Source organism: Alcanivorax sediminis, from assembly GCF_009601165.1.
GTDB lineage: Bacteria > Pseudomonadota > Gammaproteobacteria > Pseudomonadales > Alcanivoracaceae > Alcanivorax > Alcanivorax sediminis.
This window is the reverse complement of sequence record NZ_WIRE01000001.1, coordinates 2,637,618-2,695,288: the sequence shown is the minus strand read 5'-3', so window position 1 is coordinate 2,695,288 and position 57,671 is coordinate 2,637,618. Positions and strand designations below refer to the sequence as shown.

52 protein-coding genes (2 of these 52 cut by a window edge) are annotated in these 57,671 nt (G+C 56.4%); 31 read left to right on the top strand and 21 right to left on the bottom strand.

Going from position 1 to position 57,671, the window contains the following annotated elements:
• Positions 1–312, top strand: the 3' portion of a protein-coding gene (locus GFN93_RS12315) for a PaaI family thioesterase (RefSeq protein WP_153501360.1). It extends 144 nt beyond the left edge of the window; only the last 312 of its 456 coding nucleotides appear in the window; the start codon falls outside the window, past its left edge; it ends in the stop codon at positions 310–312.
• Between the two features lie 184 nt (positions 313–496).
• Complete coding sequence (locus GFN93_RS12310; RefSeq protein WP_153501359.1) at positions 497–1,600, top strand: ferritin-like domain-containing protein; 1,104 nt, start codon at positions 497–499, stop codon at positions 1,598–1,600.
• A gap of 47 nt (positions 1,601–1,647) precedes the next feature.
• Here the strand turns inward: GFN93_RS12310 and GFN93_RS12305 are convergent, their stop codons facing one another.
• Positions 1,648–2,421 (bottom strand): patatin-like phospholipase family protein, encoded by a 774-nt coding sequence (locus GFN93_RS12305; RefSeq protein WP_328594605.1) that lies wholly within the window; start codon positions 2,419–2,421, stop codon positions 1,648–1,650.
• Positions 2,422–2,438: 17 nt separating this feature from the next.
• Between GFN93_RS12305 and GFN93_RS12300 the strand changes: the two genes are divergently transcribed.
• The gene (locus GFN93_RS12300) at positions 2,439–3,659 is read left to right on the top strand and encodes an MFS transporter (protein WP_153501358.1); all 1,221 of its coding nucleotides are present in this window, start codon (positions 2,439–2,441) and stop codon (positions 3,657–3,659) included.
• An 18-nt stretch (positions 3,660–3,677) separates the two neighbouring features.
• On the opposite strand, the gene ada is transcribed toward GFN93_RS12300, so the two are convergent.
• Entirely contained in the window at positions 3,678–4,724 is a 1,047-nt protein-coding gene (gene ada, locus GFN93_RS12295) for a bifunctional DNA-binding transcriptional regulator/O6-methylguanine-DNA methyltransferase Ada (RefSeq protein ID WP_153501357.1), read from the bottom strand.
• Between the two features lie 148 nt (positions 4,725–4,872).
• Positions 4,873–5,538, bottom strand: coding sequence for an OmpA family protein (locus tag GFN93_RS12290; RefSeq protein WP_153501356.1), 666 nt, complete (start codon positions 5,536–5,538; stop codon positions 4,873–4,875).
• A 139-nt stretch (positions 5,539–5,677) separates the two neighbouring features.
• Between GFN93_RS12290 and GFN93_RS12285 the strand changes: the two genes are divergently transcribed.
• The 6 genes from GFN93_RS12285 to GFN93_RS12260 all read left to right on the top strand — a co-directional run bounded on the left by GFN93_RS12285 (position 5,678) and on the right by GFN93_RS12260 (position 12,799).
• Positions 5,678–6,502 (top strand): lysophospholipid acyltransferase family protein, encoded by an 825-nt coding sequence (locus GFN93_RS12285; protein ID WP_235901824.1) that lies wholly within the window; start codon positions 5,678–5,680, stop codon positions 6,500–6,502.
• A 106-nt stretch (positions 6,503–6,608) separates the two neighbouring features.
• A complete protein-coding gene (locus GFN93_RS12280) occupies positions 6,609–8,210 on the top strand; it encodes an FAD-binding oxidoreductase (RefSeq protein WP_153501354.1) in 1,602 nt (533 codons plus the stop codon).
• 12 nt (positions 8,211–8,222) lie between these two features.
• Positions 8,223–9,728: a glycerol-3-phosphate dehydrogenase/oxidase gene (locus GFN93_RS12275; protein ID WP_153501353.1), complete on the top strand. Its 1,506-nt coding sequence runs from the start codon at positions 8,223–8,225 to the stop codon at positions 9,726–9,728.
• A complete protein-coding gene (locus GFN93_RS12270; protein ID WP_153501352.1) occupies positions 9,728–11,287 on the top strand; it encodes an FGGY-family carbohydrate kinase in 1,560 nt (519 codons plus the stop codon). Before GFN93_RS12275 ends, GFN93_RS12270 begins: the two co-directional genes overlap by 1 nt.
• Before the next feature lie 83 nt (positions 11,288–11,370).
• Entirely contained in the window at positions 11,371–12,366 is a 996-nt protein-coding gene (locus GFN93_RS12265) for a hypothetical protein (protein ID WP_153501351.1), read from the top strand.
• A 4-nt stretch (positions 12,367–12,370) separates the two neighbouring features.
• Positions 12,371–12,799, top strand: a complete 429-nt coding sequence (locus GFN93_RS12260; protein WP_153501350.1) for a MerR family transcriptional regulator — start codon at positions 12,371–12,373, stop codon at positions 12,797–12,799.
• A 43-nt stretch (positions 12,800–12,842) separates the two neighbouring features.
• Here GFN93_RS12260 and GFN93_RS12255 read toward each other — a convergent pair whose 3' ends face one another.
• Positions 12,843–14,729: a cation:proton antiporter gene (locus tag GFN93_RS12255; RefSeq protein WP_153501349.1), complete on the bottom strand. Its 1,887-nt coding sequence runs from the start codon at positions 14,727–14,729 to the stop codon at positions 12,843–12,845.
• A gap of 306 nt (positions 14,730–15,035) precedes the next feature.
• On the opposite strand from GFN93_RS12255, the gene GFN93_RS12250 reads away from it, so the two are divergent.
• Positions 15,036–16,223: a multidrug effflux MFS transporter gene (locus GFN93_RS12250; protein WP_153501348.1), complete on the top strand. Its 1,188-nt coding sequence runs from the start codon at positions 15,036–15,038 to the stop codon at positions 16,221–16,223.
• A 2-nt stretch (positions 16,224–16,225) separates the two neighbouring features.
• Here the strand turns inward: GFN93_RS12250 and GFN93_RS12245 are convergent, their stop codons facing one another.
• Entirely contained in the window at positions 16,226–18,625 is a 2,400-nt protein-coding gene (locus tag GFN93_RS12245) for an ABC transporter permease (RefSeq protein WP_328594602.1), read from the bottom strand.
• A complete protein-coding gene (locus tag GFN93_RS12240; protein ID WP_153501347.1) occupies positions 18,618–19,295 on the bottom strand; it encodes an ABC transporter ATP-binding protein in 678 nt (225 codons plus the stop codon). Before GFN93_RS12240 ends, GFN93_RS12245 begins: the two co-directional genes overlap by 8 nt.
• Here GFN93_RS12240 and GFN93_RS12235 point away from each other — a divergent pair.
• Positions 19,294–19,977: an arylesterase gene (locus GFN93_RS12235; protein ID WP_407921794.1), complete on the top strand. Its 684-nt coding sequence runs from the start codon at positions 19,294–19,296 to the stop codon at positions 19,975–19,977. The two genes, GFN93_RS12240 and GFN93_RS12235, sit on opposite strands and share 2 nt — an antisense overlap.
• On the top strand, positions 19,970–20,584 hold the full coding sequence (locus tag GFN93_RS12230) for a DUF924 family protein (protein ID WP_153501346.1): 615 nt from the start codon (positions 19,970–19,972) through the stop codon (positions 20,582–20,584). Before GFN93_RS12235 ends, GFN93_RS12230 begins: the two co-directional genes overlap by 8 nt.
• A gap of 6 nt (positions 20,585–20,590) precedes the next feature.
• Here the strand turns inward: GFN93_RS12230 and GFN93_RS12225 are convergent, their stop codons facing one another.
• From GFN93_RS12225 to GFN93_RS12215, 3 genes are read right to left on the bottom strand one after another with little or no spacing between them, the layout of a single operon-like run.
• The gene (locus GFN93_RS12225) at positions 20,591–21,070 is read right to left on the bottom strand and encodes a DUF4442 domain-containing protein (protein ID WP_153501345.1); all 480 of its coding nucleotides are present in this window, start codon (positions 21,068–21,070) and stop codon (positions 20,591–20,593) included.
• On the bottom strand, positions 21,063–23,627 hold the full coding sequence (locus GFN93_RS12220; RefSeq protein WP_153501344.1) for a DUF349 domain-containing protein: 2,565 nt from the start codon (positions 23,625–23,627) through the stop codon (positions 21,063–21,065). Before GFN93_RS12220 ends, GFN93_RS12225 begins: the two co-directional genes overlap by 8 nt.
• 55 nt (positions 23,628–23,682) lie before the next feature.
• Entirely contained in the window at positions 23,683–24,576 is an 894-nt protein-coding gene (locus GFN93_RS12215) for an acyltransferase (RefSeq protein ID WP_153501343.1), read from the bottom strand.
• A 289-nt stretch (positions 24,577–24,865) separates the two neighbouring features.
• On the opposite strand from GFN93_RS12215, the gene GFN93_RS12210 reads away from it, so the two are divergent.
• Positions 24,866–25,723, top strand: coding sequence for a hypothetical protein (locus tag GFN93_RS12210; protein WP_407921802.1), 858 nt, complete (start codon positions 24,866–24,868; stop codon positions 25,721–25,723).
• A gap of 48 nt (positions 25,724–25,771) precedes the next feature.
• On the opposite strand, the gene GFN93_RS12205 is transcribed toward GFN93_RS12210, so the two are convergent.
• From GFN93_RS12205 to GFN93_RS12195, 3 genes are all read right to left on the bottom strand, one after another.
• On the bottom strand, positions 25,772–26,434 hold the full coding sequence (locus GFN93_RS12205) for a TIGR04211 family SH3 domain-containing protein (protein ID WP_153501342.1): 663 nt from the start codon (positions 26,432–26,434) through the stop codon (positions 25,772–25,774).
• A 122-nt stretch (positions 26,435–26,556) separates the two neighbouring features.
• Positions 26,557–26,856 carry a YciI family protein gene (locus tag GFN93_RS12200; protein ID WP_153501341.1) on the bottom strand — a complete coding sequence of 100 codons (300 nt, stop codon included), beginning with the start codon at positions 26,854–26,856 and terminating at the stop codon, positions 26,557–26,559.
• A gap of 23 nt (positions 26,857–26,879) precedes the next feature.
• Positions 26,880–27,605: a VC0807 family protein gene (locus tag GFN93_RS12195; RefSeq protein ID WP_153501340.1), complete on the bottom strand. Its 726-nt coding sequence runs from the start codon at positions 27,603–27,605 to the stop codon at positions 26,880–26,882.
• 47 nt (positions 27,606–27,652) lie between these two features.
• Between GFN93_RS12195 and GFN93_RS12190 the strand changes: the two genes are divergently transcribed.
• The 6 genes from GFN93_RS12190 to rluB all read left to right on the top strand — a co-directional run bounded on the left by GFN93_RS12190 (position 27,653) and on the right by rluB (position 33,357).
• The gene (locus GFN93_RS12190; protein WP_235901821.1) at positions 27,653–28,582 is read left to right on the top strand and encodes a PHP domain-containing protein; all 930 of its coding nucleotides are present in this window, start codon (positions 27,653–27,655) and stop codon (positions 28,580–28,582) included.
• A 71-nt stretch (positions 28,583–28,653) separates the two neighbouring features.
• The gene (locus GFN93_RS12185) at positions 28,654–29,277 is read left to right on the top strand and encodes an L-threonylcarbamoyladenylate synthase (protein WP_153501339.1); all 624 of its coding nucleotides are present in this window, start codon (positions 28,654–28,656) and stop codon (positions 29,275–29,277) included.
• A gap of 139 nt (positions 29,278–29,416) precedes the next feature.
• A complete protein-coding gene (locus GFN93_RS12180; protein ID WP_153501338.1) occupies positions 29,417–30,631 on the top strand; it encodes a tryptophan--tRNA ligase in 1,215 nt (404 codons plus the stop codon).
• Positions 30,632–30,645: 14 nt separating this feature from the next.
• Positions 30,646–31,581, top strand: coding sequence for a segregation and condensation protein A (locus GFN93_RS12175; RefSeq protein ID WP_153501337.1), 936 nt, complete (start codon positions 30,646–30,648; stop codon positions 31,579–31,581).
• A gap of 2 nt (positions 31,582–31,583) precedes the next feature.
• Complete coding sequence (scpB, locus tag GFN93_RS12170) at positions 31,584–32,519, top strand: SMC-Scp complex subunit ScpB (protein ID WP_328594598.1); 936 nt, start codon at positions 31,584–31,586, stop codon at positions 32,517–32,519.
• Positions 32,512–33,357, top strand: coding sequence for a 23S rRNA pseudouridine(2605) synthase RluB (gene rluB, locus GFN93_RS12165; RefSeq protein ID WP_153501336.1), 846 nt, complete (start codon positions 32,512–32,514; stop codon positions 33,355–33,357). The genes scpB and rluB overlap by 8 nt, the downstream gene beginning before the upstream one ends.
• 127 nt (positions 33,358–33,484) lie before the next feature.
• Here the strand turns inward: rluB and GFN93_RS12160 are convergent, their stop codons facing one another.
• The gene (locus GFN93_RS12160; protein ID WP_153501335.1) at positions 33,485–34,201 is read right to left on the bottom strand and encodes a 16S rRNA (uracil(1498)-N(3))-methyltransferase; all 717 of its coding nucleotides are present in this window, start codon (positions 34,199–34,201) and stop codon (positions 33,485–33,487) included.
• Between the two features lie 127 nt (positions 34,202–34,328).
• On the opposite strand from GFN93_RS12160, the gene GFN93_RS12155 reads away from it, so the two are divergent.
• From GFN93_RS12155 to GFN93_RS12145, 3 genes are all read left to right on the top strand, one after another.
• Entirely contained in the window at positions 34,329–35,171 is an 843-nt protein-coding gene (locus GFN93_RS12155) for an AAA family ATPase (protein WP_153501334.1), read from the top strand.
• A 7-nt stretch (positions 35,172–35,178) separates the two neighbouring features.
• Positions 35,179–36,357, top strand: a complete 1,179-nt coding sequence (locus GFN93_RS12150) for a vWA domain-containing protein (protein WP_153501333.1) — start codon at positions 35,179–35,181, stop codon at positions 36,355–36,357.
• 481 nt (positions 36,358–36,838) lie between these two features.
• Positions 36,839–38,035, top strand: coding sequence for a hypothetical protein (locus tag GFN93_RS12145; RefSeq protein WP_153501332.1), 1,197 nt, complete (start codon positions 36,839–36,841; stop codon positions 38,033–38,035).
• A 48-nt stretch (positions 38,036–38,083) separates the two neighbouring features.
• On the opposite strand, the gene GFN93_RS12140 is transcribed toward GFN93_RS12145, so the two are convergent.
• From GFN93_RS12140 to GFN93_RS12130, 3 genes are all read right to left on the bottom strand, one after another.
• Complete coding sequence (locus GFN93_RS12140; protein ID WP_153501331.1) at positions 38,084–38,989, bottom strand: oxidoreductase; 906 nt, start codon at positions 38,987–38,989, stop codon at positions 38,084–38,086.
• 47 nt (positions 38,990–39,036) lie between these two features.
• A complete protein-coding gene (locus GFN93_RS12135; RefSeq protein WP_153501330.1) occupies positions 39,037–40,107 on the bottom strand; it encodes a saccharopine dehydrogenase family protein in 1,071 nt (356 codons plus the stop codon).
• Between the two features lie 133 nt (positions 40,108–40,240).
• Complete coding sequence (locus tag GFN93_RS12130; protein WP_153501329.1) at positions 40,241–40,909, bottom strand: TetR/AcrR family transcriptional regulator; 669 nt, start codon at positions 40,907–40,909, stop codon at positions 40,241–40,243.
• A 156-nt stretch (positions 40,910–41,065) separates the two neighbouring features.
• Between GFN93_RS12130 and GFN93_RS12125 the strand changes: the two genes are divergently transcribed.
• The 8 genes from GFN93_RS12125 to GFN93_RS12090 all read left to right on the top strand — a co-directional run bounded on the left by GFN93_RS12125 (position 41,066) and on the right by GFN93_RS12090 (position 51,824).
• Positions 41,066–41,725, top strand: a complete 660-nt coding sequence (locus GFN93_RS12125) for a hypothetical protein (protein ID WP_153501328.1) — start codon at positions 41,066–41,068, stop codon at positions 41,723–41,725.
• Between the two features lie 13 nt (positions 41,726–41,738).
• A complete protein-coding gene (locus GFN93_RS12120) occupies positions 41,739–42,554 on the top strand; it encodes an SDR family oxidoreductase (RefSeq protein WP_153501327.1) in 816 nt (271 codons plus the stop codon).
• Between the two features lie 280 nt (positions 42,555–42,834).
• Complete coding sequence (locus tag GFN93_RS12115) at positions 42,835–43,254, top strand: hypothetical protein (protein WP_153501326.1); 420 nt, start codon at positions 42,835–42,837, stop codon at positions 43,252–43,254.
• Between the two features lie 124 nt (positions 43,255–43,378).
• Positions 43,379–44,692 carry a TolC family protein gene (locus GFN93_RS12110; RefSeq protein WP_153501325.1) on the top strand — a complete coding sequence of 438 codons (1,314 nt, stop codon included), beginning with the start codon at positions 43,379–43,381 and terminating at the stop codon, positions 44,690–44,692.
• The gene (locus GFN93_RS12105) at positions 44,685–46,214 is read left to right on the top strand and encodes an efflux RND transporter periplasmic adaptor subunit (RefSeq protein ID WP_194285797.1); all 1,530 of its coding nucleotides are present in this window, start codon (positions 44,685–44,687) and stop codon (positions 46,212–46,214) included. The genes GFN93_RS12110 and GFN93_RS12105 overlap by 8 nt, the downstream gene beginning before the upstream one ends.
• Positions 46,208–49,375 (top strand): efflux RND transporter permease subunit, encoded by a 3,168-nt coding sequence (locus tag GFN93_RS12100; RefSeq protein WP_153501323.1) that lies wholly within the window; start codon positions 46,208–46,210, stop codon positions 49,373–49,375. Before GFN93_RS12105 ends, GFN93_RS12100 begins: the two co-directional genes overlap by 7 nt.
• A gap of 262 nt (positions 49,376–49,637) precedes the next feature.
• A complete protein-coding gene (locus tag GFN93_RS12095; protein WP_153501322.1) occupies positions 49,638–50,723 on the top strand; it encodes an alpha/beta fold hydrolase in 1,086 nt (361 codons plus the stop codon).
• Between the two features lie 75 nt (positions 50,724–50,798).
• The gene (locus GFN93_RS12090) at positions 50,799–51,824 is read left to right on the top strand and encodes an AraC family transcriptional regulator (RefSeq protein ID WP_153501321.1); all 1,026 of its coding nucleotides are present in this window, start codon (positions 50,799–50,801) and stop codon (positions 51,822–51,824) included.
• 176 nt (positions 51,825–52,000) lie between these two features.
• On the opposite strand, the gene GFN93_RS12085 is transcribed toward GFN93_RS12090, so the two are convergent.
• The 5 genes from GFN93_RS12085 to GFN93_RS12065 all read right to left on the bottom strand — a co-directional run bounded on the left by GFN93_RS12085 (position 52,001) and on the right by GFN93_RS12065 (position 56,821).
• Positions 52,001–52,813, bottom strand: a complete 813-nt coding sequence (locus tag GFN93_RS12085) for an SDR family NAD(P)-dependent oxidoreductase (protein ID WP_194285796.1) — start codon at positions 52,811–52,813, stop codon at positions 52,001–52,003.
• A 14-nt stretch (positions 52,814–52,827) separates the two neighbouring features.
• A complete protein-coding gene (locus tag GFN93_RS12080; protein WP_194285795.1) occupies positions 52,828–53,877 on the bottom strand; it encodes an AraC family transcriptional regulator in 1,050 nt (349 codons plus the stop codon).
• A 160-nt stretch (positions 53,878–54,037) separates the two neighbouring features.
• Complete coding sequence (locus tag GFN93_RS12075) at positions 54,038–55,213, bottom strand: low temperature requirement protein A (protein ID WP_153501318.1); 1,176 nt, start codon at positions 55,211–55,213, stop codon at positions 54,038–54,040.
• Between the two features lie 62 nt (positions 55,214–55,275).
• Positions 55,276–55,902 (bottom strand): isochorismate family cysteine hydrolase YcaC, encoded by a 627-nt coding sequence (gene ycaC, locus GFN93_RS12070; protein ID WP_153501317.1) that lies wholly within the window; start codon positions 55,900–55,902, stop codon positions 55,276–55,278.
• A 52-nt stretch (positions 55,903–55,954) separates the two neighbouring features.
• The gene (locus tag GFN93_RS12065; RefSeq protein WP_153501316.1) at positions 55,955–56,821 is read right to left on the bottom strand and encodes a pirin family protein; all 867 of its coding nucleotides are present in this window, start codon (positions 56,819–56,821) and stop codon (positions 55,955–55,957) included.
• A gap of 100 nt (positions 56,822–56,921) precedes the next feature.
• Between GFN93_RS12065 and GFN93_RS12060 the strand changes: the two genes are divergently transcribed.
• On the top strand, positions 56,922–57,671 hold the 5' portion of the coding sequence (locus GFN93_RS12060) for a LysR family transcriptional regulator (RefSeq protein WP_153501315.1). 156 nt of this gene lie beyond the right edge of the window; 750 of the gene's 906 nt are visible here — the first part of the coding sequence; its start codon is at positions 56,922–56,924; the stop codon falls past the right edge of the window.

Below are 57,671 nucleotides of genomic sequence, written 5' to 3'. Positions count from 1 at the left end.
CACGACAATGTGGTAGGCAACCCGACGTTACCGGCCCTGCATGGAGGTGCGGTCGCAGGATTTATGGAGCAAGCTGCGATTATCTTCATCCTGCTGCAGATGGGCGAGCCGAGAGTGCCCAAAACGATCGATTTCACAATCGATTACCTGCGGGCAGGGCATTTTCGTGACACCTATGCAGAATGCAGTGTCACGCGGCTAGGGCGCCGAATCGCCAACGTGCACATCAGCGCGTGGCAAAAGAATCGGCAAGAACCAATTACCATCGCCAGGGCGCATTTCCTGTTGTCCGATGATTCCTCTGACGACTGAATCCATGTGACAAGCGGGTGCCATTGTGTTTTTTTCATCGTGCCTGGCACCCGCTTGCAGCATTAGGCTATAAAATTGTGATTTTGCGCCAGTCATGAGCGCAAATGTCATCCAAACCCATTCCCTCGAACCTCTGTCAGCGTTAGCGTGGAGAGATACCACAACAATGCGAAGAGGTGTCTGAATGAAAATAACCAGAGTCAACACCCCGCCTACCCATATCAGCATTTATGAAAACTGGGATGGACCAGGCAGCGATGATATTGAAGACAAGCTTTCACCGCAGCACGTCGAGGATGTGGTGGAGATCTTTCAGACGCCGTTGACCGGCCACTACAACTGGGATTATGCCTCTGCGGATGGACGGATTCGCAAGCTCTACCGGTTGGGGAAAGAGCTCAACTGGAACGCAGACTTTGACCTGGACTGGAGCCAGGATTTCCCGCGTAGTGAAATCCCCATGGATGAGTCGTTCAATCCTTTCAATGGCTGGGCACCTTTCGAAGCACTCAGTGATGATGAAAAGTTGCGTTTTGGCTGGCACAACCTGGCGTGGATGCTAGCCCAGTTCATGCACGGTGAGCAGGGTGCCTTGCTGGTAGCCTCTCAGCTGGCCAGCTGCGCCCCCACTTATGATGCAAAGCTCTATGCGGCCAGCCAGACCTTTGATGAAGCCCGGCATGTGGAGGCGTTCACGCGCTACCTTCAGGAAAAAATCGGCATTCTTTATCCGGTGAACCCCAACCTCAAATCCTTGCTGGACAAGATCCTCTCCGATCCTCGCTGGGACCTGAAGTTTATCGGTATGCAGATCATTATCGAGGGGCTGGCACTGGCCGCATTCAACACTCTGAAACTGACGGCCAAGGATCCATTACTTAAACAGCTGGTACATCTGGTGATTCGGGACGAAGCCCGCCATGTCACCTTTGGCGTGAACTATCTGGAAGACTTCGTCAAATCCCTGTCACAGGAAGAACTGGAAGAGCGTGCCCATTTTGCCTATGAAGCCTGTGTGGTGATGCGTGAGCGGCTGGTCAGTACCGAGGTGTTCGAGCATTTCGGCTGGGATGTGGAGGAGGCCCGCGAGCAGGTGTTGTCCTCTGCCATCATGGGGCAATTTCGTAACCTGCTCTTTACGCGCATCATGCCGAATCTGAAACGTATTGGCTTGCTCACTGAGTCCGTTCGTCCACGCTTTGAAGCACTGGGTTTGTTGCAGTTCGAAAATCTGGTGGATGATGGTGAGGTGGATTGGGCCGAGTTGTCTCGTCCCCTTTACGAATAACCCCGTTCCTGATTGGTGTGCCCCTGCAAAGGGGCACCCGCTTTGTATTAGTCATTGGCAAGCACGTGAACACGGCCCACAGTCACAGGCAGGGCCAATGCCTGTCGGGTCGCCTGATATGCATGCTCAAGCGCCATGTATCCCTGATCAAGCTTGTTGGGACCGCTCCGGGGAACAGCATCAATAGTCAGTGTGACCAGGTTGGGCCGCTGGGGTGGTATCAATGCCGGGCTTTGACGTGTTCGCCATGGGGAACGTGACTGCAAGTGGTGATACAGTACCCGCTCGCCAGGCCAGGTACCGGCCAGGCCGTGGCGATCGGAAATTCCGCCATCCCAGTAGCGTTCACCGCTAATGGTTGCAGGCTGAAACAATCCGGGAACAGCGCATGAGGCATAGATGGCCTCCACCGCGTTGCCCTGACACAGCACCCGGGTGCGTCGGCTGCGCCCGTGCCATGCGGAGACGGCGACGGGTTTTAGGGCGTCGGCAAGATCATTTACTGGCAGCATGTCCTCCAGCATGTTGCGAAAATGTCTGCCGGCAAGCAGGCCAAGCCCTGGGGCCGGATCCCAGAAATCCTCCTTGGTGAGGGAAAGCAGGCGTTGTTCGATAGTGTCGAGCGCACATCCAGCGGCTACGCAGGCTCCCACCAGGGCGCCAGCGCTGGAACCAGTAAAACGTGCAGGTGCGATACCGTTTTCATGCAGGGCTTTAACGACCCCGAAATGGGCAAAAAACCCAAAAAAACCGGACGACATGCCCAGTGTGAATGGGTGGCTGGTGAGCCAGTCCGCCAACGAAGGGCCAGGTTGTGACACAAGGCGAATCCTCGATAATGAATGGCAGCAAGCGTAACGCGAGCACCCTGCAACACTCAATTCTATTGATGGCGGTAGCCGCTACAGCCCTTGGTCAGACCCTGGTTTTCACCTTGCTGCCGTCCCTCGGCCGCGCCACTGGTATGGCGGAAATGGAGGTCGGGCTGATTATCAGTTGCTCTTCACTGATCTTTGCACTGGCCAGCCCGGTGTGGGGTACGGTCAGTGAATCGCTGGGGCGAAAATCCGTATTGGTCATCGGGCTTACCGGCTACTCCGTGGGTACGCTTCTGTTCGGGCTGGTGTTTCACGCGGGTCTTAACGGCTGGATAACGGGCGCTGTCCTGGTGGCAGGGCTGGTGCTGAGCCGTATGCTGCAGGCAGCGATTATGGCTGCCACACCTGCAGCTGCAGCGGCCTACACTGCCGACATCACAACCCCCGAACAACGTACACAGGGTATGGGAAGAATTGGTGCCGCCAATAATCTTGGCACCGTCATTGGCCCCGTATCGGGTGGTGTCCTGGCCGCCGTTTCCCTTGTTTTTCCGCTTTATGCGGTTTCAGTGATCACTGGGTTGATGGCGATCACCACGGCAATGTTTCTGCCACCATCTCCTCAGGTTCGCAGTCAGAGAACCATGAATCTTCGCCAAACCCTCAAGAAAGGGCTGGGAGCTTATGCGGATCCTCGTTTACGTGACCTGTTGATGACCGGGGTGATGCTTTTCATGAGCTTTGCACTGATACAGCAAACCCTGGGCTTCCTCTTCCAGGATCACTTTCACATGTCTCCTCAAGACTCAGCCCGAACGCTCGGCCTGACAATGATGGCTGCCGCGATTACCTCGCTGTCCGGCCAGATTATCGTTGTGCAATGGTTGCGGGCACCTGCCGTCTTGTTGATTGCCATGGCCGTGCCGGCAATCGGCGCCGGAGCGGTATTGCTGTGGGTGGTGGAATCCCAGCTCCTGATGAGCGCTGCTGTACTGCTGGTGGGGCTGGGGCTGGGCTTTGGCATGCCGGCAATCATGTCTCTGGCCAGTCTGCGAGTCAGTCATGAGGAGCAGGGCAGAGTGGCCGGCCTTGCCAGTGCTTGTCCTGCGCTGGGCTTTATTCTCGGGCCCCTCGTCGGTACGGGGCTGTACACCCTGGATCATCGCTGGCCGTATCTGCTGGTAATGGCTTTGATGTTACCGCTAAGCCTGCTGGCCTGGCGGCTGGTTCGGCGCTCCTGAACCTGCACATGCCGGGTTTCAGGTGGAATTCTCGCGATCGAGCAACGTCGCTTTGCGCTCCACGCCCCAGCGATATCCGGAAAGGCTGCCATCACTGCGCACAATGCGGTGACAAGGTATGGCGACGGCCAGTACGTTAGCAGCACAGGCGCCTGCCACCGCGCGCGCAGCGCCTGGCTTGCCGATGGCTTCTGCCAGTCCCTGGTAGTTCAATGTTTGGCCCGCTGGCACTTTTCGGAGAGCCTCCCAAACCTGTCGCTGAAAAATGGTGCCGCGGATATCGAGAGGCAGGGCCAGGGGGTGTCTGGGGTTGTCGATGAATCCGATGACCTGGCTCACCCATTCATTAAAGTCGCGATCTGGAGGACAAAATTCCGCTTTAGCGAAGTGCTTTTGTAAATTTTCTACCTCTTTTTGAGCATCATCCCCGAGAGAAATCCAGCATAACCCCTTGCTGCTTGCGGCGACCACCAGGGCACCCAGACTGGTCTGCGCAGCGGTAAAGGTCAGAATCTCACCCGCACCGGATTGCCGATGGCTGCCCGGGGGCAGGCTGCTAAACAGTTTAAATTCAGAATAAAACTGACTGCTGGATTGGTACCCTGCGTCGAGTAATGCCTCGGTAGTGGACTTGCCGCGTCCCAATTCACGATAGATGTTTTGCTGTCGTAGTGCTCTTGCGTATTCCAGTGGGCTTAATCCTGTCAGCGTCTGGAATCGCTTCTGCAGGTGTGCCTCGGTGTAGCCCAGAGCGGAGGCAAGCGACGCCAGGTCTGCGTTATCCGGATCCTGCTCAATAAGTCGACAGACTCGTGTAGCCAGTGCGGATCGGGGATCCTTTTCCTGTAAGGGCTGGCAGCGTTTGCAGGGGCGATAACCTGCCTGTAGCGCCTCTGCGCAACTGTCGAAGAAGCGGATATTCTCGCGCTTGGGTAACCGCGAAGGGCAGCCCGCACGGCACACCACTCCTGTCGTTGTCACGCCATAGAAAAAAGGCTCACTCGGGTGCCTTGCCCGTTGACAGAGGGCTTGCCAGCGATGGTCATTGAGCTGTTGGTCATTCATGGGAGAGGCTCATCAGGGGCATGATTTGATCATACCTTTCCTGTGCCATCTGGCATCCGGGATCTTGTGATGAAACTTGATTGTTTTCGAAAACCAGATACAAAAACGGCAGGCCCTGGGCCTGCCGTTTGTCATGCAGGTAAAGCGATTACTCGGTGAACGGGATCAGTGTCAGCTCTACGCGACGGTTCTGTTCACGACCGCTGGCAGTACCGTTGCTGGCAATCGGTTGGGTTTCACCAAAGCCGACCACGTCCATGCGCACCTGCTCAACACCGAAGCCACCCAGTTTATTGGCAACGGCCTGGGCACGCTGCTGGGAGAGCAGCAGGTTGTAGCGATCACCGCCGGTGCTGTCAGTGTGACCCGCAACCTGGATCATGGTGGACTTGTACTCTTTGAGGACCTCAGCGACAGCATCCAGTACCGGACTAAAAGAGGGCTTCACAGTGCTGCTATCGGTATCGAAGGTCAGATTGCCCGGCATGTTCAGGATAATGTTGTCACCATCCCGGGTAACAGAGACACCAGCGCCTTCCATTTTCTGACGCAGCTTGGCTTCCTGTACGTCCATGTAGTAACCCACACCGCCACCGGTTACCGCGCCGATACCCGCACCTTTCAGGGCGCGTTCTTTACGCTCTTTGGCGCTGTCGGAAGTGGCAATACCGATCAGTGCACCTGCTACAGCGCCGATGGCGGCGCCAGAGGTGGCTTTGGAAGTCTGCTTTTCCCCGGTGTAAGGATTGATTGTGCTACAGCCGGTAATAGCTACGGCACTGGCAAGAACCAGAGAACCCGCAAAACGTTTCATGGAAACTCCTTGGACGGTAAAAATGTAATAGGTTTTTTTTAATGGTTTAGGCACGTTTTAACCATAGCTGCGGTGTAAAAGCTGGTAAAGTCCCGCTTTGCTATTTTGCCAACCCTACCAACAAAGGACCGTTTTGACATTGAAAAGTTCGACGTTTACGCCGCCATCCCTAAAGTCTCTGGACAAACGCCTGCGCGTGCAGCGCTGGTATTTTGCCCCGCGTTTACGTGGTTCAGAGAACGTGGATCCACAGCGTCCGTCCCTTTTTGTTGGTAACCACGGTCTGTACGGACTCATTGATTCTCCTCTTTTTGTGGCAGAACTGTATCGGGAAACCGGCGTGTACCCGAGAGCCTTGGGAGACCATTTTCACTTTCAGATACCCGGATGGGGCCCTTTGCTCGAACGTTTTGGGGCGGTAGACGGGACGCCGGAAAACTGCCAGGCGCTGATGGAAAGCGGTCAGCATATTCTGGTGTTCCCCGGTGGCGGGCGTGAAGTCGCCATGCGCAAGGGCGAAGAGCACCGGTTGGTGTGGAAACAGCGAACCGGATTCGCGCGGATGGCGATTGCCCATGGCTACGATATCATTCCCTTTGCATCGGCTGGGTGTGATTACACCTACGACGTTTTGTTTGATGGGGAGGCGTTCAAGACGTCACGGCTTGGTCAACGGGTACTCAAGAATGGCAGGGTGAATAACATTCTCCGGGACGGGGATCTGTTCATGCCACTCGGCCGTGGCGTTGGCCCAACCCTGGTTCCAAGGCCGGAGCCTTTCTGGTTTCAAATTGGCAAACCCATTCGTACCGATCGCTGGGCAGGACGAGCTGGCGACAAGGATGCCTGTTGGGAATTGCGTGAAGAAGTGGCATCGTCTATTGAGTGCATGTTGGCCGAGCTGGAGCACGACCGTGCGGATGCAAGGCATAAGGGTTGGCGGAAATGGTTCCTCAAGGACTGACACCGCGCTGAAAGCGTGTCCGAAAAAGTCCATCCTGCTGTCCCGCTACGCCAGTGAAACACCCCTGATTCAGCGCTAACATGCCAAAAAATCAGGAGAAATTTCCATGCGACGCTGGAATGGCTGGGGCGATAGCGCCAACGACTACCCTTTAAAACCCTCCGGATTGACCTTCCTGCAGTCGCGGCTGGGCAAGGCTTCGCCATTACAGGATGCCGAGTTGGCGGCGGTGGTTGCCAAAGTGCCGAAAAGCCGACTCCATGCCCATCCCCTGATCGATACTTCACCGGAAATCCGGGTGCGCCATGCCCGTGGCCAGAGCCTGCCGGATTGGCTGGCCATGCGGTCTGGAGATGTTGGACACTTCCCGGACGGTGTTGCGGAACCGGAAACCTCGCAACAGGTTCGGGAACTGCTTGACTGGGCAATCGGCCAGGAAATCATTGTTATCCCTTATGGTGGCGGCACCTCTGTCGCTGGGCACATCAATCCGCAAGGTGGTGACAAGCCGGTATTGACCTTGTCTCTGGCCAGAATGAATTCCCTGATTGATCTCGACAAGGAAAGCCAGATTGCCACCTTTGGGGCCGGTACACCGGGGCCTCTGGTCGAGCAGCAACTCAAGGGAAAGGGGTACACCCTTGGGCATTTTCCGCAATCCTGGGAGCTCTCCACTGTGGGTGGCTGGGTGGCCAGTCGCTCCAGCGGACAGCAGTCCATGCGTTATGGTCGCATTGAGCAGATGTTCGCCGGTGGCAAGGTGGAGACACCCCGTGGGACCCTTGAAATTCCTGCTATTCCCGCTTCCTCTGCCGGCCCGGATATCCGCGAGATTGTACTGGGCTCCGAAGGTCGCCTGGGGGTGATCACGGAGGTGAAGGTGCGAGTCACGCCGTTGCCGGAAACGGAGACCTTCCAGGTCGCCTTTGCGCCTAACTGGGATGTGGCCGTGGAGCTGGTGCGTGGGCTGACCCAGTCCCGTTTGCCGTTGTCGATGCTGCGTGTATCCAATCCTGAAGAGACTCGCACCCATTTGATGTTGGCCGGCCATGAAAAGATGGTATCCCTGTTGCATCGTTACCTGGCGGTGCGTGGATGCGGTGATCGCAAATGCATGATCACGTTTGGCGTGACTGGCGAGAGATCCCAGAGTCGCCAGATGCTGGCAAGCTGCAAGCGCCGTATCCGTGCCGCGGGTGGCGTCATGATTGGAGAGCTACTGGGCAAGAAATGGGAAGAGTCCCGGTTCCGTTCACCGTATCTGCGTCATGGATTGTGGGAACATGGCTATGTGGTGGATACCTTTGAAACGGCGGTGAACTGGAAACAGGTAACCTCGGCCATGACCGCCATGGAGCAGGCCGTGCGTGACAACGCCGGTGACGGTGAAGAGGTTCATGTCTTTACTCATCTCTCACACCTGTATCCGCAGGGTTCCAGTATCTACACCACTTACGTGTTTCGATGCTCTGATAGCTACGAGAAGACACTGAAGCGCTGGCAAACCATGAAAAAAGCTGCGAGTGATACGGTGGTCGCCCACGGTGGAACGATCAGCCATCAGCATGGAGTAGGGCGGGATCATGCACCCTGGCTGAAGCACGAGAAGGGCGCACAGGGCATGCAGATTATCAAGGATCTGGTACATGCAATGGATCCCCGACAGCAACTCAATCCGGGTTGTCTGCTCCAGGATGATCAGGACTAACAGGAAAGCAACATGCTTGGCAAACGCAACGAAATCGATCAACTGGCTGACCAGCAGTGGGATCTACTGGTTATTGGTGGCGGTATTACCGGCGCTGGTGTCATGCTGGAAGCGGCCCGCCGCGGCCTGAAAGTCCTGCTGGTAGAGCAGCGTGATTACGCCTGGGGAACGTCCAGCCGATCATCCAAGATGGTGCATGGCGGCCTGCGCTATATTGCTCAGGGCGATGTCAAACTGACCCGTCATTCATTGCTGGAACGCGAACGGCTGCTCAAGGAGCTGCCCGGTCTTGTTGAGCGCGCCACCTACCTGTTCCCCCTGAGAAAAGGGGTATTTCCCGGGCGCTGGCCCATGAAAGCTGTGCTTTGGTTATACGACTTTCTGGCGGGCATCCGTGATCACCGTTACCTCTCCTTGCAGCAGGTGAAAGAAAGGGCGCCGGCGCTAAACACTGACGGACTTACAGGGGCCATGTGTTATACCGATGCCCTTACCGATGACTGTCGTCTGGTAATGAGAACCTTGCTTGAGGCCACCCGTCACGGTGGCGTTGCCGAAAACTACCTGCAAGTGACAAGTGTTGCCCGCGAAGAACAGGGTTTCAGTGTTTCGCTGCACGACCTGGTATCAGATCAGAAACGAACCGTTCAGGCGAAGCAGGTCGTGAATGCCACCGGCGCCTGGGCAGATCGTTTCTCCGGCAGTGAAGCAAGAGTCCGCCCCCTGCGCGGTAGCCATTTGTTTGTGGATCCGGAAAGGCTGCCGGTTTCAGATTGCCTGACGGTGATGCACCCCGAGGATGGTCGCCCGGTATTTGTGTTTCCCTGGGAAGGGGTGACCTGCGTAGGAACCACGGATCTGGATCATCCTCAGGATATGGATATCGAAGCCAGTGCCTCCAATCAGGAAGTGGAATACCTGCTGACATTGATCAACAGCCAGTTCCCTGGCCGGGCCATTTCCCGTGAGGATGTGTTTGCCACCATCGCGGGGGTCCGTCCCGTGATTGCCTCCGGCAAAGGGGGGGATCCCTCCAAGGAGCGTCGCGATCATGCCGTCTGGGGTGATAATGGCGTGGTTACGGTCAGCGGTGGCAAGCTCACCACTTTCCGTCTTATCGCCCTTGATGCGTTGCTGGCAACCGGCCTGATCTCCGAGGGAGAGCATCGAAAGGGGCAAAAAACCAAGGCGGCCATGTACAGCAAGCTGGAGGCGGCTCCGCCTGCCGTTGATGAGTTTCTGCACGCCAACCAGGATGACGATGACTTTTTTGACTGGTTGCTCGAGCAGGAAGCCGTTCAGCACCTTGATGACCTGATGCTAAGGCGCACCCGTCTGGGCCTGACACGACCTCAGGCTGGGGTGGCGGTACTTGAACGCCGTCGCGAGCAGATCAAGGCCGCGCTGGGTTGGGACGATGAACGCTGGGAAAAGGAACTGAGCCGCTATCTGGACATTCATCAGCAGTTCTACGGCGTACCTGTTGCACCGGTGGTGGATAACAGGAAAGCGGGCTGATGGAAGCCCCCCTGTTTCTGGCGCTGGATCAGGGTACCCAGAGTTCCCGTGCCATGCTGTTCGATGCCGCCGGTGAACTGGTTGCCAAGGCGCAGCGCCATATCGAACCCTATGTGGCTCGCCAGCCTGGCTGGGCAGAACAGGATGCCGATTATTTCTGGGAAGAACTGGGCCAGGCCTGTCAGGCCTTGTGGCTGGAGTTCCCAGAGCTGAAAGCACGTGTTGTGGGCGTGTCGCTTACCACCCAGCGCGCCTCTGTGGTGTGTCTGGATTCACGCAAGAAGCCATTGCGCCCGGTCATTATCTGGCTGGACCAGCGCCGTGCCGCACGCCCCCCGGAGCTGCCATTATGGCTATCTGCCCCGGTAAAATTGCTGGGGCAGGGTGAGACTCTCCGCCAGTTTCAGTCCAAAGCGGAGTGCAACTGGCTTGCCGAGGATGAGCCGGACATCTGGTCTCGGACCACACACTTTCTGCTGTTGTCAGGCTATCTGAATTACAGACTCACCGGTGAAATCCGTGATTGTACCGCCGCGCAGGTGGGCTATATCCCGTATGACTACAAACGCAGCCAGTGGGCCGCGAGTCATGACATGAAATGGAAGGCATTGCGAATCCGGCCTGATCAACTCCCGGAGTTGGTTGCGCCCGGCGAGCAAATCGGCCGCATTACCGAAAAGTCCAGCCGCCACACCGGAATTCCGCAGGGCCTTCCTGTGATCGCCAGTGGCGCAGACAAGGCCTGTGAAGTGTTGGGCTCAGGTGCATTCTCACCCGAGATCGGCAATCTCAGCTATGGCACCACCGCCACCTTCAATACCTGCAATGCACGCTATGTGGAACCGATCCCCTTTGTGCCAGCCTACGGCGCAGCAGTCCCTGATCGCTTCAATTCTGAAATTATAGTGCAGCGTGGCTACTGGATGGTGAACTGGTTCAAACGGGAGTTCGCCAGAGAAGAAGTGGATCGAGCTGAGCAGCTGGGTGTCTCACCGGAATCGTTGTTTGAATCGTTTCTGACCGAGACCCCCCCTGGCGCCATGGGGCTGACGCTACAGCCGTTCTGGAATCCGGGGGTCCGTATCCCTGGCCCGGAAGCCAAGGGCGCCATTGTCGGCTTCGGTGATGTGCATACCCGGGCGCATCTCTACCGAGCCATCATTGAAGGGATCGCTTATGCGCTCCGTGAAGGCAAGGAGCGTCTGGAAAAGCGTAACGGCGTCAAGGTCACTCACCTCAAAGTATCAGGAGGGGGCTCCCAGAGTGATGTCATCATGCAGATCACGGCGGACATCTTCGGCATCCCTGCCGAGCGACCGCACACCAGTGAAACCTCAGGTTTGGGCGCGGCAATAAACATCGCTGTCGCCATGGGCATTCACCATGATCACCAGGCTGCGGTGCACGCTATGACGCGCCCTGGGGCCCGTTTTATGCCTCGCCCCGAATATGCGCGAACGTATGACAAGCTCTATCGGCACGTTTATCAGCGTTTGTATCCACAACTGGCACCGTTGTATCGCTCAATCCGTCGTATCACTGGTTATCCCGCCCGTTAAGCTGGCTGAACCGCAGATACCCCCATGCCGGACCCGCTCTGGGGAGATATGCTAGTCTCGCTAATTTGCGAGTGGGTCATTGCATGCGTCGGGTGTCGTTGCGAATTTTTCTTTGGCTGTGGTTGTGCACAACCCAACAGATCCATGCTGCTGAGTCGGCCACGCTGTCAGCTATCCGCGCGGATCTTCAGACTGGCTCATTGAATGCATTACTGAAGCGGCAGGCGGTTGTGGGCGTGCCCACCTTCATCCTCGAAAAGTGGCTGATTGATACCCGTTTTCAATCTTTTGCCGTTACCGGGTTCAACGAAAATCCCGAACGATTTGCAGTGCGCCTGCGTCTCCATTTTTCCGCTTATGAGGCGAACGAGGTCTCGCCAGTTGCCTTTATTCGAGTTGCCGGCCGCTCAGGTAAGCGTTACACCGTAGACCAGTTCCATGATTACACCACGGGCCTGGATCTAGTCGCATTGGAATCGCAGCAAGAATGGCTGACTTCAGCGGACGGCAAGGAGTTTCTGTCGACCTTGAGCAACACGCCGGAGGCTGACGTGTTATCGGGCCTGGCACAGGGGCGCAGCCCGGTATTGGCGCTGTGGCTTGCGCAGTGTGCCGGCCAGCCCTGTGAAACCATTGCGTTGGCGGCGCAACGAGAGGGCCCTGAGCCGGCGGTCTGGCAGCTGCAACGTGCTTTTTCAGAGGGAGACAAGTATCAGGCGCTGGCGAGCCTTGACGCCATGAGGGCGGCGCTGGGAGAGGACCCATGGCTGTGGCAGCTGGCTGGGGTGTATGCCCGGGCCCATGGTCATTGTGTTTGGGTGGCCTCGGCTATGCAGGCCCAATGGGCTAAAAATCCTGAGAGCAGGGTGCTGGCCGACACCTCCTTGCAATGTACGCTTGCCAGTATGGGAGAAGCCGACCCGGCTCTGGATAAGGAGGGAACTGCCTTTCTCAATCGGCTGTCCGATCAAATAGGCCCGGGGAATTTGTCTCAAGCTATTATCGCGTATCATGAACAACATGACCGCCCGATTCCGGATGCCTTGGCCCGCTGGATGGCTACAACCCGAGGAGAGTGACACCATGCGCGTTTCTGATCTGGCACGTCAGGCCGACACGACCAGTGAAACAGTCAGGCATTACACCGATATTGGTCTGCTCAAACCCTTCCGGGATCCGGGAAATGGTTACCGTCATTACGACGTGGCGGATTTGCGCTTGCTGCGGTTTGCCCTCAAGGCGCGATCCCTGGGGTTTACTCTGGCGGATATCCAGTCTCTGGCGACTGCCTCGGAAGAAGGGGAAACGCCCTGCGTTCAGGTACGCAGCCTGATTGAACGCCGACTGGAAGAAGTGGAATCTCGCATTCGCGAGTTGCAGGCATTAAGTGAAAGAATGCGATCCGCCATGACTGAGTGGCAGGACAAGCCAGACTGCCATCTTGATGATGGTCGAGTCTGTGGCTTGATTGATGCGGTGGTGGGTGAAGACGAAGCCCGATCTGGCCGCTGAGGCTCTTGGCTCTACACATTCATCGTACAGCGGCCGTTCGGGTTTACTGGTTATCCTTGTCTTTTTCCTTCTCTTTGTCGGCGGCTACTTTCTCGGCCGCCGCTTCTGCGCGGGCTTCAGCCCTTGCCTCTTCCTTTGCTGCATCTTCCTTGATCAGGCCCAGTACATGCCAGCCTGCCTTGGGCTCGGGCTGTGACTCCGCAGTGAACACCTGAATGCGATCACGTGGGTCGATCGCAAAAAGAGGCCAAACCTGACGCCCGGGCGTATTGCGATAGGCGTCAAAATCGAACTCTTCTGTGAGGCGGGTTTTTCGAATTTCCGCTCCCTGGCTCAACAGACTGGCGAGGCGGGCATAGCTCATGTCGGCACCAAAGAGAGTGGCTCCACGATGCTCGGGTGCCACCTCATGCTTCACTTCCTTGTCCGTCTTCAGAGTGGGAAGGCTGAAAATATTCTGTTCGCCGAATTCAATCCGGTAGCGCATGGTGGACATGGTGTTCAATTCACGGCGGGGGCTAAGGCCGAGAAGCTTGCCGCTCCCCACGAGATCCAGGTATTGGTCTGCATGCTGGGATACCGGGTTACCATAAAAGGTTCCCAGCCCCTCCATGCGAGCTGCGCGAATCGCTTCCCAGCTTGAATCAGTGACAGTGACCGGGAAGTTGTTCTTTTGTAGCGCTGCGCCAATGGCTCTGGCTACCGGGTTGCCGCCGATGATCAGGAAGCCGCGTGGAGCCGGCTCTGCCACTTTCAACAGTCTCGCCAGCGGTCTGGCAGTAAGACTCTGCAATGCCACCGTGCCGATGATCACCATAAAGGTGAGAGGGACCAGCATTTCCGCACCAGCCACGCCATTCTGCTGGAGACGCTCGGCAAACAGCGCCGAGATTGCCGCTGCCACAATACCGCGAGGGGCAATCCACGCGAGCAGTGACTTTTCCCGCCAATTGAGCGAAGACCCCATTGTCGAGGCCAGTACCGAAAGTGGACGGGCAACCAGCTGGATAATCACCAGTACCGCCAGGGCGGTCGCACTCAACTGGCTTAGCTCCTCCATTTGCAGACGGGCTGCAAGCACGATAAACAGCACTGAAATGAGCATCACCGAGAGGTTCTCCTTGAAGTGGAGAATGTCATCGGTGCGCACACCCTTACGGTTGGCAAGCACGATACCGGTCGCGGTAACGGCCACCAGGCCGGATTCTTCACTGAGGCCATTGGCCAGCACAAACTCCCCGATCACCATGGATAGCACCAGGAAGCTGCGCAGGTATTCCGGGATCAGGTGACGACGAAGCAGCTCGGCAAGTCCCAGAGCGACCAGGGAACCAATCACGCCACCGACCAGAATGGCCTGGAAGAACAGCCAGAGAGAATGGAGGATGGCCCCGTCCTGCCCGGTGGCAACCACCAGCTCGTAGGCCAATACCGCGAGAATGGCGCCGATGGGATCAATCACGATGCCTTCCCATCGCAGCAGGCGGGATACGCTGCTGACTGGCCGCACACTACGTAGCAGCGGAACAATAACCGTCGGGCCGGTCACTACCACCAGGGCTCCAAACAGCAGCGCCAGGCCCAGGGGCAAATCCAGCAGCCACCACGCGGACAGGGTCACAACCGACCAGGTGATCAGCGCGCCCCAGGTCACCAGTCGCTGTACCGTTTTCTCAAGACCGCGAATCTCATCGAATCGCAGGGTCATTGCACCTTCAAAGAGGATAATCGAGACCGCCAGAGAGACGCCGGGTAGTAGCAGATCGCCGAACAAGTCTTGCGGTGAGACCACGCCAGTGAGCGGACCCAGCGCCAGGCCGGTGAGCAACAGGGGCAGAATCGCAGGGAGTTTGATCCGCCAGGCAAGCCACTGACAGGCAAAGGCAACAACGGTGATGATGGCCAACTGATAGGCGATTTCTAACTCCATGGAGCCTCCTGGCGAGGGTGATCAAAGAGGGTGGAGGGGAGGGAAGAAATCAGAAGCAGGTTATCCATGGCCAGGCAAAAAACGCTGGCCGAACATCCGGTTGGCACAGAAAGCATGCAGTACACTCATAATGGTTCGGGGTAATACTCACAGCCTGTCCGGCAGCTGGCAACCGCTTTCTGGGCCCTTTTACGTTTCGGGTACCAAGTGTGCGCTTGGTTACCGTTTGTGAATCGTATTCATTTTTCGGTGATGCAGGGCGCCAGCTAGGATAGACTTGCCGCTCGCACACACAACGGGACCTTTATGCCTACTATCAGCGCAGGCCGGCTGGCCGTCATTCTCGGTTCACTGGTCGCGCTTGGCCCTCTGGCCATTGATACCTATTTGCCGGCATTGTTGACCATGGCAGGCCATTTCCAGGTGCCCATCCATGATGTGGAGATCTCCGTGAGCGTCTATGTCATGGGGGTGGCGGCCGGTCAGTGGCTGGGAGGGCCATTCTCAGATCAATTTGGGCGTAAACCGGTGGCTTACGGAGGCTTGCTGCTATTTGTAGCAGGAAGCTTGATGATTCCGTTTTCAGCGGATGTGCAGCAGCTCTATGTGCTGCGCTTTCTGCAGGCCCTGGGTGGCGGTGCCACAGCGGTCATTGCGGCGGCTTCTGTCCGTGATCATTTTTCAGGAAAGGAAGCGGCACGAGTTCTCACCACCATCGGACTGGTGATGCTCCTGGCGCCACTACTGGCTCCTGCAATTGGCTCGTTATTATTAAGCACCGCGGGATGGGAAAGCATTTTTTACATGCTCGCCATCTACGGCATGATGCTGGGGCTGGTGGTTGCGTTCATGTTGCCCACGGTCAGTGCACAAGGTGGGAATGAGCCTTTGCGCAAGCGGTTGTTCACATCCTATGGGCGGGTAGTCCGTGAGCGCCGGGCGATGGGGTTCATTCTTGCCAATGCGCTGTCCTTCAGTGCCATGTTCACGTTTATCACGGATGCCGCTTTTCTGTACATGGATTACTTCGGGCTCAGTGCGGCCCAGTTTCCGATCGCCTTCGGGGCGAATGTGGTGACCATGCTCGCCCTGAATCGGCTTAACGTGATTCTGCTCCGTTACTATGAAACCGCTGCCATCATGCGAGCCGGGTTGATCATCCAGAGTGTGGCGGCCATGGTGCTCCTGCTACTTTCACTCAGTGGGTGGTTGACCCTGTGGATGGTGATCCCGCTGGTGATGGTAGTGTGCGGCATGATGGCTCTGGTGATGCCCAATGGCATTGCCTGCTTCCTCAGCCTGTTTGAGCGTGATAGTGGTGCCGCGACAGGGCTGAATGGCACCCTGCAGTTCCTGATGGCGGGGGTGGTGGGTGCCGCTCTGGGCAGTTTCCATAATGGCACCCCATTACCCATGACGCTGCTGATGACGATGGCCAGCGTCTCGGCGCTAATGCTGTTCCTGTTGCTGACCCGGGAGGAGCCTCGGTCATAGTGCTACTGACGTGCTTGCTCCCGGCTTGTCATCGGTGGAAGAAAAGCCACTGTTAACGTCAGCAGTAGTGGCAGCAACCAGGGAAGGGCCTGCCAGAGACTGAAGGGCAACCTGCCGTCAAACAGGCGCTCGCCCAACGGCCACAATGCCAGGCTGTGTATGAGAGTGGCCAGCAACGCTGCGCCACCGGTCATGAAGAACGCCTGCAAAGCAGCGGTTTTCCGCAATATGGGAGTCTCTGCGCCCAGCGTAGTCAGGAGACTGTTATCACGGCGCAGTTGATCTGCCGTAGTGAGTATGGCTGCACTCAGTACCAGCAATGCCGCCGCCATCAACAGGGCGCCGACCATAAAGGCTGCCTGGCTGGCCTGGGCAATAATATCCTGAAGGCTGGAAAGGATCGCGTTAACATCCAGCAAGCTCACTTGCGGGAATTGTCCAACGAGCTGGCTGAGCTCAGCGGCCCGGTCCTCCGGCAGGTAGAAGCTGGTAATCCAGGTACGATCCTGGGAAGACAGGGTTCCTTCAGCGAACATGAAGTAGAAGTTCGGCGCAAAGCTTTCCCAGTCCACTTCGCGAAGACCGGTTACCGAGGCGGTGATGGGCATGGCGGACCCTGTAAAGGTGACTTCGTCGCCCACTTTGAGCCCCAGAGAGTCTGCCAGCTTGCTTTCTACTGTCACTTCCCCGGGTTGGTTGGCCATGCGGCCTTCAGAGACAAGATTACTGTCGGGTAGCGTGTTGCTCTCGGTCAGAGAGAGGTCCCTGTTCAACGCGCGTTCGGCACGATCTTCCTCTTTTGTCACGGCATCACGAACCGACTCACCATTGATACTGGTCAGCCTGGCGCGCACTACGGGATAGAGCGGCTGTACATCACTGTTATGTTGATCAAGCCACTGCTCAAAGCCCTCCAGGTCTTCATCGAAGAGATTGATGACGAAATAATTCGGTGCCTGTTCGGGCAGGGTGCTCTGCCAGTCTGAAAGTAGCTGACGTCCTGCGTGCATGGACATGGAGAGCACCGACAGGGAAATGATCAGCGCAGCCAGAAGGGGCAGGGTAGTGGTCTTGCGACGACTCAGCCGACGGAATGCGAGCCTGGCAGGCAAGGGGGCACTGCGGAGCAGGCTGTCGATCAGCATGATCAGCGGCCAAAGCAACACGGGCAGGCCAATCGCGATCGCACAGGTTAACAGCAGCAGCGGCCACAGAGTGGTAAACGAGCCTGTGAGAAGCAGTGCCAGAGGAATGGGGGTTGCCAGGGCAATCAGCATTGGCAGGCGGCTGCCAATGTCATCTGCTCCTCTCAGCAGGGAAAGCGGTGACAGCGACAGTTGTTGCCAGAGTGTGGGCGCTGCGAAACCGAGCCAAAGGATAACCGGGCCAGTCAGGCCCTGGAGTACAGCCTGCCACTGGAATGGGGCATTGCTATCGAGGCGTGTGGCAATGAACGCACCTAGCATGGAAGCAAGCAGTACCCCGGCCAGGGCGGGTATAAACAGGGCCAGAGCGTCAGCACCCAATAGCCGTTTGGCGATCTGTTGCTGGTTGGCACCCACGGTTTTCATGACTGCGCACAGGGTTTGCTGCTGCCGGGCACGATGGCGGGCAGTCAGGAATATCGCCGCAGCACAGAGCAGTACTACCAGCATGATGGCCAGTTGCGACCAAAGGAACAGTTGCTGGATGGGACCTCGCTCACGAAGCTCCGTGTTCACCACCGTCTCCACTTCCTGATCCGGTCGAAGTGTTGCCGCCAGTGCTTGCTCCAGCCTTTCCCTTTCTTGCTCCTCCGCAGCAACAAGCAGGTTATGCCGGTAGCGGCTGCCGGCTCCGAGGACGCCGGTGTCATCCAGATCCTGCAGGGAAATCATTGCGCGGGGGTTCATGCTGTAAAAGCCGGATTGCTGGTCAGGCTCCTGCACGATGACACGCTCGATAAGAAAGGCTTTTTCACCGAGGGTGATGGTCTGACCAACCTGCATTTTCAGTCGATCCAGAGCCTGGCCTGCCAGCCAGATGTTGCCGGGTTGCGGCCCCGAGGTTTCATCATAAGGGCTTGAGAAGCGATCATCGCTGACCTGAATCTGACCGTACAACGGGAAGCTTTGCGATACTGCGCGAACACTGGCCAGCAGAAACTGCTCCTCGTGGATCAACACGCTGGCAAAATTGACGCTCTCAGTGTGTGGCATTGCCTCGAGTGCGTTGCGTTGGGCAGGTTCGGGGAATCGCGTGCCTTCAAGTACCAGGTCGCCACCCAACGCCACCGCCGTGCGCTGATTGAAACGATCGTCGACACTGTTGCGCAGTACCAGCATGGTGGTCATGGCGATGGCGGCGATAAAAATGGCCAGCGCCTGCAGCCGGAATGCATTGGAGCGCCAGGCCTTAGTCACTGAGCTGGCCCTCGTTCAGTACGAACTGGCGCTGGCAGCGTTCTGCCAAGGCCGGATCATGTGTCACCAATACCAGCGCAGTGCCTTGCTCCTTGTTCAGATCGAAGAGCAGATCGGCCACATGTTGGCCATTGGCAAAGTCGAGGCTACCGGTGGGTTCGTCGGCAAACAGGATGGAAGGGGACACAGCAAAGGCCCGGGCCAGGGCCACGCGTTGCTGCTCGCCACCGGATAACTGGGCAGGGTAATGATGCTGGCGTTTGCCAAGACCCACCTGGTCCAGCCACTGCTGCGCGGTTTTACGGGCTGAACGCTTACCCAATATTTCCAGGGGCAGCATGACATTCTCGATGGCGGTCAGGTCTGTCACCAACTGAAATTGCTGGAAAACGAAGCCACAGTGCTGTCCCCGTTGGCGAGCCCGCTGGTCTTCGCTCAACTGGCTGAACGATTCGCCTTTGAGACTGACAAATCCTGAGGTCGGAACATCAAGTCCTGCCAGCAACGAGAGCAGGGTAGACTTTCCCGAACCAGAAGGGCCAGTAATGGCCACACTGTCACCGGCAAAGACATCGAACGTGATACCCTGAAGGAGTTTGAGGTTGCCTTCCGGACCGTTAACCTCTTTACCCAGATTCTGTGCGCGCAATACCGGAGATTTTTCATTCATGTCTGTCAGGCTACTCATGTTACAGCGTTATCGGCTGATGGCTTTGTCGGTTCTTGTGACCACGCTGTTGGCAACAGGTTCGGCCAGTGCCCAGTCGGTTTTGATCCTTGGTGATAGTATCAGTGCTGCATATGGGATGGAAAAAACCCAAGGCTGGGTTCACCTTTTCCAGCAGAGGCTAATGCCCCATTGCAGCAATTCCCGGGTGATCAATGCGTCAGTTAGTGGTGAAACGAGCGCAGGCGGCAAGTCCCGTCTACCGGAATTGCTGGGCCAGCACAGTCCGGATATCGTTGTCATCGAGCTGGGCGGCAATGATGGCTTGCGTGGGCTGTCGCCTATCGCCATGCGTCGAAATCTGGAGTCCATGATTTCACTCACCCGGGAGAGCGGTGCCAAGCCGGTATTGCTGGGGATGCGTATCCCCCCCAACTACGGGCCACAGTACACACGCTTGTTCGAGCAACAGTTCCAGTTGGTGGCTGAGCAGATGAATGTTCCGCTGATGCCATTCTTCCTTGATGGCATTCTTGAACACGGTGGCTTTCAACAGGATGGCATCCACCCTTCTGTGGAAGCACAGCCCCTGTTGTTGCGTAATGCCGAATCGGTATTAGGCCCCATTCTTCCTGACTGTTATGCCGGGAACAGCGCCACTGCAGAGGCCGATGATCATGTTTGACCTGATGTCCCCGTGGGACAGCATCCTCGATTACTGGTTTGAAGATGGCCTGAGTCGCGGCTGGCCCAGTGATCCCGCCACGCGTAAATGGTTTCGCTCTACACAGGGAGATGATGCGGAGATTGAGCATCGCTTTGGTGATGCGGTCAGTGCAGCCCTGCAACAGGAGCTGGTGGAGTGGGAGCGTCACCCGGAATCCCGCCTTGCCCTGATACTGTTGCTGGACCAGTTCACCCGTCATATCTACCGCGGAACCGCTAATGCCTTTGCCGGCGATCACCGTGCTGCCACCCTGGCTGTGGAGGGGCTGTCACGGCGAATGAACACCGGCTTGCCTGTGTGTGGCCAGGTCTTTTTTGTCATGCCGTTAATGCATTCCGAGGATGCGGATCTTCAGGACCTGTGTATTCGTACCCTGATGGAAGTGGAAAAAACAGCCCCTGACTTTGCCGCCAGTCACGTGCAGTTGCATCTGGCTTCTGCCCGGCACCATGCAGAAATCATTCGCCGCTTTGAACGCTTTCCCCATCGCAACAAGGTATTGGGACGCGAAAGCACCCGGGAAGAGATCCGGTTTCTTGAGGAAAGTGGCCGTTTCGGACAATAGGCCTTTTCAATGTTGTTGAGGCTTGAGCCGGATATAGAGCGTCTTGGTGATGCGGGCAACACATTCACCATGCTCATCAACAATCTCCACGTCCCAGCTTGGCAGGTACTTGTCTCCGCCTGACGTGTGCTTTTTTATCTCTTCGATTCGCTCTTCTGTGAGCACGAAGCGGGCATACACCCGCCCCTTGCCGGGTTTGACAAAATCGATACTGGCGGATTTGTCCCACACCACATACTCGGGGCCCATGACATTCATCACCATGAGCATGTAGAAGGGATCAATCATGGAGTACAGGCTGCCACCGAAATGTGTGCCTACGTAATTGCGGTTATACCAGCGCAGCCCCATGGACACTTTCAACTCACGGAAGTCCTCGGCCAGATAGTCCACCCGCACACCTGCGCCCAGATAGGGGCCATACAGGTTGAGAAACCAGCGTAATCCGGCGGGGCTTCGTGCAAAGCGGCCAAGCAGCTTACGCATTGCCTGGCTCCAGTACCGCCAACGCATTCAGGAGGCGCTGGCGTTCGGTTACGGTGATGGCGCCATCGTAGGTGTTAAGCAGTCTTGCCATCTCATCCATTACGGCGAAGCCTTGCTGTTTCATGGCGCTGGGCAGCGCTTCCAGCTGCCAGGCCAGACGACGTTGCCGCTCCGGCTCGGGGGAAGGGACTCCGGCCAGTGCCTCAAAAGCGACTGCGAGCATCAGCGCAGATTCGTCTGTGCTATCTGAGGGTGTGAGTGCCTCAACCTGCTCCTGGAGCTGATGCCAGCGTTGCCAGTCGCCAAGGCGGGCGAGTCGCTCCTGGGCGCGACGGCGCAATTGCTGAACCTGGCGATTCACTGAGGTGGGCAGCCTGCCATCGGTGGCCTCATCAAGCGCCTGCAACGTTTCTCGCAGGGTAGCTGCATTGGATTCAGAGAAATCGGCATCCAGCGCCTCTTCCAGAGCAGAGAGCTGGGCAGCAATCTGCACCTGCTTCTGGGCCTGCTCGGCCTTGTAGGCATCTTTCTGTTGATCTCTGGCCTTGAAGACCTGATCAATGACCTTGCGGAACTGTTTCTGCAAAGGGCGATGACGGGAAGGCGGCAGCCAGGGGGTGTTACGCCATTTTTTCTGGATTTCCTGCGCCTGAGCGATGGCGTTCCGCAGATCATCTCCGTCCAGCGAAATCTGCTCCGCCTGGCGAATCAGCTGTTCACGTTCCTGCTCGGCCAGCTTGCTGTGTTCGGTGATCTGTTCATCCAGAGTCGACAGGGCAGCTGAAAAGCGCTTCTGTGCATCGCGGGCATCGGTGAAACGTACTGGGTGATGACGCTGCCAGTCCTTGGGGGCCTGCTGACGAATTTGCCAAACGCCTTCCCAGTCTGCCTTGCTCCAGTCCTGGTTTTCGATGAAGCCCTCCAGTTGCCGGCAAAGCTCAATGCGTTTTGCCAGATTGGCTTTACGTTGGGCGTCTTGTTCTGCGAAATGCGCCTTGCAGGGCTCGTAGGCGATGTCCGTGGCTGCCTTGAAGCGATCCCACAGGGCCTGATCTTCATCCTGATCAGAACTCATCAGGCTACGCCATTCTTCGTGAAGAGCCTGGATAGCGCTGGCCAGTTGCGGCGCATCCATGGTGCTGTCCTTCAGCTGATCCATTTTTTCGCAAAGCTCCAGTTTTTTGGGCTCCGCGGCAAAACGATGCCAGTCCTGAAGCTCGGCACGCCGATCGCTCAGCTTTTCAAGCTCACGTTTCAGTGGTTGCGCGTCACCCTCGGCAATAATCGCTTCTGCCTTGTGCCACAGACGATTGGCATGACGCAGGTTGCCCTTGTCCAGCTCCCTTTTCAGGGCTATCAGCAGCCCACGGTGAGGGTTGGGCTTGCCTGACTTGATGATTTTTTCCGGCTTTTGACTGGTGGCTTTCAGAATGGCTTCCAGGCGCGGCGGACGGGCGTATTCGGCTGGCCATTGCAAAGCCAGGGCCTGCAATTTTTCCGGATCTTCACTGTTCTCGCTGGCTGCGGAGGCCAGATCAAGCATGGCCTGGAATGCCGCCGTCAGGTTCTCGAAGGCATCTTGCTCATCGGCACTGGCCTGGGCCTGCAGGCTGGCACCTTCCCAGCGACGCTGCTGTGTTGCCAGAGCCGAGCGCATTTCTCCCAGCTGGTTTCCCCAGGTTTCGCCACAGGCTTCACCGAGCAGTTGGTAGAGCGCTTTGCAGGCCGCATTGCGTTCCATTGCCGCAGTTTCTTCTAGCGCTTTTCTGCGGTGCTCTTCCTGGAGCTCATTGAGCTGCGCGCGGCAACGATTCAGGGCTTCATTGACGCGGGTTGCCAGTTCCGGACTGGCCACTGAGGAAGAGGCCTGCCATTGCTGTTCGAGTTGCTCAAGACGTGGGCCATACAGCGCATCCACACGCCGGCGGGCATGCTGTTCAAAACGGTCAGCCAGCTGGATGACACGGGCTGACTCGGCGTCTTGTTGCTGCTGCTGATCTTGCAGGGCTTTGGCAGCATCCCTGGCAATGCGAACCACGCGTTTGTCACGGCCTTCGCGGGCCAGCCGTTTCAGATCAGAGAGTGAGCGGATCTGCTGTGCGGCGGCCACCCGTACCGGCTCACTCGGTCCTTCAAGTGCCAGGCTGTAAAGCAGCGGGGCATTGTCCAGCCGTTCGATCGCTGCCTGCTGGCAGGCCTCATCCGGGCTATGCGTGGCGATATGTGCCAGGACCTCAGCGTTGCCCGTGAGCCTTACCAGGCGCAGGCGGGTATCATGCGGCGGAGCATCGGCGGTGGTGCCGGCGAGCAACGCCATAATGCGCATGGAGGCTGCCTCCCGAACGGTGGGAGCAGAGTCCTGATTAAAGATTTCATCGAGTAAATTGAAATCCGTCAGTTTGCCAGTAGCGGCGGCACGAACCAGGGTGCTGGCATCGCCGCGGGCCAGTTTCGCCAGAATATCGGCCTCTTCTGAGGCGCAAAGATGTTCAATGGCTTTAAGACGGATGTCGGGGTTGGTGTGTTGCCAGCGCGGTTTGAGAAATCGACCAAACATAGTTTTAAGCCCGGTCTTTGCCGGGCGTCCTGTTCTGGATTGGAGCCAGTAGGGTCTACTGTTGCTCCAGTCGTGATGCGATCAAGGCGTCCTTTTCTTCCCAGAGTTCACCAATCCATTGCTGAAATCTTTCCCGGAATGCAGGATCCGCCTCGTAGTTTCCCTCTGAAGCCCAGGCAGGTACCACGCGCTGTGTCACAACAACTTCCACGTTTTGCATGGCGCCGCCCAAATAAGCCAGCAGGGAGCGAGGGGCGTCCGGGGGGTAAATAATGGTCACATCAAGCAAATTACGCAAATGCCCTGACATGGCACCGAGGGTAAAAGCGGCGCCGCCAGCCTTCGGCTTGAGAAGATAACGATAGGGCGACTGTTGCTGGTCATGCTTTGCCTTGGTAAAGCGAGTGCCCTCGAAGAAGTTCATCACCGAGGTAGGGAAATAGGCAAACCTCTCGCAGGCCTTGCGGGTGGTTTCCAGGTCCTTGCCCTTTAGGTCCGGGTTTTTAGCTACTTCTTCCTTGGTATAGCGCTTCATGAACGGGAAATCGAGACCCCACCAGGCCAGCCCGAGAATCGGCACTTTTATCAGTTCCTGCTTGAGAAAGAATTTCAGGAAAGGAATTCGACGGTTTGAGATGCGCTGCAGGACCAGGATGTCGGCCCAGCTTTGATGGTTGCAGGTCACCAGATACCACTGGTCACGATCGAGTCTGTCCATGCCTGACACGGTCCAGTTGATCTGGCTGGTGAGAGCAACAATGCCGTTATTGATGGCAATCCAGGTTTCAGCGATGAAGACCAGCACCTTCGAGAGGGACACCTGAGCCTTCTCGAAACGGAATATCAGACGCAGCAATACAAATACATAAAGGATGGGGCTGAGGATAAGGGTGTTGAGCACAATGCCGATCAGGGCGGCTATGCCACGAATTTTATGCCAGTAGTTCATAGTCTTGTCTTAGTACAATTGCCTTTGAGAATGCTAACCAATGACCGTTCATAAGTCCCATTCGGTTTCGGTCAAAAACTGTTGGTAGAACGCTTTACCGTGCAGCTATTCTGTGAACATGAAGAGGATCTTTTGCCAGTTATTCTGGCTTTTTGCGGGGATCTGGCTGGTTTCCGGGGTGCATGCAGAAACACAACAAAGCACCGAGCCGACGCCGCCGTCGCCTACGCCCGTTGAGCAGGACTCTCACCCCTGTATTGCGCAGAAGGGGAAGAGTGGCCTGTTGGATATGACCCACAACTGGATGTCGATCACCGTCTGTGGCCCGAGTCGCTGGGTAGACGGATTCTTTGTTGGGCCTAATGAAATCTATACGGAAGAGCCCGGTACCCACCTGCGGATCATCAGCGCCTCCCGCTTTCAGGAATACGGTGGCAACGACGATGAAATCAAGGTGCGCGCCAAGGTCGAGCTGCCCAATGCGCAGCACAAACTCAGCTTGATGTTCCGCAATGATGATGACACGAGCGATGAGCTGCGTAATGACCTGGCAAGCCGCCCGGAAGAAGTGGGGCAGAACAACACGGGTTACCGGGCGGCTCTGCGCTGGGTGGTGGATATGCCGGAGCGGATGGACATCGATCTCGATGCGGGTGTCCGGTCCGAGCTGACCACCTTCTTTCGTGCCCGCTACCGCTGGACAACCCCGATCAGCGAAAAGGCAACGTTTCGCTTCACAGAGAAAGTGTATTGGGAAGATCCCGACGGGTTCGGTGCCAACAGCCTGTTTGAGATTGACCGCCCCTTTACACAACGCTCAACCGTGCGCCTCGCCAGCGAATGGGAAAAAAGTGAAGAGTTCAACGAGATGAAGCGCGACTGGTACTTCAACCAGTCAGCCAGCGTCTATTTCCGGCTCGGAAGACAGAGCGGGGTGGGGGCGTCGGTGGGGTTTGACGGTTTTACCGCCCCTGTTTCTGCTATCAAGACCATCAGGACCAGTGTGCGCTTTCGTCGCAGTGTCTGGCGGCCCTGGTTCTTTTATGAAATCGAGCCCTATGTGTTCTGGCCGAGAGAGGAAAACTACAAGGGGATTTCGGGGATCGTTCTGCGGCTGGAAGTGCAGGCAGGCCTGCCCTATGACTAGGGCTTCCGGGTACGTTGTTGCTTGCCCGGGAGCCCTCTCGAGGAAGCGTTAGTTGGCCCAGCCACCTGTGCGGCGACGCCCGGAGCGGGAGCGCATGATCAGGCCGATGACCAGTCCGGCAGCCAGGATGGCAAGACCGGTAAGCCATTCGCGGTAACGATTACTGCTTCGCAACATGACGTTTTCTGCTTTCACCTGATCCAGTTCAGAACGCAACAGACTCAGCTCTTCGTTAAGCCGGCGGTTCGCCTGATCAAGACGGATCGGGTCGGAGGCCACTTCCTGCAGTTGTTCCAACTCATCGCTACGTGAGGAAAGGGTATCTTTCAATGATTTGGACTGCTCGGAAAGTGCATCGCGCTCCCCCTTGATTTCAGCCAGCTGGGTACGCAATTTGGCCGCTTCCGCTTTGGCTGCTTCGCTTTCACTGCGAGCACGCTCAAGCAGAATGGCAGCAGTGGGCGACTGACTCAGGTACTGCTTGCCGATATAGCCTTCGATATCCCCGTACTGGATCTTGGCCCAATCCCCATCAAAGCCGAAAAACTCGATTCGGGTACCGCTCTTTATGCCACGGTGAACGATTCGGCCGCCAGGGCTGGGTGTCGCACGAACAGGAACATAGATGCTGTCATCCACCCAGGCGGCTGCAGCGTGGGTGTTGCCCCAGCAGGCAGCGAGGATCAACAGTAGCGAGATGCGTTTGAGCATGGGGGGTAACTCCTTGTTTCAAGCGGCGCAGTCTAAAGCAGTGGCGCTGGCTGCGGCGCAACAATAATCACAATTCAGGTGGCTGGCGCTGCCGACATTGTAAAAAATCGAAAAGCCAGCGGTCAGGGCAGCACTTTCTTGAATGGTTTCACGATCACCTGGGCGTATACGCCAGCTTCAATATAGGGATCGGCATCCGCCCAGCGTTGGGCCGCTTCCAGAGATTCAAACTCGGCGACCACCAGCGAACCGGTGAACCCGGCTTCGCCGGGGTCATCGCTATCAATGGCCGGATGAGGCCCAGCCAGAATCAGGCGACCCTGATCACGCAGCGTTTCCAGGCGGGCAAGGTGATCGGCCCGTGCCTGCTTGCGTAAGGGTAGCGACTCGGCAACGTCCTGGCTGATGATGGCGTACAGCATGGCAGAATCCTTTCAGATAACGATTATTTGTGGTGTTCCAGCATTTCTTCGAAGGTCAGGCCAGTCAGACTGGTCAGACGTCGTATCAGATAAAACAACGCGGCAGCGAAGATGATCATGGAAGGGATCACGATGACCGGGTAGCTCAGGGCCGTCATTTTAGCGAGTTCTTCGTTGAATGCTACGGTGCCCGGTGGGCTCTCGAGGATGACCTTGGCAAGCACATAATTGAGTATGGATGAGACAAAAAAGGAGCCTGCAATCATCCAGGAGGCGAACTTCAGGGTGCGCTCGAATTCAACTTCAGTGCCCTTGAAGGCCAGTCCCGCCTCAATTTTCTCGGTGACAAAAATCTTGTCGTTGTAGACAAAGGTGCGTACCAGGGGCCATCGGGTATACAGCGATCCCACTGTTGCGATCCCAAGAATACCGGGAATGGTGGCCTCTTTGATGGCCATGTACTCTGCGTCCAGCTCCAGCAGGCCGATGCCGCCGGTCAACATGATGCTGATGATGCCCAGGGCGGAGTAAAAATTAACCTTGCGGCTGCTGACCAGATCCTTGATCCCGTAGGCAAAAGGAAATGCCAACGCCACCACAATGGCCATCTTGGTGCCCAGGTACTCATCACTGGACAGCTTGCTGAGAATCAGAGTGGGGATAATGATGTTCAGCAGCAGATTGGCTAGCAGGCTTTCTTTTTTTGCGGGTGGTGCGCTAGGACGGTCTGTTTCGGTTGAATCGGTCATGCGGGACGAATTTCACCTCGGTTAATGGAAAAGGGCAGCGCAAGCGCATGATGGTAACCACATCGGCGCAGCAATTCACCCTGCAATATGGTAGCTTGTCGACCTTGTTTACGGTGCCGGGTTCCATGGAAAATCAGCATTCTCAGTGTTTTGACCTGCATAGCCACAGTCTGGCCTCGGACGGTGCGCTGTCGCCTGCGGATCTGGTGGCCAGAGCAGCGGACTATGGGGTTACCACCCTGGCATTGACGGATCACGACACGCTGGCAGGATTGCCTGAGGCCCGTGAGGCGGCTGCGGAGCGGGGAATTGAGCTCGTCAACGGCATCGAATTCTCTGTGCGGCATGATAATCGTGAGTTCCATATTCTGGGTCTCGGTCTGAATATTGAGAGCGCCCAGCTGTGCGAGCGGGTTGAGAATCAGCAGCAGGCCCGTGTGAAAAGAGCCCAGGAAATCGGTCGTCGTCTGGACAAGGCAGCCGGGTTGGCCAATAGCTATGAGCGAACCTGTGAGTTGGCAGGCAGTCCGGCGCCGGGCAGACCCTGGTTTGCCAGGCACCTGGAGCAATCGGGCAGGGTGCGCAACGCGCGGCACGCCTTTAATCGCTTCCTCAAGCAAGGTCAGTCAGCCTTTGTGGCCACCCCCTGGTGCAGCATGGATGAGGCCATCAGCGATATCCATGCGGCCGGAGGGCAGGCGGTGGTGGCACACCCACATGGCTATGGGCTGACCCGCAAGAAATTGCGACAGCTACTCAGTGCTTTTAAAACCTTTGGCGGTGACGGACTGGAGGTGGCCATGCCGGGGTTGACCCGTCAGCAGCAGGAGCTGTTGAACGAATGCTGGCAGCATTTCGACCTGAAGGTATCAGCGGGATCGGACTTTCATTCCCCTGAGCAGAAATGGCTTGCGCTTGGGCGGTTGCCGCCATTGCCAACCGGATCGACGCCGGTTTGGAATAGCTTTAACAAATAAAAACAGTTGATTATAACGATTATCTAAAGTGATTTATCGTTAACAGTAGCCAATCGAATAGTGAAGACAGCATGACCGAAGTGCTCTACATCCATCCAGAGTCGCCGCAACCCCGCCTGATTCGCCAGGCGGTGGATGTGCTGCGCAAGGGCGGACTGATTGCCTATCCGACGGATACCACCTATGCACTGGGCTGCAGTATCGGGGAAAAAAATGCCCTCGATCGTTTGATCCGCCTGCGTCGACTGGACAAGAAGCACCAGTTCACGTTGTTGTGTGAGGACCTTTCAGCCCTGGCAATTTACGCCAAGGTGGCCAACCCCGATTACCGGCTGCTCAAGGCTCATACGCCCGGGGCGTATACCTTTATCCTCAATGGCACTACGGAAGTGCCACGCCGGCTAATGGACCCCAAAAAACGCACGATCGGCATTCGTGTTCCTGATCACGCCATCTGCCAGGCGCTTCTGGCTGAGCATGGCCAGCCCATCATGACGTCCACCTGCCACCTTCCTGATGATGAGTTTCCACTTACAGATCCACAGGATGTGCGCGATTTCCTGCAGGGGCAGGTTGATCTGGTTATCGACGGCGGATTTGGCGGTGTCCAGGAAACCACCGTGATTTCGCTGGTAGACGGCGAGGGGCCTCAGGTAATCCGGGAAGGCGCGGGCCCCATCGACAGTATTTTCTGATTGGCTGCTGAACTTTTCACCAGTGGCGTCATTCCGGGCGGCTTTATGCTGTCCCTGATCCCCCTGTTCACCGTATAATCGCTTGCTTTGCTGGCGCCCCCTCAGGGTGTTGGCACGGATCAGGCATAAGGAGTTGATTTTGAGTTCCGTGGTTTCTTCCCAGCGCGTTGTTTCGGGCATGCGTGCGACCGGCAGTCTTCATCTGGGGCATTACCATGGCGTCCTGAAGAATTGGGTACGTCTGCAGCATGAGTACGAGTGCTTCTTCTTTGTGGCCGACTGGCACGGCCTGACCACGGAATACGAAAATCCTCAAAAGATCGAACAGCATGCCTGGGATCTTGTGATTGACTGGTTGGCGGCCGGGGTGAACCCGGGTTCTGCAACCCTTTTCATTCAGAGCCAGGTACCGGAACACGCCGAACTGCACCTTCTCTTGTCCATGATGACGCCGCTGTCCTGGCTGGAACGGGTGCCGACCTACAAGGATCAGCAGGAAAAGCTGCGGGAAAAGGATCTCAGCACCTACGGTTTTCTGGGTTACCCGCTACTGCAGTCCGCAGACATCCTCGCCTATCGTGCTGGTCAGGTGCCAGTGGGCGCAGACCAGGTCGCTCACGTTGAGCTGACCCGTGAAGTCGCTCGACGCTTCAATCACCTGTACGGCCGTGAGCCGGGCTTTGAAGAAGCGGTGCAGGCAGCCATCAAGAAGATGGGCAAGAAGCAGGCGAAGATTTATGTGGACCATCGCCGCCAGTACCAGGAAAAAGGGGATGAAACCGCGCTGGAGACAGCCCGTGCCCTGGTCGACAGCCAGCAGAACATCACGCTTGGCGACAAGGAACGCCTGCTGGGTGATCTTGAGGGCGGCGGCAAGGTAATCCTGCCGGAGCCTCAGGCGCTGCTCACGCCAGCGTCCAAGATGCCGGGCCTGGATGGTCAAAAAATGTCCAAATCCTACGGTAACTTCATCAGCATGCGTGAAGAGCCTGCCGAAGTGGACAGCAAGATTCGTCGCATGCCCACGGATCCTGCCCGGGTGCGCCGTACCGATGCGGGTAACCCCGATAACTGTCCGGTGTGGCAGTTCCATATGGTCTATTCCGATGAACCGACCCGTGAGTGGGTTCGTGAGGGCTGCACCAGTGCCGGAATCGGTTGTCTGGATTGCAAGAAGCCCATCATCGAGGCCATACAAGAAGAGTTGGAGCCCATCCGCAAGCGCGCAGAAGAGCATTTGCGCAACCCCGATCTGGTGCGCACCATTGTGGCGGAGGGCTGTGAAGAGGCCCGGGAAGCAGCACGTGCCACTCTGGAAGAAGTGCGTTCCAGCATGGGGCTGAACTACCGCTAACGCGGAGCAGGGATATGACGGAAACGGCAGATTCGACAGCGCAGGCCACCCAGGTCTCCCAGGAAAGCCATCACGCCCAACAGGCGGAGATGCCTTTCGGGCTGGTGTATGGCAAGGCGATTACCAAGCTGCCGGATGATCTTTATATTCCGCCGGATGCCCTGGAAGTGTTTCTTGAGGCCTTTGAAGGGCCTCTCGATCTTCTGCTGTACCTGATCAAGCGCCAAAACCTGGACATCCTGGATGTGCCAGTGGCTACCATTACGGCCCAGTACATGGAGTACGTGGAGCTGATGAAGGCCATGAACTTCGAACTGGCAGCGGAATATCTGGTGATGGCCGCCATGTTGGGCGAGATCAAATCGCGCATGCTGTTGCCGCGCCAGAAGGAAGATGAGGAAGAGGAAGGGGAAGATCCCCGTGCCGAGCTCATCCGCCGTTTGCAGGAATACGAGCGCTTCAAGCAAGCGGCAGAGGACATCGATCAGCTGCCGAGGCTGGAGCGGGATGTGTTTCTGGCCGCAGCCAAGCGCCCTGAGTACAGCCGCGAGAAAGCGCAGCCAGATGTGGACATGCGAGAGCTGCTGTTGGCGCTCAAGGAAGTCATGCACCGTGCTGACATGTTTGAGAGTCATCAGGTGTCACGGGAAAAATTGTCTACCCGTGAGCGAATGGCCAATGTTCTCGACAAGCTCAAGGGGCGGGAGTTTGTCCCCTTCATTGAGTTGTTCAACCCGGAAGAAGGCAAACTGGGCGTGGTGGTGAGTTTTCTGGCGGTGCTGGAGCTGGTCAAGGGTTCCCTGATCGAGCTGGTTCAGACCGCCCCCTTTGCCCCCATACATGTAAAAGCCAAGACACTGGTATTGGAAGAATCGGATGTTCTCGCTCAGCTGGAGCTTGAGGACGAGCCGGAAACGGAGATTGACGCCCATGACGGTACCGAGGGGTAAGCGTGGACGCTGACAAGATCAAGAGAATTATTGAAGCCGCGATTCTGGTGGCCGAGGCGCCACTGGATCGTGACGCCATGCTGATGCTCTTTGATGAAGAGGATCAGCCGACCAAGCCGGAATTGGCAAAACATCTGGAATCTCTGGCTGCGGATTATGAAGAGCGAGGCATCTACCTGCGTGAAGTGGCCTCCGGGTTTCGCTTCCAGGCGCGCCCGGAACTGGGCCCCTGGGTTAGCCGGTTGTGGCAGGAAAAACCCCCGCGCTACAGCCGCGCCATTCTCGAAACCCTGGCGCTGATTGCCTACCGCCAGCCCATTACGCGTGGTGAAATCGAAGAAATTCGTGGTGTTTCAGTAAGCTCCCATATCGTGAAAAGCTTGCTGGAGAGAAACTGGGTGAGGGTGGTCGGCCATCGCGATGTGCCGGGAAGACCCGCCATGTTCGCGACCACGCGCCAGTTTCTGGATTATTTCGACCTGAAGAGCCTGGAAGACCTGCCGCCACTGTCTGAGATTCGTGATCTGGACAAGGTCAATGAAGAGCTTGAACTCACGGATGTGCCGCCGGTCAATGCGGCACCCGGAGATCACGATGAAGCACCGGTGGGTGAAGACAGCAACGGCTTGCTGGAAGAGGAGCACGAGGCCCGTCTGCCCAGTGACCAGGAAAGCTTCCCGGGACTTGAGCAAGAACCGGATATGGACGAAACAGACCTGATGAGCATGGATAATGTGGATGCCGTGCTGGCCAGTTTCGAACAGGAATTCCGTCGTAAGCCGGTGCCAGCCGCTGAAGATGAACCAGAGGCATCAGCGGACGCGGATCAGGACGTGGAAGAGCAAGGTGAAAGCAATGAGACCAGCGATGAACCTGTCGCTGATGTGACAGCCGCGGAGGCTGGCAATACTGAGGACGGTCCCAATCGTCATGACTGAAACTGAAAAGTTACAAAAGGTTCTGGCCCGTGCCGGGCTGGGCTCTCGTCGTGAGCTGGAAACCTGGATTGAAGCAGGTCGGGTATCAGTTAACGGCAACATCGCTACCCTGGGTGACCGGGTTGGCCCTGAAGATTTGATTCGAGTAGACGGCAGGACCATTAAAGTGAAGGCTGAAGAAGACATCGTGCAGCGCGTGATCATGTACCACAAGCCTCCGGGCGAGGTGTGCTCGCGTAATGATCCTGAGGGTCGCCCCACGGTGTTCGATAACCTCCCTCGGTTGAATGGACTGCGCTGGGTTCAGGTGGGCCGTCTCGATATCAGCACCACTGGCATGCTGTTGTTTACCACTGACGGTGAGCTGGCGCATCGCCTTATGCACCCCTCCAATGGCTTTGTCCGTGAGTACGCGGTGCGCGTTCGCGGTGAGCTGACTCCGGAGAAGCGTCAGGCCATGCTCGATGGTGTACTGCTCGAGGATGGCGTTTCCAAGTTCGAAAGCATTGATGACGCCGGTGGTGCGGAAGAGGGCGCCAACCACTGGTACAAGGTCACCCTGGTGGGCGGCAAGTACCGTGAAGTGCGCCGTTTGTTCCAGTCCCAGGATCTGGATGTGGCCCGTCTGATGCGGATCCGTTTTGGTGACCTTCGTCTGCCGCCGCAATTGCGTCAGGGACGCTGGATGGAGCTGGATCCGGAGCAGATTCAAGGCCTGATCGATCGCGTAGAGCTGAAAGGCAAGAAGTACACAGGGCTTTATGGTCGTGCCCGCCTGCGTCACCAGCGTGGCAGCAAACCGCCGCGCAAGGCCCGCCGTGGTCCGTATCGGCGCTAGCCGACCAGCAAGAGATGAATAAAAAGGGAGCGCACAACGCTCCCTTTTTTATTCATGCTGATTCATCGCACACAAAACCCGTCGAAATCCTACGTAAGCTATCAGGTGAGCGCCATAGCCTGTTGCTTCAGGGTAGCTGCATCAGACGGCCGACAAGAGCGGGAAGGGCAGTCTCCACGCGCAGAATGCGCGAGCCAAAGCTGTGACACTGGAATCCCTGCTTGCCGAGCATCTCGATTTCATAATCCGTCCAGCCACCTTCAGGTCCGATGGCCAATGTCACAGGGCCTGTGAGGCTGTGGGGCATGACCGGGTAATTGCCTGGGTGAGCCAGAATTCGCTGGCTGTTTCCGGCCCAACCATCCAGCTCGTCTTCTACAAAGGGGCGAAAGCGGGGTGCCAGGGTGAGCGTTGGCAGCGTCGTATCTCTAGCCTGTTCGAGCCCCAGCAGCATCTTTTCGTGGAGTAATTCGGCCTTGAGGTTCGGGGTCTGCCAGTAGCTCTTGTCCACTTTCCAGCTGTTGATCAAGACGATCTGCTTGATGCCCAGGCTGGTGGCGTCGATGAGAATGCGTTTGAGCATCTTGGGGCGGGGCAGGGCAAGAAGAACAGAGAGCCCAAGAGGTGAGGGGGATTGATGTTCTACTTTAAATAGAACTTCTATCCTGTTGTTATTAATGGACTCTATGTGGGCTATTCCCATCCCGCCCTGAAAAATGCCAGCCCTGACCTGATCTCCCTCGATGAGCTTCAGCACCTTTAGCACATGGTTGGCCTGACGGTCGCTGAGCAGCCAGCGGTCATTGCCAAGATGTTGTTCCGGGGTGAGGAGTAACAGGTTCATGGCGCGGATTATGGCACAGTGCTGACGTAAATCACTGTTTCCTTGGCTCAAACGGCCCTTTGCGGCCCTGATACAGATTGTTAGAGTGGCACCCTGTCTCGGATTGCACGCAAGAGTGGAGAAATTCATGCAGTTTCAGGGTACTGACCAATACGTCGCCACTGACGATCTTAAAATGGCGGTGAATGCAGCCATCGCGTTGAAGCGCCCCCTTCTGATCAAGGGTGAGCCGGGTACTGGCAAGACCTTGCTGGCTGAGCAGGTGGCGGAGTCCCTTGGTTTGCCGCTGCTTTCCTGGAACGTGAAGTCCACTACCAAGGCCCAGCAAGGCCTTTACGAGTACGATGCTGTTTCCCGTCTTCGTGATTCCCAGCTGGGGGCAGAAGGCGTGGAGGATGTGGCTAACTACCTGAAGAAAGGCAAGCTGTGGGAAGCGTTTACCCACGAAGGCCAGGTGGTACTGCTGATCGACGAAATCGACAAGGCGGATATCGAGTTCCCCAACGATCTGCTCCAGGAGCTGGATCGCATGGAGTTCTTCGTCTACGAGACGGGTGAGCTGATCAAAGCTAAGCAGCGTCCCATCGTGATCATCACTTCCAATAATGAGAAAGAGCTGCCGGACGCCTTCCTTCGTCGCTGCTTCTTCCATTACATCAACTTCCCTGATGCACAGACCATGCAGGCCATCGTTGATGTGCATTACCCCGAGATCAAGAAGAACCTGGTCACTGAGGCCCTGCAAATCTTCTTCGACCTGCGCAAGGTGCCCGGACTGAAGAAGAAACCTTCCACCAGCGAGTTGATTGACTGGCTGAAGCTCTTGATGGCCGATGATATTCCTGAGGATATTCTTCGCAATCGTGATACCAAGAGTGCCATTCCGCCGCTTTATGGTGCACTGGTGAAGAACGAGTCTGACGTTCAGTTGTTGGAACGTCTTGCCTTCATGAACCGTCGCGAAAGCTGATTAATCCATGCTGATTGGTTTTTTTGAAAGCCTGAGACGTTTCCGTGTTCCGGTGAGCCTGCGTGAGTTGCTCGATCTCTGCAACGCACTGCAGGCCCATGTGGCCTTTGGTTCAGTGGATGAGTTCTACATGCTCAGCCGCGCCGTGATGGTCAAGGATGAGAAATTCTACGACCGTTTTGACCAGGCATTTGCCAGCTATTTTGAAGGTCTGGAGTCCCTTGAGCCTGACTGGCTCAGCAAAGTGATACCGGACGAGTGGCTGCGCAAGGAACTCGAGAAGAACCTGAGCCAGGAAGACTTCGAGAAACTGCAGGGGCTTGGCAGCCTCGAGAAAATTCTCGATGAGCTCCGCAAGCGTCTTGAAGAGCAGCAAAAGCGCCACCAGGGCGGTAATAAATGGGTAGGTACCGGCGGTACCAGTCCGTTTGGTGGCCATGGAGCCAACCCTGAAGGCGTGCGCATGACCGGGCCCTCGCGTAACAAGAAGGCGGTCAAGGTCTGGGAAAAGCGCGAATTCCGCAATCTGGATGACTCCGTCGAACTGGGCACCCGCAACATCAAGCTGGCGCTGCGCCGGCTTCGCAAGTTTGCCCGTACCAGTAACCAGGAAGAACTGGATCTGGACGACACCATTCGATCCACTGCGGCCAATGCCGGCCTGCTTGATATCAAAATGCGTCGTGAGCAGGAAAACCGCGCCAAGGTGCTGCTGTTCTTTGATGTGGGCGGGTCCATGGATCCGTTCATCAAGATCTGTGAAGAGCTGTTCTCGGCTGCCCGGGTCGAGTTCAAGCACATGGAGTATTTCTACTTCCATAACTTCGTTTACGAATATGTGTGGAAGGATAATCGCCGCCGCTGGGACGAAAAGCTGTCCACTTGGGATGTGCTTCACAAGTATGGCAGTGACTACAAAGTGATTTTTGTGGGTGATGCTGCCATGAGTCCCTATGAGGTAAATTCCGTGGGCGGTAGCGTTGAGCACTGGAATGATGAGGCAGGTGCAGTCTGGTTCCAGCGCATCATGGAGACCTTTGAAAAGGTGGTGTGGCTGAACCCGGAACCACAACGCGCCTGGCAGATGACCACGTCCACCCAGTGGATCAAGCAGCTGGTGGAACACAATATGTTCCCGCTGACGCTGGAAGGTCTGGAAAAGGCCATGCGGTATTTGAGTAAATGATTTTAACTTTAAGGCCGGTTGCTTGATGCCGGCCACGAAAACCAGAAGACCGGGCATCTGCCCGGTCTTTTGCGTTTGGCAGATTACCTCAGCTCCTTTGTCCCAGCTTCACCGCTTCGCCGTCAGTACAGGGCGGGGTACTGATGCAATTCCCAGTGTTTGTTTGATGCGCTTCTCCAGCTCACCCCTGCGCTGCCCACAAATGCTCTTGTTGTCACGCAATGCGACGCAATCAGATCGCCCGGTCTTGTCAGTGCCTTTAAATGCGTGAATTTGCACTCCATCCGTCGTCTTTATAGCTGCTTTTGAACCTTGTTCGCATTCTCCCATGGCCTGTATACCTCTGCATCATTATAGTGCGCGCCTTTCGCGCTCCGCAGGCATGAATAAACGCCCACAAGGCAACCAATAACGACACACCAGGGATAGCGGAGCACTTGGTAGATTCCTGCCGTAATCCGGCAGATTTCAGGAGAATGCAATGTCCAGGGTGCAATCCACCTTCTGGATGGCGGCATTAGCGGTGGCGTGCGTGTCCACCCCGGCACTGGCAGACAATACCCAGGCCGACATCCGTCGTCTTCAGGATCAGATCGACTCTCTCAAGGCAGAAATCGCCGGCGAACCGGCTCGCTCTCTGTCCCTCCCTCGTCTTGCGGTGTTTGGCAAGGTCAGCGTTGACGCCATTTATGACGATCGCAACGCGGGCCTCGATGAATTGCTCATTCCCAGTACGATCCCCATGCGCGACAACGAGCAACAGAACTTTGTCCTCCATGGCAAGAACAGCCAGCTGGGCGTGCGGGTAGGGGACGAGTCCGGCCCCCACGTGGTGTTTGCCGCTGACCTGTTTGGCAGCATTGATAGTTACGAGCTGCGTGTCCGGGATTTCTACTACAAACGTGGTGGCTTCCAGGCGGGTTATGGCTACACCAAGTTGTTGGATGGTGCTGCCTGGCCGCTGACCCTGGATGCGCAGGGTCCAAATAGCGCCATCTTTGCCCGTCAGGCTGGTGTCAGCTGGCAGGGCGATAACCTCTTTGTCGCCATCGAAGATCCCAACAGCGAGATCTATGACCCCCAGAACAACAGTTCCGCTGCGGGTCGTCGGCCGGATGTGATTGTTGGCTGGCAGCAGAGTCTTTCCTTTGGTCATGCCCGCCTGGGCATGGTTTCCCGCGAGATCGGGGTCGAACTTGCTAACGGTGACCAGCAGTTTGCGCAGGCTGGCGGCGCCGTTCTGAGTGGTGCCATCAATGCAGGTCAATCACTCCGTCTGCTGGCCAGCGCCAGTGCGGGCAAAGGCTTTGCGCATTACTACAATGACTTGTCCGGGTTTGGTGATGGAGGCATGGATGGATATGTCTTTGTAGATGGCCTGGAAGCGCTGGAAACCACTGGCGGCTACCTCGGCGCCGAATGGCAGGTAGCCAAGGACTGGACCCTGGCATCGGTGGCAGGTCAGATCGACATCGAATCCGATGATCGGCTGCCCGATGACGCCATGCGTCGCAGCCGCTACGGCACTCTTTCTCTGGTCTATCAGCACACTCCGCGACTGAGTTATGGCGCGGAGACGTCCTACGGTATGCGTGACAATCAGGCAGGGGAGCGTGCGGAAGTGCCGCGGGTACAGCTGAATTTCACTTATCGGTTCCTGCACGAAAATCGTAACTAGGAAAAACGGGGCCTCAGGGCCCCGTTAAGTCACTTGCATGTCCCTTGCTCAGAGGCCACTGAGATACGCCACTCCGGTCATCTCTTCAGATACCTTCCACAGTTTTTGAGACAGCCTGGCTTTTTGGGCGCGCTTGCGTACTCGGGCCTTGGCGGGATAGCCCCCCAGCTCGAAGTGGCCGTTGGGACCATAATATTCACCAGACCTCACCTCATCTGAGGTGGCTGCATAAAGGCTGGGGTAGCAGCCCATGTGCTGTGGCTGGGCGAAGAAGCGATTAAAGATATTCACGCCGCTGGTGGATTGCAGATTGGTATCGGAATACCCGGGATGCACGGCAAACGACTGTATTTTTGAGCCTGCAGCCTTTAATCGTCGGTGCAAGTCACGGGCGAACACCAGGTTGGCCAGTTTGCTTTGGCCGTAGAAGAACCAGCGGGAATACCGTTTCTCGGCATTGAGATTATCGAAATAGATATTGCCGACGTTGTGGGCAACGCTGGAGACCGTGATGATGCGTGGTGCGTCTGCCTTCTCCAGGTGGTCGAGCAACAGCCCCGTCAGTGCAAAGTGGCCCAGGTGGTTGGTGCCAAACTGCATCTCAAAGCCATCTTCCGTGTGTGACAGTGGCGGCGCCATCAGGCCGGCGTTATTCATCAGGATATCCAGCCGTGGGTAGCTTTGCTTGAAACGCGCGGCAAACAATTGAATGGATTTCTGACTGGCCAGGTCCAGCGCCATGATGTCGAGTTTGGCGTCTGGTACCTGATCGAGAATGTCCTGTTTCGCAGCTGACGCTTTTTCTTGTGAGCGGCAGGCCATGATGATCTGGGCGCCCCTTGCTGCCATCAACCGAGCTGATTCCAGCCCCAGCCCGCTGTTGGCACCTGTAATCACCACGATCTTGTCGTCCAGGGCGGGCATGTCTTCGGGTGTCCAGGTGACTTTTTTCATGATGCTTCCTTTTTTTAACGTCCTTGTGGGTTTGGCCAATGCCGGATTCAGCTGATAACCAGCTCGCTGGATTCAGGCAGTCGGCTGACAAGATCCGCTCCTACCAGTTTTGACGGTGTATAGGCGCCACCGGTGGTAGTGTTGCTAATCAGGTGCTCCACCACTGCCAGTGATCCGGTGATGGTCAGGCTGTAGCCATTGGCCGTTCGGATACGGGCGGTTTTCTTCTCGCCACGGGCATTGGTGGCTTCGCCCCAGACAAACGTCGGCATGCGGGCGCGAGTCGCTTCGTCGGGGCCGGTTACGGTTTTCTCAATGCGGGCCTTGATCAGCTTCTGAACCCAGTTGAAACCAAGAATAGGGCGGATGTAGTTGGCGCGCTTCGCGCCGTTGATCATGCGTGGTGAGCCTGGAATAAAGACCTCGATATTGGGAATGCCCGTGCTGTGGTAAGCCGTGGAGACATCACCCCAGGGGATGGTCATGGCATCCTTGGCGCCGTCGCCGAAATCGATATTACGTACTTCATAGGCGAGGGGAACGGTGACGATCTTGCCATCACGGCGAACCTTGCCTCCCTGGGCAAGGCCTTCCACTGAAGTCTTGGCGGTACCTGGCGAGAAACCGGAGCGTGAATCAAAGCCCAGTGCAAGATGGGTCGCATCGGGCAGGGCGGCTTTAAGGGAAGCCGCCACACAGTCCGTGGGAATCACATCGAAACCGACACCCGGGCACAGCACAATGCCGGCAGAGCGGGCCTGGTCGTCCAGTGACTGCGCCAGTTCGAACACGGCAATCTCGCCGGTAATGTCCAGGTAGTGCGCGGAGGCTGCTATGCACGCCTTCATCATCGGTTCGGCAGTAGCAGAAAAGGGGCCGGCACAATTGAGCACCAGCGACATGCCCTGAATCTGTTGTGACGCCGTGGCCACATCATCGAGACTAAACCCAACGGCCTTGAGTCCCAGTTCTTTAGCCAGCGGCGTCACTTTGTTGAGACTGCGGCCGGCGAGCAGGGGAGTCAGGCCGCGCTTCACCGCCTCACGGGCAATCAACTCGCCGGTATAACCATTGGCACCGTAAATCATCCACTGGGTTTGCTGTTGTTCCTGACTCATGATGTCGCTCCTGGTCATCGTGTCTATCCAGTCAAAAAGCCTAAGGCTGTCCACACCAATGAGCAATCCAGAAAATCAGTGTCAGGATCTGCTGCATTAGAGCGAGATGCACGAGAGTTTGAGGAAGTAGTTGCTATGGCTGCGGCGTGATACCTCGACTCCGCGCCAGGGCCACAGCGCTGTCGCCAACGGCCACCCAGAAGCTGGCAATATCTTCGACAAATTCTTCCTTTGACACCTCAACATCGTCATCCAGCCAGGTCATTACTGCCTCGAGGGTGCCGCCAATCAGGAGCGCGGAGCCCACATGGGCAATGGGCAGTGGCTGACCCGCGCCGTGGTACTGGATACTGAAAGCAGAGAGGACTTGGGCCATTTTGCGAATAATCATTTTGCGCTGAAGCAACGCTTCCGGGTTTTCAGAGGCTGAAGAGAAAAGCAGACGGGCGCGTGCAGGTTCCTCGACCATCCAGCCAATACAGCGGTCCAGCACATGACGGGCCAGCGGGAGTGTTTCCATCCCTTCTTGCCAACCTGAAAGGGCCGCGCTTTGGCCAATATGGATGAGATCTTCGGCCAACGTATCGATCAAGGCCGCAGCTAATGCGTCCAGACTATCAAAGCTCTCATAAAAGTAGCGCTTGTTGAGTCCGGCATCGGCACACAGCTTCTGGATGGAGAGTTTTCTCCATCCCTCATTGGCGATAATCAGATAAGCCTGATCCAGCAGCTGTTTGCGTCGAGTCTTGACTCGATTCTCTGCTGTCTGGCCCTGAAACGGACGTGTTGGGGGCGCGCTCATTAAAATTCCCTTTTAGTTCAGATGCTTATGATAGCAGCATAAAAATCAGACAAGCCAGTCTTGACGGTTTTGCAAGGTGAATTCTATTATTGGTACAGCACTGTACCAATAATGTGTTTCTAAGACACTTATCAAGAACAAGGAGCAACCATGCAAGTGACGTTAGATCAGGCATCCGCTATTCCCGCCCCCACTTCTGACCAGGAACGACTGAAGGAACTACGGGAGTTGACCACCAAAAGGCCGGAAGCAGGCAAGCAAGCTGCCTGGGAATTTCTCAAGGAGCTACAGGAACCCAGCCAGTTTTACCGCCTGCCCATGTTGTTTGCGGAAGGTAACGGTGAGGCTGAAGCGCCAAATGGCGATACGGAAGGCATGGTGATGAACTTGCACGGTTCTGCACTGATGAGAACCATCAATGGTGCTGTCCTTGTTGGGCAGTTTTTGGGTGGAATGGGATGGACAGGCAAAACCTTCAACCCTGAAACGGGTACCGGCTACAACAGGATCACCCGTTCAGCAACCATTCCAACCAGGATTGTGATGCCGCATTACAAGCTGAAAAAGCAGGGCGACGAGTTGTTAGGTTTTGATTTCCATCACCGTATCGATCGCTCTCCTGTCGCGCCGCATTTGAAGGTGCGCGCGATTACCTATGACGAACCCGCGTTTAAGAACCCTCTGATTCTTCCCAAAGTGCGCGATGAAATCGTGGAAATGGTGCCCGACGTTTTCCTCGGCCGTGTTCTCTACAAAGGGAAGTACGGATGGGACATCGTAGGGTATTTCGCTGTTCGTTATCCCTACCAGCGTTGAGGAGAAAACCTTTATGTCCATCACGCTGAATGGTGCCGTTGCCTGTGTTACGGGCGGCGGCAGGGGGATCGGTGAGGCTACGGCAAGGTTACTGGCGGAACGCGGGGCCATTGTCATAATTGGTGATATTGACCTGGATGCAGCACAGGCTGTGGCGAAGACTCTGTCGGGAGCAAAGGCTGTCAAACTTGATGTGGCAGACCCTGAATCCTTTGAGAACTTTTTGACCGAAGCCCGCAAAATGGGCCCCATCGATCTGCTGGTTAACAATGCGGGGATCATGCGTACAGGTGAGTTTGTCAAACTGGATCTTGCAGCTTTACATCGGGAGATGGCCATCAATACCGGTGGGGTAATCAACGGCATGCGACTGGTGCTCCCCGAAATGCTGGCGCGCAGTTATGGTCATATTGTGAATGTCTCTTCAATGGCCGGGAAGATGACATGCTCGGGGGCTTCGGTTTATACCGCAAGCAAGTTTGCGGTGGCAGGGCTGTCTCGATCTGTGCGAGCTGAAATTGCCGGTTCAGGGGTAACGATCACCACCGTTATGCCATCAGCCGTCGAGACAGAGCTCACCGCAGGCATGAATATTCGCGGGATTCCAAAGGCGAAGCCTTCCGAAATTGCGGATGAAGTGGTTGCATCCTGTCGGCACGGTCATCCTGAGGTCACCATGCCAAAATGGCTCTTCCCGGTTGGCACTATCGAACAGGCTCTTCCAGAAAAGCTGGGTAACTGGATCAAGAGAGCCGTTGGGGCGCAGGAACGAATCGCGCCGGATAATGAACAAACGAGAAAGTACCAGGAGCGTGTGTCTCGGTCATGACGTTGAACAGTAGTAGAAGGCAGTGGGCGGCAGTGCGTGCCGCCCGTTTTATGGTGACTACAGTGTCGTCGGGCATCCGAACTGTGAAGCATCAACGCCCATCCAATGCATCGGCATAATCGGTCACAGCGACTTGAGCGCGGCTGGCTGCACTCGACCGAGAAGAGCTTGATCTTGAGGGTATGAGGCCCTTTGATTGGGATTGAAGGCTTGGATGAAATTGCGCTTATTGGGGCTTCGCTATACGCTATAACCATTCTCCTTCGCTGTTACAACGATGATGTCGCCTAGCAAAAACGGCAAAAGCCTCCTGATCAATCTGCTCCTTCTGGGCCTCCTGTTCCAGGTGCAGACGGTTTTTGCTTGTCAGATGGTGGAATCCCATCGTGGGCTGGCCTCTGATTGCTGCTGTGAAGAGATGATCATGCCGGATGGTGAGGGTGTCATGCTGGCAGATGACGGGGGTTGCTGTGATCTGGAAAGCACACTTTCTCTGAAGGGCAGCGACGATGACAGTGCCTCTATCCTCCAGGTTCGTCTGTTGCCGGATCATCCGGAGGCGTTGCTGGCCTTCGTGCTGGTATCGCTGAGTCTACTCCCTGAACCGACTGCAGCCTCCTCTGGCCTTGCCGATTTTCGCGACAAACCCGGTGACCCGGGCTCTCTTACATGGCTTGAAACCCGTCGCCTACGCGTTTGATTGACTCCTCCTCGCGTGCTCAATGACCGCGACCGCATTCCCCCGATGAATCGAGTTTAACCGGCTTGGCTGGCGCCTTCTTGTAACCTTTCGGTGCCGACCTGTCAGGATTGGGAGTCAATCCATGCAACACCCTTTTTCCGTACCGTTTGCCCGGTGGTGGCTACTGCTTGCCGGCCTCGTTATTGCCTCGCCCGGCTGGGCAGACGAGGCCTGTGTAAAACTGGCGACCACCACCGAGGGCGTGGTGAAGCAAGCCCTGACCTGCAACCTCACGCAACAGGCATTCTCGGCCCGGCAGCAGGCAGCGCAGTACCGAAGCGAAGCCAGTGGTCGCCTGGACGATCTCCGCTTGTCTGTCAGTGTCGCGCCCAACACCTTTGGGAATGATCAACTCGACGATGGTTATATCGTCGAGCTCAGCCAGCCCTTGCCCTGGCCCGGCACACTGAACCTGGATCGCCAACTGGCCGATGACCGGACTGCCAGTATTCAGGCCTTGACCGCTCACCATCAGGTAGAACTGGCCCGGCAGCTGCGGTTGGCGCTGGCGCGCCGGGAATATCGCCGACAGCGGCTGGCTATCAACCGGGAAAACCAGAGACTCTGGCAGCTGTTGATCGGCACTCTGGAAGACCGCTATGCAAGCGGTACGGCCAGCCGCTCGGCGTTGCTGCAGGCACAGCATGAGCGGCACCTGCTCATGGAGAACGCCATCCAATTGCAAGCTGCGCTGGAGCGGGACAACAGTCACATTCGGCAAACGTTGAATTTGCCGGCTGAAACGGTGTTTGTGGATCTGGAGAAGGATCAGGTCCCGACGATTACCGATGGGCAGCTAGCCGAGCGGTTATCCATGCTGGAACAGCAGCCGCAAATTCGTGCGTTACAAGCGGAGCAATCACAGAAACAGCATGAGCTGGAGCGGATCAGGAAACAGCGCTATCCGAATTTTTCCCTGATGACCCGCTACAACAGCCTGTGGATGAACGACGACCAGCGCTGGGTGGTAGGCGTTGGCATCAATCTTCCTCTGGATCAGGGCGGGCGAAGCCGCCAGGAGGAGGCCCTTCGCGCTGACCAGCAGGCGCTGGACTGGGAGCAACGTGACCGTCTGCTGGCCATCCGGGAGCAGCTGGCCCAGGCGGCCAGCCATTACCGGGAAGCCGGCAAGCGCTTGCAACTCTATGCCAACGAGCTGATGCCGCTGGCCCGCGAAAATCTGGCGACCAGCCGGGATGCTTTTCGCAGCGGGGAGGCGGATTTTCAGAGCATTCTCACTGCCCAACGGCAATTGCTGATCACCCAGGAACACCAGGCCCAGGCGGACTACCAGCAACGTACCGGTTTTGCCCAGCTTACAGCCGCCGCAGGCCTGGTTTTCGTATCCGATTGGCAATCCAAAAACCACATCGAGAATGGTGGCCACCATGAATAAGCGTACGATTTTGGTCGTTGAGATAGCGGTTGTGGGGCTGGCCCTGTTGCTCTGGTGGTGGAGTTCTGCTGAGCCTGACAGTCAGGCCATAAGCGAAGACGATTTTACCCGTGCCGGCCCCTATCTGGTTGCCGTTACCGTGACACCCGGCAAGCCGGTGGTGGGCGAAAACCAGTTACAGATTCTGGTTCGTGACAAGAACGGCCAGCCGCTTAGTGGCGCAAGGGTAAGGGCGGTAGGGGAAATGCCGGCCATGGGTGCCATGCCTCCCATGTATGCTGCGGCAGACATTACTGAAGTGTCTCCGGGACATTACGCCGGTAGCTTCGAGCTGGCCATGGCCGGGGAATGGCCTTTGGCGGTGGATATCGCCCAGGGCGAAAACCATGTGGATCTGACTTTCGATATGGCCACCGGCCGAAAAGGGCTTCGGCTGGTCACGGCCACGCCTGCGGGAGATGTGGCTTATCACACCTGTTCAATGCACCCCTCGGTGAAATCGGCCACGCCGGGCACCTGTCCCATTTGTGGCATGGATCTGGTGCCGGTCACCCGTGAGGAAATCAACAGCGGCAGCATTCGCGTTGAGGAAGGCCGTCGTCAGGCCATCGGCGTCAGGACCGATACGGTCAAACGCGAAGTCGTGTCCCTGCCGATACGTTTGCAGGGGCAGCTTGCCTATGACGAAAGCCGGTTAACCGATATCAGCCTGCGGTTCGACGCCTGGATTGGTGAGGTTAATGTCACTGATGAAGGGCAGGCAATCTCACAGGGGGAGCCGCTGTTTACCGTCTACAGTCCCGAGCTTTTGACCCTTCAGGAAGACTATCTACGCGCACGGCGTAGCGGTAATGCCCGGTTGCTATCGGCGGCCCGCCAGCGGTTGCTGCGATCCGGCGTGACCCGCCAGCAACTGGAATGGCTGGCGAAGCAGGGCAAGGCACAGGACTATTTTCCGATCCTGGCTCCGGCTTCTGGCGTGGTGATTGAGAAGAACATGGTGTCAGGTTCCGCCATCAAGCGGGGAGAAACACTGCTGCGCCTGGCGGATATGTCGACGCTGTGGGTAGAAGCGTTTGCCTATGAGCAGGACTTGCCGCTGTTGGCAGTAGGCCAGCAGGCACATGTCCGTATCGGCGGCCAAGGCACGATCACCGCTACCGTTGCCCATATCGATCCGTTTCTGCAGCGAGATACCCGTACGGCGCGGGTGCGCCTGGCGCTGGATAATGAAAGCGGTAGCTACCAGGAAGGCCAGTTTGCGCAGGTGGATCTGTTGCTTCCCCTCGGCGAGCAAGTGGTGGTGCCGGAAGATGCGCTGCTGGTGTCCGGTGACAAGCGCATCGTCTTCAAGGACCTGGGAGACGGGCGACTGAAACCGGTTAGGGTACGCACAGGTTACCGTGTCGGCGATCGCATTGTGATTCGTCACGGCCTGGAAGAGGGGGATGCCATCGTCACCGCCGGAACCTTCCTGATCGCCTCCGAAAGCAAACTGAAAACGGGGGTGGATCAATGGTGAATCCACAGAATCCGTCTCCACCGCCGAGTATGATTGCCCGCCTCATTGCTCAATGTGCCAACAATCCGGGCATTACCCTTGTGCTCGTATTGCTGGCCTCCATTTGGGGTTGGCGAAGTCTGGTGCAAGTCCCGCTGGATGCGATACCGGATCTATCCGATGCGCAGGTCATTGTACTCACCGAGTGGGACGGTCGAAGTCCGGATTTGGTTGAAGACCAGATCACCTACCCACTCACCACTGCCTTGTTGGGCGTCCCTGATGTGCGTTTCGTGCGTGGCCAGAGTTTTATGGGTCTCAGCTTTGTCTATGTCATTTTTGAAGACGGCACGGATATTTACTGGGCCCGCTCGCGGGTACTGGAGTACCTGAACACCGCTAGCCAGCAGCTGCCTGAAGGCGTCACCCCAAGGCTGGGCCCGGATGCTACCGGAGTGGGTTGGGTATTCCAGTACGCCCTGGTTGATAAAAGCGGCAAGCATGATTTGTCAGAACTGCGTGCCCTGCAGGATTTCAAGTTGCGCTACTGGCTCACCGCTGTGGAGGGCGTGGCGGAAGTGGCGTCGGTGGGCGGTTTTGAAAAGGAGTATCACGTTAATGTAGACCCGGATCGCCTGGCCAGCTTCGACATTCCCCTCAGCAAGGTGGTGGAAGCCATTCGCCGCTCAAACAACGATGTGGGAGGGCGGGTACTGGAAATCGCTGGCCATGAACACTTCATTCGAGGCCGGGGATACCTGAAATCCACAGAGGATTTACGCGATGTTGTGATCGGTGTGGATTCACAACGTATTCCAATTCACCTGGATCAGGTTGCCCACATTAGCCTCGGGCCTGCCATGCAGCGAGGGCTGGCCGAGCTCGATGGGGAAGGGCAGACCGTAGGTGGCATCGTGGTCATGCGTTATGGCGAGAATGCACTGTCGGTCATTGAGCGGGTCAAAAAACGGCTTCAGGAAGTCCAGCCAGGGCTGCCTGAGGGAGTGGAAATTGTCACCACTTACGACCGCTCTGACTTGATCTTGCGGGCAATTGATACGCTCAGGCATACCCTCATTGAAGAAATGATTGTTGTGGCGTTGGTGATCTTCGCTTTCCTGCTGCATATACGCTCGGCACTGGTCGCTTGTATCACCTTGCCCATTGCTATCCTGCTGGCCTTTATTCCACTTTATCAGCAGGGGCTGACCGCCAACATCATGTCGCTGGGGGGGATCGCTGTCGCGATTGGGGCCATGGTCGACGCTGCGGTGGTGATGGTGGATAACATCCACAAGAAGCTGGGCGCGCAAGAAAGAGGGGAGAAGCGAAGGGCGCTTATCATCGCAGCGATGCAGGATGTGGGGCCCAGTATCTTTTTTTCGTTGTTGATCATTACCCTGTCTTTCGTTCCGGTGTTTTCCCTTCAGGCTACTGAAGGCCGACTCTTCTCTCCGCTGGCATATACCAAGACCTACAGCATGGCCTTTGCTGCGATATTGGCCGTAACCCTGATACCCGCCCTGGCAGTACTGTTGATAAGAGGCCGAATTCGCTCCGAGAGCAATCCGGTTAACCGGGCTCTTGTGGCCTTCTTTTTGCCGGCGATTCGTTACTGTATTCAATGGCGCTGGCCGGTGGTTGGTTTGGCTGTCGCGGCGTTGCTACTCACGCTCCCGGTGGCACGTCAGCTGGGTAGTGAATTCATGCCGCCGCTGAACGAGGGCAGCATCCTGTACATGCCTACCGCCTTGCCCGGCATGTCGATCACAGAAGCCGGCAAGGTACTGCAAAGTATGGACCAGCAGCTAAAGTCCTTCCCGGAAGTGGAGCGCGTGTTCGGCAAGATAGGGAGGTCTACCAGTGCCACCGATCCCGCACCGCTGTCCATGGTCGAAACGGTGATCACTCTCAAGCCACGTACCCAGTGGCGTGAGGGAATAGGTTGGGATGAACTGATTGCCGAAATGGATGAGAAGCTGCGTTATCCCGGCATGCCGAATATCTGGTGGATGCCCATTCAGACCCGTACCGAAATGCTCGCGACAGGCATTCGCAGCACCCTGGGCATCAAGGTGTTTGGAGATCAGCTGGATGATATCGAGGCTACTGCTGTGGCCATCGAGAAGGCACTGCTGGATGACCCTCGTACTGCGGCTGAGACGCGCAGCGCCTTTGCGGAACGACTCACTGGAGGCTACTTCATTGATTTCGATATCGATCGCAAGGCGGCCGCGCGCTATGGGCTGAATGTGCAGGACGTGGAAGATATCCTCATGGTTGCCATGGGCGGAATGACCGCCACTGAGACGGTGGAGGGGCGAGAGCGCTACCGTGTCCAGGTACGTTATGACCGCAGCTACCGGGAATCGGTGGCGGACCTCGAGCGTTTACTGATCCCGACAGTGACCGGAGCTACCATTCCAATCACTGAAGTGGCCGACATCGTTTTCCGTACCGGTGCGCCAATGATCCGTAACGAGGATGGGCAGCTGGTTGGTTTCGTATTTGTGGATCTGAAAAATACAGTGGACGTGCCGGACTATGTGGCACAAGCCAAGGCCGTGGTTGCGGACAAGGTAACCTTGCCGAGCGGTTACCGGCTGAGCTGGGCAGGGCAATTTCAGTACTTCGAGCGTGCCAAAGCGCGGTTGCTGTGGGTGGTTCCGGGCACGTTGCTAGCCGTGTTTCTGCTTCTGTATATGCATCGCGGTCGACTCAGTGACACCTTGTTTGTACTCAGTGCGATGCCATTCGCGCTGATAGGCGCATTCTGGTTGTTATACCTTCTTGATTACAAATTGAGCGTGGCAGTGTGGGTGGGAATGATCGCCATGGCCGGGCTCGCGGCCGAGATGGGCTTGCTGATGCTGCATTATCTCGATAGCGCCCTTGAGCAGGCCAAAGAGCGGATGCCTGAATCAAACGGGGAATGGCTAAGCGAAGCGGTCGCACAGGGCGCCGCACAGCGTATCCGACCCATGCTGATGACCAGCCTGACACTCATGATCTCACTGGTCCCAGTCATGTTCAGTGATGGCGCTGGTGCCGATGTGATGAAACGAATCGCCACGCCCATGGTGGGGGGTACCTTGACTGCACTTTTGATGGTGTTGCTGGTGTTTCCGGCTTTGTTTGTGTTGTGGAAACAGAGGGACCACTCGGCGAGAACATCCTCATGAACGTTTCACAAGGAAAGTACTTGGTTGCTATGCACTTATTCTTGAAAGCACTAAGAAGGCCAACCCTGAGGTGCCCTTCAACTGTTGCTTTCATCCACCCTGAGCGTATCTCTATGGCCATTCGAGACAAGGTGGCGGCAAATAGTGTCAGATTATTCTCCCGCTCGTCTCATGTTGCTGACCTGGCGGCTCTTCTTGATTAGTCTCAGGCTGCGGTAGCAAGCACCGCAAATGAAGGTCAAGAATAAGCGAGAGAATAATAATGATGAGAACGCCAACCGGGCCTGCATCAAAAGTACATCAGACCATTTTTCTCCTGGTTGTGCTTTTACAGATGTTTGGATGTGCCTCGCAGCCAGCTCAGAGCCCCCTTCGCGATGCGTATAGCATTTATCCCGGAGTCACCGATTCGACACTGCTTCAAACCGACGACGGCCTGACCTTGTTCGGGCAATGGTGGCAACCTGAATCTTCCGAGCCAAAAGCCGTGATTTTATTGCTGCACGGGACGGCAGCCCACTCAGGAGTGTATGCCTTCTGGGGGGAGTACCTTGTTGATAATGGCTACGCCATGTTTGCCTACGATATGCGAGGCTGGGGGCAGTCGCAGGGGTTTGGACGACGTGGATTTTCTGCCGATGAGTTCAGCTACCTCGGTGATTTGAAGCATGCCATCGCGGAAGTCAGATCAAAGTATCCCGAGAGCCGAATCTACCTTCAAGGGGAATCGCTGGGAGCGGGAATCGCGCTTCAAGCGGGTATTCAAGGCGAAGATGATCTGGCGGGGCTCATCCTGAATGCTCCACCGGTGTATGTGAACCTCAAAATATTGCCTTTCCGGATTCCGGACAGCATGGGTAATGCCCTTGTGTGGACGGCTGGATTGACAGGCCGTGTTGCCCCGAATTTTCCGATGTTACCCATGAACTGGCGCGCGTTCGAGCGCTGGATCTGGCGCAAGGCCATCTTTGATGAATCGCTAAGAACACAGATTTCGGAAGAAGAAAATATGACGCACTCTGCGCTTGCAGCGAGTTATGTGACCAATCTGCAGAAGATGTCAGCCTATATTCGACGGAACATGGAAAAGATCACCTTGCCGCTGATCGTCCTGCAAGGCGGCCAGGATTATCTGGTATCGCCAAACGGAGCCGAGCGCTTGCTTACTGATACGGGTAGCACTGACGTGACGTTCAGGCTGTACGACGGTATGTCTCATTGTGCCTTGCACGATGATGCAAAGGAGCACGTATGGCAGGACACCCTGGACTGGCTCGAAGCCCGAGGAGTGGAGCCGCCGGCGTTGCAAAACTCAGATGATGGTTTTGAGGCGGTTGCAGCCCAATGATCCGGATATTGCCTTGCTTGCTCCAGTATTTGATTAGGCCATAATCATAGGGAAGTGTATGGGAGAGAGTGACTTGTGGATGAAGAGCTTTATGTGACAGGCATCGCCGTATCCCAGTTCTACCATGGGTCGGAGCAGATGGGATTACCTTCGCGAGAGATCCTTCATGGTGTTGGGCTCAGTCCTGATGCACTGCAGCCACTTGCGCATACCCCGACGAAAAAATTTGAAGATTTCATCCTTGAACTGGCAATAGAAAGTGGCGATGAAATGCTGGGGTTTCATTGCGGTTTGCATGTGAGCCCTATGGCATTAGGGGTCTTCCCTTCATTAATTTTTGGGTCCATGACCATCCGCCAAGCGATAGAAACTTGTGTGCGCTATCAGGAGCTTATCACTGGTAATACAGCGGGACTGGTTCTGTCGGCAATGGGTAATGACCTGAGGATTGAATTCATTCAAGCGTACCGGAATCCAGTAGTGCTACGCCACGCCACTGAAGGCGGCGCCGCGATGCTGGTCAGCATCATGCGCTACTTCCTTGCCCGGCATGACCTCCCTTTGATCAACTTGGCGCTGGCACACCACCCGGTGTCGCCGGACGCGAAAGATCAGCTTGAAGCGTTCTTTCTGTGTCCAGTGGCCTTTGGTAAGGAGATTACGGCAGGACAGATTGGGCAGGACGTCCTGAATGTGCCTCTCAGTGCTGTCTGCGTTGATGGCGCTAACCTAGCTGAAGAAGTGGCAAGGTCGCAACTGAAACAGACCCGGGATGCCAGTATCTGGCTTACTCAAGTCCGGTTGCTGGTCATGGACCTGATGCGTCGGGGATTGCTGAGAAGAGAACTGGCGGCCGACCGGCTGAATATGTCGGTGCGCACGCTGGATCGACGGCTTGCGGACGAGGGGTTTACCTGGCAGCAACTGGTCGACGGCATTCGCTCTAAACGCGCTAGCGAAATGGTGTTGCGTACTGACACCACCATCCGCGACGCGGCAGTTGAGCTCGGATTCTCGGATGTGCGCTCTTTTCAAAGACGCTTTCGCCACTGGTTTGGCGTGTCTCCGTCTGAGTTCAGGGAGCAGAAGACGCAGCCGTAATGGTGCAAGCATCGTGAGTATAGGTGGGTGAAGCGGTTCCCCTCATGAATTCTCAGAGCGCTTGGTACCAGTTGGACCCCTTACTCCCTGTCTTAAAGCAAAGCATCGCCCCCAACCTGGTCACATCATGCCTGCATTGCAATGCGTGATTCTCTTCACGCTGTGGCTGCGAGCGGTTAACTCACCGCTCGGTCCCCAACGAATTTGTACAACACCCATGACGTAAATCGAGGTGGGAGCAGACGAAATAGGGGAGCTGCACGGTTAATCCCGGGAAGAGCCAACCTCTTGTTCGTCTCAATGGCATGGATTGCGCAGAGCGCGACTTTATCGGCGTCCATGGCAAAGGCATCGATATGATCACTGATAGATCCTTTACTCTGCTTCTCTGTCTTGAGCCCCATGCTGTCATAGATTTTCGTGCGTGTAATCCCAGGGCATAATGCCCCCACATGAATACCGTACGGCGCCAGTTCATGGGCGAGGGAGTGGGTGAACGACAGCACATAATGTTTGCTTGCCGTATAAGCCGCCAGGTGAGGAACCGGAACAAAGGCCCCGATAGACGCCACGTTAAGAATACTGCCACCCAGATTGCGGTTGATCAGCTTTTCCGCAAATACGCTGCACATTTCTGTGAGTACCTGGATATTCAGATCCAGTACTTTGCGCATTTTCTCTCTGTCCAGGTCTTTATGGGCACCGAGCAAGCCAGAACCGGCATTATTGACGAGAACAGTTGGAACAAGGGAACGCGCCTCCAGCGTGTTCATCAATCCTGCTATGGCATTATCCGACGTCAGATCAATGGCGATGCCTGTCAGCGTTCCTCTGCCTTGAGGTAAGTCCTGCTTCAGCGCCTGGATTTCCTCATCAAGAAGCGTTGCTACGATGACATGAGCGCCGCGATTGATCATTAGCCGTGTGATTTCTTTGCCAATACCGCTGCCACCGCCGGTGACAAGTACAGTTTTCTGAGCCCAGTTCATAAGTAACCTTTTCGTCATAGCGTTCGAGATTGTGCGCTTTCCCGGTAGCGGTTGGGGGTCATCCCTGTTTGTTTTTTGAACCATCGGATAAATGACTGACTTTCGGTATATCCAAGTGCCACACCAATGGTTTCAATGGTTTGGGAGCTGCCGGTTAGCATCTCAATGGCAATCGTTAGCTGAGCCTGCTCCTGCATGCCGCGGTAGTTGATGTGTTCCTTTGCCAAAAGTCGATGTAGATGCCGAGTGCTAATCCCGAGTCCGGTGGCCAGGTTCTCTTTGCTGGCCGATTGTGAAATGATCAACTCTCTCATCATTCGGTGAGCACGATAATAAAAGTCTCCTTCATGTTTTGATGCCTCAAGAGATTGCGCATGCTGTTTCAATGAATCAACCAGTGCTGGATCAGCATAAAGAAAGGGCTGATTTAGGGCATCGGGCGCTAGCACCAGCGCGCTTTCCTGTTGGTTAAACCTTACCCTGCACTCAAAATGAGCCTCTAGCTCTCTTCGAGCATTCAGGGAAAGCGGAGCCGCGTGTCGGAAACGGACTTCCTTGAGCCAAGGCTTGCGCGGGTTGTGAAGTAGACTTCGTGTTGTGTTGAAGGCCGTCAGCATGAACTCCGTGGCATGACGCTCAAAAATGGGATTCAGGGTACGTGCAGACCAGGATAGAAGGCAGCAGTCGGGCTGTTTGATCAGTCGCGTTTTGCCGAACCCACTGATCAGATGCTCGTAGCGGATACACACCAGGATAAAATCATGCAGGTTTTGACAGGCTTGCCGAATGTAGCCCAACACGCCAAACCCCTCTGGTTTGACACACTGCGCCAGATGGAAGCCAAGCAGTTCATTTCCGGTGTGCTCAAGGCAATGGTCGAGTAACTTTTCAATCACCAGCGCAGGAACATCCTGCTTGCCTTCCAGCCAGGTATCCGCTGAAAGCCCTTCTTTCGCCAACAGTGCATCCACATCGACACCCAGCTCATTCAAGCCAAGGCTCAGATGTCTCATCAGCCCCGCATGGATAGGGAGGAGCGAGTAGATCGCGTCATTATCCGTCATGATGATCAGTAGGATGCCTGGTGTCGTTATTGTTCGGTCAGCGTTAGGTTGCAGATTGCGTGAAATATAGACAGCTGACGCTAGAATTGCAGGGACCAAAGAGGCTCCTTGATAAACATTTCCGGCCATGGCTGGCTGGGCTAACAAAAACACAACAGTTCTAGTGCGCTTTTTTGCCCATCACCACCACCGTTTCCTGAATCGCCACAATGACAAGAATCAAGGTGGTCGCCAGTGCCACCATACTGGGAGGGAGAAAAAAGGCGGCAACGCAGAGTGCGGCGAGTAACCCCAGGCCGATGTAATGGGAGAGTGGATGTCCCCTGAAAACCAGCCATTTGAACAGAATGTTGGCTACAAGGTACAAGGCTGTGCCGCCAATCATCGCCACCATAGTGGCGATACTGGTATGCCCATGGGGATGGGCGAGGACAAACTCATCCGCCACCGCAACCAGCACAATGGCGATAATCAGCAGCAGATGCACATAGGTGTAAACCAGACGCCCAAGGTGACCTCTATTATCACTTTCCGCGATGACGTCACTGGCGCGTTCCGCACTGAGACTAAAGTAGAGCCACCACATGGCGACGGTGGTGACGAAAGCACTCAAGAACGTCGTAATGGTGGCCGCGTCCCAATGGGTGCCGGAAAAGGTGTTACCTGTTACCAGCAGGGATTCGCCCAACGCAATAATCAACAGTAGACCACAGCGCTCCGCCATATGTGGACCCGATATATCCCAATCCTTGCTGTCAGATCGACCCAAACCGGGGACGGCAAAAGACAGCGAAGCGGAGGCATATTCAATCAGAATCGCGAGTGACCACAGGATCGTCCGGAGGGCACCATCCTGTAGCGCGCCAGTAATCCAGAGCGTTGCAGAGGCGCAAAACCAGATCGTCATGCGCACAAACCCGCGGTGCAATTCAGGCCGATGCTTACGGCTGCACAGGCAGATAAAAACGGTGCGTCCGATCTGCATGGTTACGTAGCACAGGGCAAACAATAATCCGTGCTTGCCGAATGCCTGCGGTATGGCAATGGCCAACCCCATGCCCAACAACATCAATACAAAGAGCATCAGCCGAACCGGCACGGTTTCCGGATCCAGCCAGTTCGTGACCCAGGTAGTGAATACCCAAACCCACCACACCGCCAGCACCACCAGTAGCCCCTGAAACACACCATAAGGTGTAAAGTGAGCGATCAGCAGGTGCGCGCTTTGGGTAATGGCATAAACAAAGACCAGGTCAAAGAACAATTCGGAGAAAGACACCTTGTGTTCCGCATGACTGCCTTTGGGGCGGAATAAACCCAGGGGAGGGGATTGCATGGTCACTCCTTGTGGAGGCTCATTGTCATGGTGGTTGGCCCCGCCTGGCGGGGCCTCCAGAATCACTGCCCTTCAGTGAGGGTGCTGTAACTGGTAATCAGATTACGGTAATCCGGAATATGGTTGGAGAACAGGTTGCCCAGCCCCTCAATATCGTTACGCCAATCACGATGAAGCTCACAGGCGGTGCCGAACCAGGTCATCAGTTGCGCACCGGCACTGGTCATGCGATCCCATGCCGCATCGCGGGTCATGGCGTTAAAGGTGCCTGATGCGTCCGTGACAATGAAGACTTCGAAGTCTTCTTCCAGTGCCGACAGGGCAGGGAAGGCAACACAGACTTCAGTCACCACACCCGCAATGATCAGCTGTTTCTTGCCTGTAGCTTTGACCGCGGCCACAAAATCCTCGTTGTCCCAGGCATTGATCTGGCCGGGACGGGCAATGTAGGGCGCATCAGGAAACATGGCTTTGAGCTCGGGCACCAGCGGTCCATTGGGTCCGGTTTCAAAACTTGTAGTAAGAATCGTGGGCAAATTGAAGTACTTGGCCAGGTCTGCCAGTGCCAACACGTTGTTCTTGAACTTGTCCGGATCAATATCGCGAACCAGTGACAACAAGCCAGCCTGGTGATCGACCAGCAGTACCGCTGCATTGTCCTTGTCGAGTCGGTTGTATTGCTTACCCATGGTATTTCTCCCGGTAGTCTTGGGGCAGCGAATGCTGCCCGTTAGTGAAACCTCAAGATGGCATTTGTCCGAATTCTCCCTGCTGGAAATCGCGAATCGCCTGGCGGATTTCCTCCTGGGTATTCATCACGAACGGGCCATAACCCACCACGGGCTCATTAAGGGGCTCACCCGCGATCAGCAATAGCTCACTTTCTGATTCGGTTTGAATCTGTACCTGTTTGCCCTGCGCCGCGAGCACCGCCATCTGGCCGGCGCCTACCGGTGCATGTTCATTGATACGCGCACTACCATGACGACCAATCACAGCCGTGTTCCAGCCGTCGGGGACCTCAATCACCACATTGGCATGAGCCGCCAACGAGAGATCCCAGACCCACATGGGGGAGTAGGTGCTGGCCGGGCCTGTTTGGCCCTGGTATTGGCCCGCGATGACACGGATAGCCCCGTTGCCATCATCCAGTGGGATGGCCGGGATCTGGCTGTCGGTGATGGCCTGGTAACCCGGGGCCGTCATCTTGTCAGCGGCGGGTAAGTTCACCCACAACTGGATCATCTCGAGATGCCCGCCCTGATAGGTGAACGCAGGGGAGTGGAACTCTTCATGGAGAATCCCTGAACCTGCTGTCATCCATTGCACATCGCCGGGCCCAATCACGCCGCCCTGGCCGGTGGAATCCCGGTGAGCAACCTCGCCCTGATACACAATCGTGACGGTTTCAAAGCCCCTGTGGGGGTGCTCGCCTACACCCCGCGGCTTGGTGGCAGGAGGGAAACGGGCAGGGCCCGCGTAGTCCAGTAACAGAAAAGGACTTAGCTGGCGGCCATGGCTTTCATAGGAAAACAGGGAGCGAACAGGGAAACCGTCGCCTACCCAGTGGGGCTGGGGTGCGGAGTACACGCCGAGGATTTTTTTCATGATCTCGCTCCTGATCCGTTCGAAGCAGATGTTATTACTGGAACGTTAGGGCGAGTAGATGGCAATATTGCAATGCAGCGTTGCAATTATGGAACGATGAATGGAAGACCTTAATGACCTCTACTATTTCGCCAAAGTGGTGGAGCATGGCGGATTTGCACCGGCTGGGAGGGCCATCGGGGTCCCGAAATCGAAATTGAGCCGGCGAATCTCCGCGCTGGAGGACCGGCTGGGGGTACGGCTACTAAACAGATCGAGCCGTCAATTCTCGTTAACCGACATTGGTGGGCAGTACTACGATCATTGCACCGCCATGCTCGTTGAAGCGGAATCCGCTCAGCAAGCCATTGATACCGTGAGGGCAGAACCTCGCGGGGTGATCCGGTTAACCTGTCCCATCACCTTGCTTCATGTCCATATCGGCCCGTTTCTGGCTGACTTCATGCGGCAGCACCCCCATATCACCATCCATCTGGAGGCCACCAATCGCAGGGTGGATCTGATCAATGAAGGGGTCGATGTGGCCATTCGGGTTCGTCCGCCACCTCTGAAAGACAGTGATTTGAGGTTGCGGGTGTTGTCGGATCGGGGCGTGGCACTGGTAGCCAGCCCTGATCTGGTAGAAGCCTTTGGCATGCCATGTCACCCCAGCGACCTGGAACAGTGGCCCAGTCTTGGACTGGGCTCACCGCGCCCTGACTTTCGCTGGGAACTGAGAGGGGAGGATGGCAGCCAGATCAGTGTGTTTCACCAACCACGATATGTCACTACGGACATGATTGCCCTGCGCCGCGCGGCAATGGCAGGCGTTGGCGTGGTCCAGCTTCCTATCCTCACCGTGCAGCAACAG

Coding starts and splice junctions, on each gene's coding strand:
- GFN93_RS12310 (WP_153501359.1), top strand. CDS start 497: ATGAAAATAACCAGAGTCAACACCCCGCCTACCCATATCAGCATTTAT.
- GFN93_RS12300 (WP_153501358.1), top strand. CDS start 2,439: ATGAATGGCAGCAAGCGTAACGCGAGCACCCTGCAACACTCAATTCTA.
- ada (WP_153501357.1), bottom strand. CDS start 4,724: ATGAATGACCAACAGCTCAATGACCATCGCTGGCAAGCCCTCTGTCAA.
- GFN93_RS12290 (WP_153501356.1), bottom strand. CDS start 5,538: ATGAAACGTTTTGCGGGTTCTCTGGTTCTTGCCAGTGCCGTAGCTATT.
- GFN93_RS12280 (WP_153501354.1), top strand. CDS start 6,609: ATGCGACGCTGGAATGGCTGGGGCGATAGCGCCAACGACTACCCTTTA.
- GFN93_RS12275 (WP_153501353.1), top strand. CDS start 8,223: ATGCTTGGCAAACGCAACGAAATCGATCAACTGGCTGACCAGCAGTGG.
- GFN93_RS12270 (WP_153501352.1), top strand. CDS start 9,728: ATGGAAGCCCCCCTGTTTCTGGCGCTGGATCAGGGTACCCAGAGTTCC.
- GFN93_RS12265 (WP_153501351.1), top strand. CDS start 11,371: ATGCGTCGGGTGTCGTTGCGAATTTTTCTTTGGCTGTGGTTGTGCACA.
- GFN93_RS12260 (WP_153501350.1), top strand. CDS start 12,371: ATGCGCGTTTCTGATCTGGCACGTCAGGCCGACACGACCAGTGAAACA.
- GFN93_RS12255 (WP_153501349.1), bottom strand. CDS start 14,729: ATGGAGTTAGAAATCGCCTATCAGTTGGCCATCATCACCGTTGTTGCC.
- GFN93_RS12250 (WP_153501348.1), top strand. CDS start 15,036: ATGCCTACTATCAGCGCAGGCCGGCTGGCCGTCATTCTCGGTTCACTG.
- GFN93_RS12235 (WP_407921794.1), top strand. CDS start 19,294: ATGTCTGTCAGGCTACTCATGTTACAGCGTTATCGGCTGATGGCTTTG.
- GFN93_RS12240 (WP_153501347.1), bottom strand. CDS start 19,295: ATGAATGAAAAATCTCCGGTATTGCGCGCACAGAATCTGGGTAAAGAG.
- GFN93_RS12230 (WP_153501346.1), top strand. CDS start 19,970: ATGTTTGACCTGATGTCCCCGTGGGACAGCATCCTCGATTACTGGTTT.
- GFN93_RS12225 (WP_153501345.1), bottom strand. CDS start 21,070: ATGCGTAAGCTGCTTGGCCGCTTTGCACGAAGCCCCGCCGGATTACGC.
- GFN93_RS12220 (WP_153501344.1), bottom strand. CDS start 23,627: ATGTTTGGTCGATTTCTCAAACCGCGCTGGCAACACACCAACCCCGAC.
- GFN93_RS12215 (WP_153501343.1), bottom strand. CDS start 24,576: ATGAACTACTGGCATAAAATTCGTGGCATAGCCGCCCTGATCGGCATT.
- GFN93_RS12210 (WP_407921802.1), top strand. CDS start 24,866: ATGACCCACAACTGGATGTCGATCACCGTCTGTGGCCCGAGTCGCTGG.
- GFN93_RS12205 (WP_153501342.1), bottom strand. CDS start 26,434: ATGCTCAAACGCATCTCGCTACTGTTGATCCTCGCTGCCTGCTGGGGC.
- GFN93_RS12200 (WP_153501341.1), bottom strand. CDS start 26,856: ATGCTGTACGCCATCATCAGCCAGGACGTTGCCGAGTCGCTACCCTTA.
- GFN93_RS12195 (WP_153501340.1), bottom strand. CDS start 27,605: ATGACCGATTCAACCGAAACAGACCGTCCTAGCGCACCACCCGCAAAA.
- GFN93_RS12190 (WP_235901821.1), top strand. CDS start 27,653: ATGATGGTAACCACATCGGCGCAGCAATTCACCCTGCAATATGGTAGC.
- GFN93_RS12185 (WP_153501339.1), top strand. CDS start 28,654: ATGACCGAAGTGCTCTACATCCATCCAGAGTCGCCGCAACCCCGCCTG.
- GFN93_RS12175 (WP_153501337.1), top strand. CDS start 30,646: ATGACGGAAACGGCAGATTCGACAGCGCAGGCCACCCAGGTCTCCCAG.
- rluB (WP_153501336.1), top strand. CDS start 32,512: ATGACTGAAACTGAAAAGTTACAAAAGGTTCTGGCCCGTGCCGGGCTG.
- GFN93_RS12160 (WP_153501335.1), bottom strand. CDS start 34,201: ATGAACCTGTTACTCCTCACCCCGGAACAACATCTTGGCAATGACCGC.
- GFN93_RS12155 (WP_153501334.1), top strand. CDS start 34,329: ATGCAGTTTCAGGGTACTGACCAATACGTCGCCACTGACGATCTTAAA.
- GFN93_RS12150 (WP_153501333.1), top strand. CDS start 35,179: ATGCTGATTGGTTTTTTTGAAAGCCTGAGACGTTTCCGTGTTCCGGTG.
- GFN93_RS12145 (WP_153501332.1), top strand. CDS start 36,839: ATGTCCAGGGTGCAATCCACCTTCTGGATGGCGGCATTAGCGGTGGCG.
- GFN93_RS12140 (WP_153501331.1), bottom strand. CDS start 38,989: ATGAAAAAAGTCACCTGGACACCCGAAGACATGCCCGCCCTGGACGAC.
- GFN93_RS12135 (WP_153501330.1), bottom strand. CDS start 40,107: ATGAGTCAGGAACAACAGCAAACCCAGTGGATGATTTACGGTGCCAAT.
- GFN93_RS12130 (WP_153501329.1), bottom strand. CDS start 40,909: ATGAGCGCGCCCCCAACACGTCCGTTTCAGGGCCAGACAGCAGAGAAT.
- GFN93_RS12120 (WP_153501327.1), top strand. CDS start 41,739: ATGTCCATCACGCTGAATGGTGCCGTTGCCTGTGTTACGGGCGGCGGC.
- GFN93_RS12115 (WP_153501326.1), top strand. CDS start 42,835: ATGTCGCCTAGCAAAAACGGCAAAAGCCTCCTGATCAATCTGCTCCTT.
- GFN93_RS12110 (WP_153501325.1), top strand. CDS start 43,379: ATGCAACACCCTTTTTCCGTACCGTTTGCCCGGTGGTGGCTACTGCTT.
- GFN93_RS12105 (WP_194285797.1), top strand. CDS start 44,685: ATGAATAAGCGTACGATTTTGGTCGTTGAGATAGCGGTTGTGGGGCTG.
- GFN93_RS12100 (WP_153501323.1), top strand. CDS start 46,208: ATGGTGAATCCACAGAATCCGTCTCCACCGCCGAGTATGATTGCCCGC.
- GFN93_RS12095 (WP_153501322.1), top strand. CDS start 49,638: ATGATGAGAACGCCAACCGGGCCTGCATCAAAAGTACATCAGACCATT.
- GFN93_RS12085 (WP_194285796.1), bottom strand. CDS start 52,813: ATGAACTGGGCTCAGAAAACTGTACTTGTCACCGGCGGTGGCAGCGGT.
- GFN93_RS12080 (WP_194285795.1), bottom strand. CDS start 53,877: ATGACGGATAATGACGCGATCTACTCGCTCCTCCCTATCCATGCGGGG.
- GFN93_RS12075 (WP_153501318.1), bottom strand. CDS start 55,213: ATGCAATCCCCTCCCCTGGGTTTATTCCGCCCCAAAGGCAGTCATGCG.
- ycaC (WP_153501317.1), bottom strand. CDS start 55,902: ATGGGTAAGCAATACAACCGACTCGACAAGGACAATGCAGCGGTACTG.
- GFN93_RS12065 (WP_153501316.1), bottom strand. CDS start 56,821: ATGAAAAAAATCCTCGGCGTGTACTCCGCACCCCAGCCCCACTGGGTA.